Source organism: Winogradskyella psychrotolerans (genome assembly GCF_018860545.1).
GTDB lineage: Bacteria > Bacteroidota > Bacteroidia > Flavobacteriales > Flavobacteriaceae > Winogradskyella > Winogradskyella psychrotolerans_A.
Genome location: NZ_JAHKPN010000011.1, coordinates 634,385 through 692,055 on the forward strand (window position 1 = coordinate 634,385; position 57,671 = coordinate 692,055).

General features: G+C 33.6%; 52 protein-coding genes, 1 tRNA gene and 1 pseudogene (2 of these 54 running past the window's edge). 14 read left to right on the top strand and 40 right to left on the bottom strand.

Translation table 11 applies throughout. From position 1 onward, the window contains the following. Both KO515_RS06060 and KO515_RS06065 read right to left on the bottom strand, forming a co-directional pair. Window positions 1–323, bottom strand: the beginning of a protein-coding gene (locus KO515_RS06060) for a glycosyltransferase (RefSeq protein ID WP_215935470.1). 904 nt of this gene lie to the left of the window's left edge; 323 of the gene's 1,227 nt are visible here — the first part of the coding sequence; it begins with the start codon at window positions 321–323; its stop codon lies off the left edge, out of view. A gap of 109 nt (window positions 324–432) precedes the next feature. Continuing rightward, the gene (locus tag KO515_RS06065) at window positions 433–1,695 is read right to left on the bottom strand and encodes an oligosaccharide flippase family protein (protein ID WP_215935471.1); all 1,263 of its coding nucleotides are present in this window, start codon (window positions 1,693–1,695) and stop codon (window positions 433–435) included. A gap of 148 nt (window positions 1,696–1,843) precedes the next feature. Here KO515_RS06065 and KO515_RS06070 point away from each other — a divergent pair, with 148 nt between their 5' ends. Beyond that, window positions 1,844–3,886 carry a tetratricopeptide repeat protein gene (locus KO515_RS06070; RefSeq protein ID WP_215935472.1) on the top strand — a complete coding sequence of 681 codons (2,043 nt, stop codon included), beginning with the start codon at window positions 1,844–1,846 and terminating at the stop codon, window positions 3,884–3,886. Window positions 3,887–4,020: 134 nt separating this feature from the next. Here KO515_RS06070 and KO515_RS06075 read toward each other — a convergent pair whose 3' ends face one another. From KO515_RS06075 to KO515_RS06155, 17 genes and pseudogenes are all read right to left on the bottom strand, one after another. Then, window positions 4,021–4,887: a hypothetical protein gene (locus KO515_RS06075; RefSeq protein WP_215935473.1), complete on the bottom strand. Its 867-nt coding sequence runs from the start codon at window positions 4,885–4,887 to the stop codon at window positions 4,021–4,023. A 136-nt stretch (window positions 4,888–5,023) separates the two neighbouring features. Continuing rightward, on the bottom strand, window positions 5,024–5,773 hold the full coding sequence (locus tag KO515_RS06080) for a CPBP family intramembrane glutamic endopeptidase (RefSeq protein WP_215935474.1): 750 nt from the start codon (window positions 5,771–5,773) through the stop codon (window positions 5,024–5,026). Window positions 5,774–6,014: 241 nt separating this feature from the next. Next, window positions 6,015–8,615: a T9SS type A sorting domain-containing protein gene (locus KO515_RS06085; RefSeq protein ID WP_215935475.1), complete on the bottom strand. Its 2,601-nt coding sequence runs from the start codon at window positions 8,613–8,615 to the stop codon at window positions 6,015–6,017. Between the two features lie 357 nt (window positions 8,616–8,972). Then, complete coding sequence (locus tag KO515_RS06090) at window positions 8,973–9,689, bottom strand: LytR/AlgR family response regulator transcription factor (RefSeq protein WP_215935476.1); 717 nt, start codon at window positions 9,687–9,689, stop codon at window positions 8,973–8,975. Between the two features lie 10 nt (window positions 9,690–9,699). Further along, complete coding sequence (locus KO515_RS06095) at window positions 9,700–10,017, bottom strand: Hpt domain-containing protein (protein WP_215935477.1); 318 nt, start codon at window positions 10,015–10,017, stop codon at window positions 9,700–9,702. Beyond that, window positions 10,004–11,068 (bottom strand): sensor histidine kinase, encoded by a 1,065-nt coding sequence (locus tag KO515_RS06100; RefSeq protein WP_215935478.1) that lies wholly within the window; start codon window positions 11,066–11,068, stop codon window positions 10,004–10,006. The genes KO515_RS06095 and KO515_RS06100 overlap by 14 nt, the downstream gene beginning before the upstream one ends. Then, on the bottom strand, window positions 11,068–12,201 hold the full coding sequence (locus KO515_RS06105; RefSeq protein WP_215935479.1) for an FIST signal transduction protein: 1,134 nt from the start codon (window positions 12,199–12,201) through the stop codon (window positions 11,068–11,070). Before KO515_RS06105 ends, KO515_RS06100 begins: the two co-directional genes overlap by 1 nt. A gap of 2 nt (window positions 12,202–12,203) precedes the next feature. Further along, window positions 12,204–14,546, bottom strand: a complete 2,343-nt coding sequence (locus KO515_RS06110) for a PAS domain-containing sensor histidine kinase (RefSeq protein WP_215935480.1) — start codon at window positions 14,544–14,546, stop codon at window positions 12,204–12,206. Next, window positions 14,546–15,085 (bottom strand): heme NO-binding domain-containing protein, encoded by a 540-nt coding sequence (locus tag KO515_RS06115; protein ID WP_215935481.1) that lies wholly within the window; start codon window positions 15,083–15,085, stop codon window positions 14,546–14,548. Before KO515_RS06115 ends, KO515_RS06110 begins: the two co-directional genes overlap by 1 nt. Continuing rightward, the gene (locus KO515_RS06120; protein ID WP_215935482.1) at window positions 15,085–15,495 is read right to left on the bottom strand and encodes a response regulator; all 411 of its coding nucleotides are present in this window, start codon (window positions 15,493–15,495) and stop codon (window positions 15,085–15,087) included. Before KO515_RS06120 ends, KO515_RS06115 begins: the two co-directional genes overlap by 1 nt. A gap of 126 nt (window positions 15,496–15,621) precedes the next feature. Next, a complete protein-coding gene (locus KO515_RS06125; RefSeq protein ID WP_215935483.1) occupies window positions 15,622–15,981 on the bottom strand; it encodes an MmcQ/YjbR family DNA-binding protein in 360 nt (119 codons plus the stop codon). After that, window positions 15,978–16,588: pseudogene (locus KO515_RS06130) on the bottom strand (DUF4230 domain-containing protein). The gene KO515_RS06125 and the pseudogene KO515_RS06130 overlap by 4 nt, the downstream one beginning before the upstream one ends. Window positions 16,589–16,635: 47 nt before the next feature. Beyond that, window positions 16,636–17,385 (bottom strand): cyclase family protein, encoded by a 750-nt coding sequence (locus tag KO515_RS06135; RefSeq protein ID WP_215935484.1) that lies wholly within the window; start codon window positions 17,383–17,385, stop codon window positions 16,636–16,638. Between the two features lie 2 nt (window positions 17,386–17,387). Next, window positions 17,388–18,515 carry a radical SAM family heme chaperone HemW gene (gene hemW / locus KO515_RS06140; protein ID WP_215935485.1) on the bottom strand — a complete coding sequence of 376 codons (1,128 nt, stop codon included), beginning with the start codon at window positions 18,513–18,515 and terminating at the stop codon, window positions 17,388–17,390. Between the two features lie 54 nt (window positions 18,516–18,569). Further along, a complete protein-coding gene (locus KO515_RS06145) occupies window positions 18,570–18,935 on the bottom strand; it encodes a hypothetical protein (protein WP_215935486.1) in 366 nt (121 codons plus the stop codon). A gap of 37 nt (window positions 18,936–18,972) precedes the next feature. Beyond that, a complete protein-coding gene (gene ruvC, locus KO515_RS06150) occupies window positions 18,973–19,527 on the bottom strand; it encodes a crossover junction endodeoxyribonuclease RuvC (RefSeq protein ID WP_215935487.1) in 555 nt (184 codons plus the stop codon). 12 nt (window positions 19,528–19,539) lie between these two features. Continuing rightward, the gene (locus tag KO515_RS06155; protein WP_215935488.1) at window positions 19,540–20,178 is read right to left on the bottom strand and encodes a cell envelope biogenesis protein OmpA; all 639 of its coding nucleotides are present in this window, start codon (window positions 20,176–20,178) and stop codon (window positions 19,540–19,542) included. A 27-nt stretch (window positions 20,179–20,205) separates the two neighbouring features. Here KO515_RS06155 and KO515_RS06160 point away from each other — a divergent pair, with 27 nt between their 5' ends. Beyond that, entirely contained in the window at window positions 20,206–21,174 is a 969-nt protein-coding gene (locus KO515_RS06160) for a lysylphosphatidylglycerol synthase domain-containing protein (RefSeq protein ID WP_215935489.1), read from the top strand. After that, the gene (locus tag KO515_RS06165) at window positions 21,174–22,322 is read left to right on the top strand and encodes a glycosyltransferase (RefSeq protein WP_215935490.1); all 1,149 of its coding nucleotides are present in this window, start codon (window positions 21,174–21,176) and stop codon (window positions 22,320–22,322) included. Before KO515_RS06160 ends, KO515_RS06165 begins: the two co-directional genes overlap by 1 nt. 73 nt (window positions 22,323–22,395) lie before the next feature. Here KO515_RS06165 and KO515_RS06170 read toward each other — a convergent pair whose 3' ends face one another. The 4 genes from KO515_RS06170 to KO515_RS06185 form a co-directional block, all read right to left on the bottom strand. Next, window positions 22,396–22,872, bottom strand: a complete 477-nt coding sequence (locus KO515_RS06170; RefSeq protein ID WP_215935491.1) for a hypothetical protein — start codon at window positions 22,870–22,872, stop codon at window positions 22,396–22,398. Between the two features lie 114 nt (window positions 22,873–22,986). Then, complete coding sequence (locus tag KO515_RS06175; protein WP_215935492.1) at window positions 22,987–24,117, bottom strand: tetratricopeptide repeat protein; 1,131 nt, start codon at window positions 24,115–24,117, stop codon at window positions 22,987–22,989. Window positions 24,118–24,128: 11 nt separating this feature from the next. Further along, window positions 24,129–26,471 (bottom strand): M56 family metallopeptidase, encoded by a 2,343-nt coding sequence (locus tag KO515_RS06180; RefSeq protein WP_215935493.1) that lies wholly within the window; start codon window positions 26,469–26,471, stop codon window positions 24,129–24,131. A 2-nt stretch (window positions 26,472–26,473) separates the two neighbouring features. Then, the gene (locus KO515_RS06185) at window positions 26,474–26,833 is read right to left on the bottom strand and encodes a BlaI/MecI/CopY family transcriptional regulator (protein ID WP_215935494.1); all 360 of its coding nucleotides are present in this window, start codon (window positions 26,831–26,833) and stop codon (window positions 26,474–26,476) included. 216 nt (window positions 26,834–27,049) lie between these two features. Between KO515_RS06185 and KO515_RS06190 the strand changes: the two genes are divergently transcribed. After that, the gene (locus tag KO515_RS06190; RefSeq protein WP_215935495.1) at window positions 27,050–27,547 is read left to right on the top strand and encodes a DUF456 domain-containing protein; all 498 of its coding nucleotides are present in this window, start codon (window positions 27,050–27,052) and stop codon (window positions 27,545–27,547) included. A gap of 234 nt (window positions 27,548–27,781) precedes the next feature. On the opposite strand, the gene KO515_RS06195 is transcribed toward KO515_RS06190, so the two are convergent. The 8 genes from KO515_RS06195 to KO515_RS06230 form a co-directional block, all read right to left on the bottom strand. Then, a complete protein-coding gene (locus KO515_RS06195) occupies window positions 27,782–28,450 on the bottom strand; it encodes a response regulator (protein ID WP_215935496.1) in 669 nt (222 codons plus the stop codon). Between the two features lie 6 nt (window positions 28,451–28,456). Then, on the bottom strand, window positions 28,457–30,406 hold the full coding sequence (locus tag KO515_RS06200) for a tetratricopeptide repeat-containing sensor histidine kinase (RefSeq protein ID WP_215935497.1): 1,950 nt from the start codon (window positions 30,404–30,406) through the stop codon (window positions 28,457–28,459). A 175-nt stretch (window positions 30,407–30,581) separates the two neighbouring features. After that, window positions 30,582–30,755: a hypothetical protein gene (locus KO515_RS06205; protein WP_215935498.1), complete on the bottom strand. Its 174-nt coding sequence runs from the start codon at window positions 30,753–30,755 to the stop codon at window positions 30,582–30,584. A 675-nt stretch (window positions 30,756–31,430) separates the two neighbouring features. After that, a tRNA-Asp gene (locus KO515_RS06210) sits at window positions 31,431–31,504 on the bottom strand. Between the two features lie 76 nt (window positions 31,505–31,580). Then, complete coding sequence (locus KO515_RS06215; protein WP_215935499.1) at window positions 31,581–32,510, bottom strand: DUF58 domain-containing protein; 930 nt, start codon at window positions 32,508–32,510, stop codon at window positions 31,581–31,583. A gap of 67 nt (window positions 32,511–32,577) precedes the next feature. Continuing rightward, window positions 32,578–32,895: a thioredoxin gene (trxA, locus tag KO515_RS06220; RefSeq protein ID WP_020898224.1), complete on the bottom strand. Its 318-nt coding sequence runs from the start codon at window positions 32,893–32,895 to the stop codon at window positions 32,578–32,580. A gap of 341 nt (window positions 32,896–33,236) precedes the next feature. After that, window positions 33,237–37,616, bottom strand: coding sequence for a DNA polymerase III subunit alpha (gene dnaE / locus KO515_RS06225; protein WP_215935500.1), 4,380 nt, complete (start codon window positions 37,614–37,616; stop codon window positions 33,237–33,239). Window positions 37,617–37,896: 280 nt separating this feature from the next. After that, on the bottom strand, window positions 37,897–39,108 hold the full coding sequence (locus KO515_RS06230; RefSeq protein WP_215935501.1) for a DUF6252 family protein: 1,212 nt from the start codon (window positions 39,106–39,108) through the stop codon (window positions 37,897–37,899). Between the two features lie 213 nt (window positions 39,109–39,321). Here KO515_RS06230 and KO515_RS06235 point away from each other — a divergent pair, with 213 nt between their 5' ends. From KO515_RS06235 to KO515_RS06270, 8 genes are all read left to right on the top strand, one after another. Next, window positions 39,322–39,837 (top strand): 30S ribosomal protein S16, encoded by a 516-nt coding sequence (locus KO515_RS06235; RefSeq protein WP_215935502.1) that lies wholly within the window; start codon window positions 39,322–39,324, stop codon window positions 39,835–39,837. Between the two features lie 90 nt (window positions 39,838–39,927). Beyond that, window positions 39,928–40,458 carry a ribosome maturation factor RimM gene (rimM, locus tag KO515_RS06240; protein WP_215935503.1) on the top strand — a complete coding sequence of 177 codons (531 nt, stop codon included), beginning with the start codon at window positions 39,928–39,930 and terminating at the stop codon, window positions 40,456–40,458. Window positions 40,459–40,544: 86 nt separating this feature from the next. Further along, entirely contained in the window at window positions 40,545–41,255 is a 711-nt protein-coding gene (locus KO515_RS06245) for a tRNA1(Val) (adenine(37)-N6)-methyltransferase (RefSeq protein ID WP_215935504.1), read from the top strand. 111 nt (window positions 41,256–41,366) lie between these two features. Next, window positions 41,367–42,545, top strand: a complete 1,179-nt coding sequence (locus KO515_RS06250) for an acyl-CoA dehydrogenase family protein (RefSeq protein ID WP_215935505.1) — start codon at window positions 41,367–41,369, stop codon at window positions 42,543–42,545. A gap of 127 nt (window positions 42,546–42,672) precedes the next feature. Next, the gene (locus KO515_RS06255) at window positions 42,673–46,122 is read left to right on the top strand and encodes a hypothetical protein (protein WP_215935506.1); all 3,450 of its coding nucleotides are present in this window, start codon (window positions 42,673–42,675) and stop codon (window positions 46,120–46,122) included. 128 nt (window positions 46,123–46,250) lie between these two features. Next, complete coding sequence (locus tag KO515_RS06260) at window positions 46,251–47,009, top strand: SGNH/GDSL hydrolase family protein (protein WP_252723789.1); 759 nt, start codon at window positions 46,251–46,253, stop codon at window positions 47,007–47,009. A gap of 29 nt (window positions 47,010–47,038) precedes the next feature. Beyond that, complete coding sequence (locus KO515_RS06265) at window positions 47,039–47,935, top strand: metallophosphoesterase family protein (protein ID WP_215935507.1); 897 nt, start codon at window positions 47,039–47,041, stop codon at window positions 47,933–47,935. Between the two features lie 5 nt (window positions 47,936–47,940). Beyond that, window positions 47,941–48,411 carry a hypothetical protein gene (locus KO515_RS06270; protein ID WP_215935508.1) on the top strand — a complete coding sequence of 157 codons (471 nt, stop codon included), beginning with the start codon at window positions 47,941–47,943 and terminating at the stop codon, window positions 48,409–48,411. Window positions 48,412–48,443: 32 nt separating this feature from the next. On the opposite strand, the gene KO515_RS06275 is transcribed toward KO515_RS06270, so the two are convergent. The 7 genes from KO515_RS06275 to trmB form a co-directional block, all read right to left on the bottom strand. Beyond that, window positions 48,444–48,776 carry a 2Fe-2S iron-sulfur cluster-binding protein gene (locus KO515_RS06275; RefSeq protein ID WP_215935509.1) on the bottom strand — a complete coding sequence of 111 codons (333 nt, stop codon included), beginning with the start codon at window positions 48,774–48,776 and terminating at the stop codon, window positions 48,444–48,446. 229 nt (window positions 48,777–49,005) lie between these two features. Beyond that, on the bottom strand, window positions 49,006–50,061 hold the full coding sequence (locus tag KO515_RS06280) for an NAD(P)/FAD-dependent oxidoreductase (protein ID WP_215935510.1): 1,056 nt from the start codon (window positions 50,059–50,061) through the stop codon (window positions 49,006–49,008). A 155-nt stretch (window positions 50,062–50,216) separates the two neighbouring features. Beyond that, window positions 50,217–50,459, bottom strand: a complete 243-nt coding sequence (locus tag KO515_RS06285; RefSeq protein ID WP_215935511.1) for a NifU family protein — start codon at window positions 50,457–50,459, stop codon at window positions 50,217–50,219. Further along, window positions 50,460–51,599: an Mrp/NBP35 family ATP-binding protein gene (locus tag KO515_RS06290; RefSeq protein ID WP_215935512.1), complete on the bottom strand. Its 1,140-nt coding sequence runs from the start codon at window positions 51,597–51,599 to the stop codon at window positions 50,460–50,462. A 203-nt stretch (window positions 51,600–51,802) separates the two neighbouring features. Beyond that, a complete protein-coding gene (locus KO515_RS06295; RefSeq protein WP_215935513.1) occupies window positions 51,803–52,132 on the bottom strand; it encodes an MGMT family protein in 330 nt (109 codons plus the stop codon). Next, window positions 52,133–52,762 (bottom strand): LysE family transporter, encoded by a 630-nt coding sequence (locus tag KO515_RS06300; protein WP_215935514.1) that lies wholly within the window; start codon window positions 52,760–52,762, stop codon window positions 52,133–52,135. 3 nt (window positions 52,763–52,765) lie between these two features. After that, window positions 52,766–53,440, bottom strand: coding sequence for a tRNA (guanosine(46)-N7)-methyltransferase TrmB (gene trmB / locus KO515_RS06305; RefSeq protein WP_215935515.1), 675 nt, complete (start codon window positions 53,438–53,440; stop codon window positions 52,766–52,768). A 101-nt stretch (window positions 53,441–53,541) separates the two neighbouring features. On the opposite strand from trmB, the gene KO515_RS06310 reads away from it, so the two are divergent. After that, entirely contained in the window at window positions 53,542–54,603 is a 1,062-nt protein-coding gene (locus tag KO515_RS06310) for a glycosyltransferase (protein ID WP_215935516.1), read from the top strand. Here the strand turns inward: KO515_RS06310 and KO515_RS06315 are convergent. Further along, entirely contained in the window at window positions 54,577–55,620 is a 1,044-nt protein-coding gene (locus KO515_RS06315; protein WP_215935517.1) for a sensor histidine kinase, read from the bottom strand. The genes KO515_RS06310 and KO515_RS06315 overlap by 27 nt on opposite strands. After that, the gene (locus KO515_RS06320; RefSeq protein WP_215935518.1) at window positions 55,620–56,306 is read right to left on the bottom strand and encodes a response regulator transcription factor; all 687 of its coding nucleotides are present in this window, start codon (window positions 56,304–56,306) and stop codon (window positions 55,620–55,622) included. The genes KO515_RS06315 and KO515_RS06320 overlap by 1 nt, the downstream gene beginning before the upstream one ends. A 230-nt stretch (window positions 56,307–56,536) precedes the next feature. Here KO515_RS06320 and KO515_RS06325 point away from each other — a divergent pair, with 230 nt between their 5' ends. Next, on the top strand, window positions 56,537–57,671 hold the 5' portion of the coding sequence (locus KO515_RS06325) for a T9SS type A sorting domain-containing protein (protein WP_215935519.1). It continues 497 nt past the right edge of the window; only the first 1,135 of its 1,632 coding nucleotides appear in the window; its start codon is at window positions 56,537–56,539; the stop codon falls past the right edge of the window.

Consider the following 57,671-nt stretch of genomic DNA (forward strand, 5'->3'; position numbering starts at 1 on the left):
ATTAATCCTAAGGCAGCTGCTATCTTTTTGTCACCAAATTTCATAAACTGTAGATTGAATAATACAGCATCTGGCTTTGTGGTATTGATGGCTTTTGTTACTGAAAACAAATTTTTGTAGCTATTAAACGACCAGCATTCTTTTATAGTAATCTTACAACCTTCTTCCGTAAATTCTATATCCTTTGCTCCTTCAGTTCTGTCGGTTAATAAGATTAATTCTGTAACAGCTTCCTTTTGTCTAAACTGCTTTACTAAATGATAAGCATACTCGTTTAAAGTGACTTTACTTGGTGGATATGCGGTTACAATTGCTAGTTTCATAATAATGGTATTTTTAAATGTTTTAATTAATTACAATGCAAATTTGAGGTTTTATTCGGCAGATTTTTGAGAGTTTCGATAGGGCGACTTTTAGTGTAGACGAATGGAATTAATCCTTAGATAAAGCTTTTTTCTGAGTCGATATTTCAAGCTTAAAAAACACTAACTGTATGATTAACAACAAAGTCATTGCAACAATTTGCATGTGCACTACTTGTTCTAAACTATCATGAAAAAAGATGACTAATAGCATTTGTAGCATACCGAAGACACCAGAAATAATCACTGGCACGTATTTATCTAAAGACAAATAATAATACGCGAAGATGTTAGATATAGCGAACATAGACGTGGCGATGGCATATTTCCATAAAAGTGGTGCCATGGCAATATAGTGTTCACCAAAAAGTATTTTAATTATTAATTCTGGAAAACTTAAACAGGTTAATACAATAATGATAGAGATCACAGCAATGTAACCAACATACTTAAATAAAACGGAAGCTGTTTCTTTGCCTTCTTTTTTCAACTCGACAACAGCTGGCAATAATAACATCACAAACATCCAAGCTATAAAATATACGATACGACCAATTAAGGCTAAGGATGCATATAAACCGGCTTCGTAAGATTCAAAATAATGTTTGACTAATAGTATATCACTGTTATTAATAATGATCTGAGTCAGCTCATAAAAAGCCGTAAGCAAAAAGAAGTTCTTAATTTGTTTGCTATAATCTTGCGCTAGTGGTTTTGTTTTCTTTAGCGTGATGTCTTTCATTTTAAAAGGAAACATTCCAAAAACAAAAGAAATTACAATACCTATAGCAATCACTGCTGATGATTGTATATTAAATAGAAATATTAAACCCAAGGTTATGATCAGTCTACTTAGCATTTCACCTTGATAGGTTATCGATAAAGATTTATATGCTTTTTTCCCCTGAAAGGCGCCTCTATTCACGCTCATTAAAAAGTAAAGTGGTACACCACAACCAAAAATGATAAACATGGTAGACGATGAGGTATTAAACAAGGCCATTAATTGCGATGAAAAGACAATAATTGCTAATCCTAATAACAGACCAACAACAAAGGCTTGTTGGTACACTTTAGCTATAAAGTTTGTAAACACCGCATTCTCGAACAACACGGAAAATTTTGCCGTCACCAATTGAAACGTCATGGCCATAAAAGAGAGTACCAATAAAAATGTAATGAGCACTGCAGCATCTGCAAATTGTGCTGGTCCTAGCACACGCCCCAATATAAGATTGTAGAGATAGTTACCACCATTAACGGCCAAAACACTGACCATAAATAACTGTTCTGGTGTTAATTTTCTAGACTTGATTAAAGTTAATAATTGCATAATTTTTAATGGTTATTCGTTTAAATCTGACGCAAATATCCAAGGTATTTCCATGTATGTTCTTTATATTTCGATGGATGGCATGTTGCTGTAGGTGAATGGAGGACATATGCGCCGTAACTTGCACTTAGTTAAACAAAGAGAAATTATGACTTTGAAATCACTTATTAATGTAGCCTTATTTTTTATCGTATGTAGTGCGTCAGCACAAAACATGCAAGAGGGTTTTACCTATTTAGAAACCGGAAAATACAAGCAGGCCGAAACATTTTTTAATACCATATTAAAGGACTATCCTAATAATAAGACGGCACGTTTGTGTTATGGTCGTGCTATTGGACTGAATGGACAACCCGAAGCAGCCTATACCTTATTCACTGACTTACTTGCCGATTACCCAAATGATTTTGAAGTAAAACTAAATTATGGTGAGTCCTTATTATGGAACAGCAACTTTACCGATGCTAAAGTGTATTACCAAGGTTTAGTGAATGAAGACCCAAAGAGTTTTGCTGCATTATTAGGTTTTGCTAACACCCTTTCTAACTTAAAGGAATATGAAGCGGCTTTAACCATGGTGATTAATGCTTTAGAAGTTTCACCAGGCAACCCAAATGCTTTAGTCTCTAAAAAGTATATCTATTTAGGCTATGCGTACCAAAACCAACAAGCTCAGAATTATGATAAGGCTGAACTACTTTTAACCAAAAACCTTGAATTATTTGGCGATGATAAAGACACTTTATTAAATCTAGCGAATCTCTATTTAATATGGAATAAACTCGACAGTGCGAAAATCATGTACAACCGTTTAGCTGAACAACCAGAGCATAAAATTATTGCTTTAAACGGCTTAGCTTTAGTAGAACACTTAAATGGTAAAGAAAAGAAAGCTTTAGAATTAAGTACTGAAGCCTATAAGAGTTTAACCACAACTACAGACAGCAATATTACCCAACAAACCACAGAACGTTATGCACAAGCTTTAATCTGGAATAAAAAATTCAAAGCGGCCACCACTTTAATAGACACTTTAAATACAGAGCACTCCAATGAAAATTGGGCATTGGCCTTACGTGCCACTTTAAACATTTATAAAAGTAATTTTAAAGAAAGTTTAAAGGATTACAATACGATCTTGGCGAACGACAGCACGTCGTTTGATGGTAACTTAGGAAAAGCCAACGTGCTAAAAGCCTTAGGATATTATGATGATGCCTATACCTCAGCAGAAAACACCTTAAAGTTTTACGACAACCAGAAAGATGCGGTTAATTTTATCAGTAAATTGGATCATAGCTTTGCTCCCGTTCTAGAATCTAGCGCATCACATACTTATGATAATGGTGATAACAAAGCCTTCGCTTTTTCTAACGCTGTAGAATTTCCTTTATCTACCAAGTTTAAGCTTTTAGGTAATTACAATTACAGAACTACGAGCAATACCGTAACGGATGTCAGCGCCAATTCTAACAATTTATCCTTAGGGTTAGGTTACCAACTTTTACCAAGTATTACATTTAAGGGTACCGCAGGCATTACCGCTGCAAAAGCAGAAAGCACCGATTACACACAACTGTTGACTGACATTTCTTTTAATATCAAGTCTTTTAAACGTCAGACCTTAGATATTGGTTACAAACGTCAGGTTGAAAGTTTTAATGCCGAATTACTAGACCAAGAATTGGTACAAAACAATTTTTACGCTAACTATAACTTAAGTACTAATTTTAACTTAGGTTGGTTTACACAACTCATGTACACGTCACAAAATGATGGGAATAAAAGAAACCTATTATTTACCTCATTGTATTATAACTTACTACCAAAACCAGCATTAAAAGTAGGTGTGAATTACCAACACATTACGTTTAAAGAACAAGTACCAACCATCTATTTTAGTCCTGAAAAATTTAATGTGTATGAGGTGTTTATGAACGTGATTAAGAATGAAGACAGCTCAAAACCTAAATCATGGTTTTACAATTTAACGGCGGCGTATGGTTACCAATTTATTGAAGACGATGAAAAACAAAGCACGTATCGTTTTCAAGGAGCATTTGGGTATAAATTCTCGGAACGTAGTTTATTAAATGTGTATGGCACCCATAGTAATATTGCCTCTGCAACGGCTGCTGGTTTCACATTCACTGAAGTAGGACTACGTTTTAAATGGCAGTTTATGAAGTAAGTTGGTTTTGGGAAATGGTTTTGTGTATGATTAGTTGCGTGTTTAAGCACTAAAGTTAGCAAATAAATCACAGATAGAAAGACCGCGAGGACTTTCGTAAGTAGGCTATAACTAGCAATAAATTAAATACGGTGTTAGCAAATGCCATTTATGAACTTGTCAATAATATCAAATGGAAATTTATTAATAGTTAATTGCATTCCCAAATCTGTTTTATTTTTTTCAGTAAGTATTACCAAAACTCGTTTGTCTTTCCTTTCTTTTCTATATGGTTGAGTGAAATTATTGAGCTCTTTTAAGCTACTCATAAATTTCTCTTGATATAGCAGATGTATTTGTTTCGAAAAATTTTCGATTGCTTGAAAATTAGTGTTAATAATAGGATTGATATTAAACTTATCTTCCATATTCTCTAAATCACTTTTGACCTTTTGTTTCCATTTTTTATACTCTTTTAATAAATAATCTTTTTCAAACTGAAAGTTAACTTCAATCCATTTATTTTGATTGCTAAACTCCAAATCAGTTACTGCAATTCCACAATGTTGGCAAAAATTCCGAAGTTCATATATAAAGCGATATGAGAATAAATTATCATACGCTTTATTTGTCATTAATTTAAAATCTCTAAATTCTTGGGATTTAGCTCCAAACTGATTATTGATTTTTTTTTCACAATGTTCAATGAACATTTTATATGAACCTAAATAATTAATTAATAATCTATTAATTTCAATTTTTAGAAATGTGTATTTTTCATTTCCAATATTCATAAAGTGTTTTGTGTCACTCAAAATTTCGTTAATCTCTTGAGTTTGAAAGTCAATTAATTCTTGATAATTTAATTTATGCACAAGGAATAAGTCCATAAGATGTTGAGTTTCATCTATGATTTGATTACAATTTTGGTACATTAAAAATTCCTCTTCATTTATCTCTTTTATAGGCGAGAAATTAGGTGGGATTTCAGATTCACCTAAATATGCTAATTGTCTTTTCACTGGTTTTTGCTAACGTGTTTGTCTATGATTAGTTGCGTGGTTAAGCAACTAAGTTAGCAAACTTTTACGAACCCGTGAAAATTCCGCAGGAATTTTCGCAAGTAGAGAAGAATACAGCAATTAATTATACACGGTGTTACCTGCTGGTTTTTAATTCCGTTTGTTTATTATTTGTCTGTTTTTTTATAATCAAAATCATTGTCAAAATCAGTCCAAAACCTAATATTATTATAAGGGATATTTTTTGATAAGAATTAAAATCAGCAAGATTTTCAGTTAGCTTTGGTGACACAAAAAAGCTTGTCAGATTAAAAGCTAAATGTGTTAAAATACTCAACCAAATATTTCTTGTCTTTAAATAAATATAACCCAAAACTATTCCGCCAATAAAAGGTCCAAACAAACCATTTTCTGAAAAAATGTGAGCAACACTAAAAATTAAAGCAGAAACCCAGATTGCTTTAGAAAATCCTTTTTTGTTAAATAATTTCTGTGATATAATTCTACGAAAGTATATCTCCTCGAAAAAAACCCAAAGAGTTAGTAAAATCAAATATCTTGGTAATTCAGACTGCGTTGGTCTAATTTGGTCAGACCATTGCCATTCCATTAAATTATAAACTAATAATGGAATAAAATAAGTTGCTAAAAAGAGTCCAATAATTCCGATAATAATTGGGAAAAGGTATATAATTCGGAAAGTTGAGTTTTCTTTTTTCGGAAGCAAGCTTGGATTAAATTTAATAAGGAAAAATCCAGCTAAAACAATTGACAAAATATTAATAATTCTACTTGTCCAAAAGTTGTTAAGTCCAGAAGAAAAATAATAACCTATTAGTAAAATGAGTAAACTCAAAAATAAATTCAGATAAAGTCTTTTACTCATATTTGATTTGGATTCGGTTCGGTTTTTTCAACTTGCAGGTAACAATTAAATATAATCAATTGTCTATATCCTTCTTATGTATGCGGTTTTTTTTTTTAATTGTTTCAAATTCATTTTAAATTCCAATACTAATTTGAATGAAACTTGATTCCTAAATATACCAATAAAAACCAAACCACCACAAAAAACAAAAGGCAAAAGCTTTCGCTTTTGCCTAATGCCGAACTATTAAATCTAAGGGTTATTTAATAATTAATTTAAACGTATCATAGTTAAACTGACTACTTATAATTCTACAGAAATATAAGCCTGAAGTTAGCTGATTTCGTGTCACTTCTATACTGTTTTTTCCTGTGACTGGGCTATAAGATTGCTTATAAACTTGCTTTCCTAACTGATCGTACATTACAAACTGTACAGTTTCACTTTGATTTGCAGTAAACTGTATTGTTGTCTGCGTGGTCATTGGATTAGGATACGCCGTCAGTGTAGCAACATCTTGTTGGTAATCGCTCACCGATAACGCACTAGTTTGTGAGAAACGGATATTTCTTAAATCTAATACTTTAGATGCTGTGGTACCATCCTCTGATACCATGGTAAAGACTAAGGTAACCACATCGTCTAAGTTGGCTGCATTCGTAGTGTTGTTTTGTAAGTCTTCAATATTGATGGTAAACTCTTGCTGGGCGTTGGTCAAAGCCACCGTTGTTTTATACTGCGCTTCCCAATCAGTAATGCTTTCTTTTACAAAGGTAATTTCAAGATTTCCTGTACCACTTGCACTAAATTTAAAACTATTATAATCGGTAACGTCTACAGCCTTAAAGCGTGGTGTTAATGCTCTATAGACCCCAACATAAGTACTGGTTGTTGCATTTAATTCTACATTACGTTCTATTGGGTAATCTGTACTTTCAAAATCAAAGTCATTGCTCGTCACATTATATAAGCTAACCTCAGTTCCGTCTTGAGAATCATCAACTCCCCAGGGCCCATCAGACATAAATAAATCATCTGGTGTTGCCATACCATCTCCAATTCTGAACCCGATATCAAAAAGGCTTCCAGTATCAACTCTGATGTTGGTAATATAGTTACCGTTTAAATCGATAGTTGCGTTAAGATTATCAAAATCTTCTGTTTCCGTGTTGCGGTAACCTGCGTCTAAAGTCACGCTCTCTGTTGCATTAGTATTAATGATCTGTAAATCTAAACCTCCATTAGTATAACTTCCTTTTCTCACAAACACGGTTGGTGGTGTTGAGTTGTTGTAACTTTCAATAGGTTTTTGAATGTCTAATAAGTTTAACACTTCTTGTCCTAGCGTATACAAATCATCGATGGTGTTAGACCAAATCTGGAAATTATAGAAGGTCACATCAGCTTCGTATTGGTCTAAATTCCAGTGGCTCTCTACAGCAAAATTAGCATCGTTATTCACCACTTTGGCAGATAGGCTTAATACAAATTCATAGGTGCCATCTGCATTTTTAATTATAGATTTAATAAATTGTTGTTCGTTGATATCTATGGTAGATACTGAAATTAATTCGGCTCCTAACAAACGGTCGCAAATGTATTTGGTATGTTCGTAAACACCGTTTTCTGTTTTTAAAGCTAAAACCGAAGCCACAGCACTATTGTTTTTTAAGTAATCTACTGCGTAAATTTCAGTCGCATTCGTAATACCTATTAAATCTGATGGTGATGCTTCAACAGCTTCATCTTCATTAATACTTGTCAATGGCACAAAATCTTGTAATGTAAAACTAGAATTAGCATTTTTGCTAGCATACGTAAGACTTCGTTTTACTTTAGGTGCTTTTGCCGCATTAAATTTATAACCTGTTTTTGCTCTTTTAAAGTTACGTGCATTAATTTGCTCAGACAATCTGCTGTTACTTTCTAAGCCACCAGAATTTGAACTCGATGTTGGTGCTTCAATCACATCACACATTCCAAAACCAGAACATGAAGGATCTTCACAATCTATAAGTCCATCGCCATCATCATCAATCCCGTTATCACAAATTTCTTGTAATACTGGTGCTGTTGGGCAACGTGCTCCATCATTACTAGAACTAGACGGTCCGAAAGCAAATAAATTAGCATCAATAACATTTAGTCCTGTTAAATCTTGAACGGCTTGTATTGCATATATAGTTCCTGTTTCGTTAGCCGAAACATAAAAACGACCTTCATTATCAAAGTAAACCGCTCCGTAGGTATACGATAATCCCGATAAGATTGGTACGACACCTAAAGCGGTAACCGCACTTGTTTCTGGATTAATACGGTATAGAATATTACTTGTTTTTTCTACGGCATATAATTGACCATCTACAGCATTAAATGCCCAATCGTGAATAGTAATATTCTGAGATAAGGTCGCAGTGGATTGGTATTGCGTATAGTTTTCTGATTCTGGGTTTAAATCTATTTTAAAATACGATGCACCACCACCTTTTAAATAATAAATACCATCAGCACTAATATCACCAATATACTTGCTACCATCAGATAATTCATCTATATAATACGATGTGGTTGAAAAGTTTTTACCAATTTTAACAATTGTTTTTGACGGAGACTTTAAATACCCCCAAATAAAACCATCGGCAGGGTTATAGGCTGTACCATTAATATTACCTGGCATAATATCTTCTGCTACCAAATACGAGTTCCCAGATGCTAAGTCAATTGCGTAGACATCATTATACTGAAATAAATAAGCATTATAATCGCAATCAAAAGGAATATCTTGTGCTTGACTATTCAAACTAAATACCGCTAAAACGATAAGTAGTAATTGATTTTTTAAAGTGTAAAAAGTTTTCATATTCTGTTTCTTATTAGATTCTGAAGCAAAATTAAAGGATTAAGCTCCCTTAAATTTTATTTTTCGATTGTTACAAACGCTAGCACGTTGGTTTGCTATTTACTATCGACGAGTGGTTTTTATGGTGTATTTCAAAAAAAAATGAGCATAAAAAAAAAGAGCAAAGGATCGCTCTTTTGCTCTTAAAACTAAACCATCAATTAATCATCATATATTAACCACGTATCTGATGAACATGGGTCAAAATTATGGACTAATGTTTATATAATTTTATTATTTCGTTGACTGAAATCTTAAGGTCGTCGGATGACGTTTTTGTGACGACCAATGGTTATTTAAAATCTGCAACTATTAAGATTACAGCAAGTTTAAACGTTTCATAAGTTCTGGTCGGTTAGAACGACTCACAGGAATGACATCTTTTTTTATAAGCACACTATTGTCTTCGATATCAATGATTTTATCGACATTAATAATATATGAACGATGCACTTTTAAAAAGATACTATCTGGAAGTTTTTCAGCTATCTTTTTTAAGGTTGAATGCACCGTGTAATTTTTATCTTCAGTTTTCACATGAATATAATCGCCCTTTGCTTCTACCAAATAAATACTTGGGATATCTATTTTTATTAAACGTCTATCGATATTCACATACAAATCATTACCAGAACTGCTTTCTACTTTTTCTGAAGACGACTCATCAGTAAGAGAAGATTTATTGGGTGTTGCTTCTGCTTTTTGAATGGCTTTTTGAAAACGTGCTGGTGTTATGGGTTTTACTAGATAGTCCACAATACAATCGTACTCAAACGCCTGAATAGCAAAATTAGGATCTGAAGTGGTTAGAATTATTTTTGGTGGATTTTTTAAAGTCTCAATAAAATCGAAACCTGTAAAATCGGGCATATGAATGTCTAAAAATATTAAATCAATTTCATTCTGATTTAAGTACTTTATAGCTTGCATCGCATTAGGAAATTCTTCTAAAACAGTTAAGCTATCTACGTTAGAGCACAGCTGCCCTATGATTGCTCTTGCTGTAGCCTCATCATCAATAATAATACAATTCATGCGTTCCTAATTATAACTGTTGTAAATAATTAGTCATGGTCGTTAGAATAGATTCGAATTCGTCTTGAAGTGTTGTACGGCCTTCTAGTAAATTAGTTTCGAATGCTACTGCAGTCTCATAACTTTTCTCAAGGCCTAAAATACTAATTTTATGTTTAAGTTTATGAACGTTTCCTGCAGTAAGTTTGTAGTTTTTCGCGGCAAGATTTTTAAAGTATTCCTTCTTTTCTTCTGGAAACTCTGCATTTATAATAGCAATTAACTTTTGTTCAAAGGCTTTGTCTCCACCAGACATACTATGAATATACGATAAATTAGGCTGCTCCATGAGGTTGTTTTTTTAATGTGAAGTAAAAAGTAGTACCCTCATTTATTTTTGAGTTTAGCCAGATTTTACCACCATATAAATCTACAATTTTTTTAACGATAGATAAACCAATTCCAGTCGATTCTATGTTATTTTCAAGCTTTTCGAATGTTTTAAAGATTTTCTCAAAGTAGATATCTTCAATACCTTTACCGTTATCTTTAATCTGAAATTCCCAAAACTCACCTTTATCTGCAAAGCTTACGTCTACCGTACCTTCGGCTTTATCGTTGTATGCGATAGCGTTTCCTATTAAATTTTGAAACAACTGTTGTAATCGGTATTTGTCACCTTTAATAATTGGCAAATCTGTCCGTGTCACTTTTATATGACTAGGCACTTGAATGATGCTTAAAATATTATCGACCAACTTATTCAAATCCACATCGTATACTTCCATCTGATCTTTACCAATAGTCGAATATTCTAAGATACCGTTAATTAAGGTGTCCATTTTTTCGACATTCGTTCTAATAAGATTCAGTGTATTTTCGCCATGCGCATCAAAAGCATCTTTATAATCGGCTTTTAACCAAGCCGTCAAAGTATCTATACTTCGTAAAGGGGATTTTAAATCGTGAGAAACCATGTGCGCATAATCACTAAGCTCTTGGTTTTGGTGCGCTAATTCATTTAAAAGCGATTCCTTTTGTTTGTTCATCTCAATGATTTCTTTGGTTTGATCGTCAATAAAATCAACCAATTCAGAGCCCGTTAACTGCACGGCATCTGCTTTTTCATCATCCTTAAGATTATAAAACTTCAAAGTATTTATAACATCTTTTAGTTTATCTATCAGTTCTTTTTGTTCTTTAGCCTCGTTTTGTAGTTTTTTATTAGCCGCGTATAATTCGTCAGAGCTGATAGACATGGCTCTTTGAATCATGGTGGATTGTTCATCAAAATTATCGTAAGAACTATCCACCGCAGAAAGAAATTTTGCTAAGTCTTTGTTCGCTTTTAAATCTTCACTTAAATATTTTCGTATTTGCCGCTTTAATAACGAATTCATTATTCACTTATTAATGTTATCGTCATGGTTTGGTTGTGCAATTGGCAAGCGGTTTCTCCATGAAAAGGGGCTATTTCTCCGTAAGAATAAAACCCAGTTACCGTTGTGCCTTCTCCTAAAATTTCTATAACCTCATCAATTTCTTCTTCTACACGCTGGTCTAAAACTAACTTACGACCAATACAACTGACTAAAAAAGCAATGTCGGGTTTGTTTTTCCTAAATTCTAAAGCCTGTGTGGCTGCACGTTCTGAGGCATTAGCAATATTATCGACATTAGTCATCATTAATTGCACTTTAGAATTTTCTTTGATATCACCTGCTAAAATAACGGCGTTGTCGTCTTCATTTATATTTAAAATAGAACGTACTATAGATTGTTCATCGCCTGTAGATTTCACATTTAACGGATACAATAAAGCAGCACCAGGTAAATCCTTGGCTTTATCTCCCAAATAGGTTTTATATAAATCTAAAGCTGGCTGGCCATCTAATTCATAAAGCACGTTGCCTTCTGATTTTGTTACGGTTCTTTCAGGTCCAAAAGGCGTCCATCCACCATGAATAGAGAATGTAATTTCTAAGGAGTCGCCATAAAAACCAATAGCAACCAACTCGCCTTCTTTAGGGTTTTCGTTATAGGATGCTAAGGTTTTTTCAAATCGGGTATCATCACCACACAAACCGCCTGTAATTAAAAGATTATTATTACTAGGTGCACTCATGCCTTTGGTCAACTGGCTTCCGTTGATAAAACTCCCTTCCGAAACAACAAATACATATTTTAAACCGTCTTCAGGAAACTGTTGAATTAAATCATTTCCGGTTTTAAAGCTGTCTAAATCGGTATTAAGAACATTACTGGTCTTAATGATAAATTGACTTTTTTCAAATTCGATAGCCGTTATCGTTATGCTATTTTCATTCACTGTATTTGAAGAAATTTCAGCACAAGCCGAACCAAAAACAATATGTCCATCTGGAAATAATGCCTTAATCTCTTCGTAAATAGAAGTCGCTTCTAACAATAGTCGATTCCCAAAAACGATAACCAAAGGATTTTGTAATTTTTGATTTTCACCAATATATACCCAATCTTCATTGGCGTGTTTAACTAACTGTACTGTTTTCATTCTTATTTTTTAAGGGTAAAGTAAAATGTGGTCCCAACTTTTGGTTCACTTTCTAGCCAGATTTGACCTTCATGTAAGTCCACAATTTTCTTAACAATAGATAATCCTATTCCTGTAGAATCTTTACTTTTATTTAAAGCGTGGAAAATTTTAAAAATTTTATCGTGGTATTTTTTCTCAATGCCCATACCATTGTCTGTAATTGAGAATTTGTAATGACTTTTTAAGTCATCGAAATCTATGGTAATCTTTCCTTCCTCTTTATCTATAAATTTAATGGCATTACTAATTAAATTTTGAAACAACTGCTGCAATTTGGTAGCATCACCTTTCACGGTTGGTAGTGGTTTTAAAATCTTAATTTGAATATGCTCTGGCACGTAAAGCATAGATAGAATATTGCTCAATTTCTTTTCTAAATCAACCCCTTCTTTTTGATTTGATTCAGTGCCAACACTTGAGTAATCGAGCACATCAGAAATCAACTGTTCCATCTTTTCGAGTGTAGCTTCAATGAGTTCAAAGTTGCGCATACTCATATCGTCTAACTTCCCTTTATTGTCTTCTTTTAACCAGCTTACTAAAGCATCAATACTTCGTAATGGTGATTTTAAATCGTGAGAAACGATGTGCGCATATTCTTGAAGTTCGTCATTACTTCGTTCTAATTTTAGTAGTAATTTTTCTTTTTGAAGTTCTAAAGTTTTTAACGCTGTTATATCGATATGAACACCTATAGACCCAACGACATTGCCATTCATATCATAGTTTGGTGCGCCACTGACAAACCAATACTTTTCGTCTCCGGTTTTAGTTTTAACTTTAACTTCGTAAGAATTAGATTCGCCTCGTTTACGCTTTTCGTTTTCACTAGCGATAGTATCCTTTGCTTCGTCGGTATTAAATATAGTGCTGGCATATTGCCCTAACAATTCAGCCTCATCGTAACCCGACATTTCAGTAAAACTCTGATTCACCATTAGAATCTTTTCGTCGATATCTACCTCTACCAACCCTAAATTCATGTTGGCAATAATGCTGTAATATTTTTGCTTTTGGGCTTCTAAACGTTTACGGTATGTCCGCTTTAAAGTAACGTCTGTAAAGGTCCATAGAAATCCTTTTGATTGTTCTCCAATGATAATAGGTAGGTAATTTCGTTCTAAAATTTTACCATCTTTCATTTCTAACTCATCGCCTATAACCTCAACTTTGGCTTCATCAATGGCATTCATTCGTTCTACAAATGCTTCTGGGTTTTTAAAGAGCACTTTATTTTGTTGTGCAGCATCAGAACAATCCATACCATAGATTTCTTCAACAGGTCTATTAAAATTTAAAAGCTCACAAAACTTATTATTTGTGAGCACCACTTTTCTATTTTCATCTTCTAAAATAATACCACTATCTAGATTTAAAACTAGTGTGGCTAATCTATTTTCAGACTCAATTAATTTTTCTTTGGCTTCGCGTTCTTTTGAAACGTCCTCGATAGTTGCGACTTGGTAATCGATAGCTCCAGAACTATTTCTTACTGCAGTGACATTGGTCTTTGCCCAAAAAATACTACCATCTTTTTTTATGTAGCGTTTTTCTAAGCGAAACTTATCAATATCTCCATTAACTAATTGTGTTCTTGCTTTTTTAGACCTTTCTTCATCTTCGGGATGCGTTATATCTTGAATTCGCATTGTTTTTAGTTCCTCTGAAGAATACCCCAACATATCAATTAATGACTGATTAATTTGAAGTAAACCTGAGTAGCCGGTTTTGGAAAGTGAGATTCCAATAGGTGAGTTATTAATAATAATACTCAGCTGATTCTTTTGATCCTCTAGCTCTTTTTTTAATGCCTTTTCTTGAGTGATATCTCTAACAATTCCCTGAGCTGCAATGGGTTTATTATCTCTATCATATACTAAACTCGCATTGATATGTACCCATTTAACCTCTTTAGATTTTGTATAGATTCTGGCTTCGTAGTTCTTAAAGTAGCCTTTTGTTCTAAGTTGTTCAAAAGAGGCCATAGCATACTGGTAATCATCTTTATGAACCAAACTTAAAACATTAACAGTATCATTTTTTATATCGTAACCAAATAATTTGGTAGCAGCATCATTAAATTTTAAAATGGTGCCATTAATTTCCATTAGGACAAAAGCATCAATAATATTTTCGAAAACACCTTGTAATTGAGAGGACTTTTCATCTAATAAATTTTCTAATTTTTGTGATGTAAAGTAGAGTTCTCTTGATTTTTCTTCAAGAATTTTCTCAGCGGCTTTTCTCGCTTTCCTTTCTCTTTCGAGTGTGCGTTTTAAAATATCAATTTGATCTTGACTCATTAATTTTTAGTAATAGTAAATCGTACTTTGGTGCCGTCTTCTTTTATTTTCTCTAAATCTATCGTTGCTGTAGCATTAAAGTATTCGAAGGTTTTATTCATTAAACCCAATCCAAAATGATGCATGGCTCTACTAGAATTGTAATCCATAACTAATGAATTCTCAGTTTTTTTAATAACCTCAAACGTTGGTAACTCCGCATCTGGATAAATTTTTCGTACTTCTATATGAATATGATTTTCTATAGAAGATAACATTTCTATGGGGTCACTGTAACTTTCTAAAAGTCCTGGATAGCTGTTTTCAATAACACTAAAAAAGTGTTCTGCATATACTAACAGTAAATTGTCTATTGAAATCCCAGTATTTTCACTAAGATGCTGCAGTAGTTGTAACATTTCAGAAAAGCTATACGTACCAACAGACGTATAAATTCCGTCGGATTCTAGCTCAGAACTTGAAATGATTCTATCCACCATTTCTAATCCAAACTTCTCCTCTACAAGATCTAAAAACTCTGTAAATACGATTCCTTTCATTATGCGGTAATTAATTCGTTAATACTCCAATACGACAATAATTTTTCGATTTTAGAAACATAATCCTCATATTTTAATGGTTTTAAAATATAACCAGCAATGCCTATTTCATAACACTCTAATAAATCTCTTTGATTATTTGAGGTGGTTAAAATAATAGTAGGTATATATCTTAATCTATCGTCAGCTTTTAAAATCTTTAAAAACTCAATACCACTAATTTTTGGCATGTTTAAATCTAACAATATAATATCGGGTAAACTATCTTTATTTTCAAGTAAACTTAAAGCTTCTTCACCATTATTGGCTTCGGTAACATTATGCTTCAATTGAAGCGAACTAGAAGCTCTATTAAGCTTCATCACTTCAATCATGTCATCTTCTATAAGTAAAATATTGAGGGTTTTCATTTACAACTAAATTTATATGTATCATGGCAAGATAAATCAATTGATTAGATTGCATTTTATAATTCGGTTGAGCGCTATTTAGTATAGACGGATGGTAGATAAGTGTCGACGAATGGAAAAGCCGTTTTACAGCGTTTCCCTCAATTTCTTTGGAAGTCCTTTCACTACCATCTCATAAGAATGGTCTATTAAATCTGTTATGAGTTTTGGAGAGAGCTCTCCAGAATGTACATAAACACTGTTCCATTGCTTTTTGTGCATGTGGTAACCTGGTTTTATACTATCGTATTCGGCACGTAGTTCTTGAGCATATTCTGGATCGCATTTTAAATTGATAAAAGCTTCTCCATTTTCCCAGCGCTGTAAGGAGGTTAGTGCAAACATTTTATTACAGACTTTAAATACAAGTGCATCATTATTAAAAGGAAAATGTTCGGTGACTCCCTTTTTTTTCATACAATAGTTTCTGTAGTCTTCTATGTTCATTTTAGTAACTTCTTATCACCATCTCCTTCAATTTTCAAAGCAGAATAATCTAAGGTCCACCCAATAGTTTCCACTAAATTTTCAATCAGACGAATGGCTTCTAAGGCTTCTTGTTTTGCAATATTATATAGTCCACTTTCGGGAATTTTATCTAAAATATGTGCTTTTGCTTTAGTGTGTAAATCGGTTAAATCGGCCGCTTCAAACCTATTGAACATACCATCGCGTTTATCATAATAATTAATACGCTTTCTATGGATAAAATTTCAGGCTGAGGAAAATGAGAAAATGTCACTGTTTTTGATGCCGAATCAGCAGACATCTGCACTTTACTCAAATCAAATCCAATGTGTGCTTTGGCATTTATCACCACTAATGCTTTTTTTCGACTAGATATAAGTTTTAGGAATTTCGCTTTTACGTCTTCATAATGGTATATTTCTGCAAAATCACCTTCGACGGTTACAAATTTACAAACCCGTTTTATTTTGTCTAATATTAAAATCGATTGCTCATCAGAAACCTTTTTAGTTTTCCATTGGTTGTAGATAGTCACCAAACCTAAGGTTACTAAAATACTAATGATAATTATAAAAAATGTTTCCATGCGTCTTTAAGTATATGACACTTGCACAAGGCTAATGTCACATGTAATTAGTCTATTACTTTATATAAAATTGGTTTGCTCGGGCTTGCATCATTCTCAAATGGTGCAATTTGAAGATTTAACATATATTCTCCGTCTTCAATTTTATTAGACACGTAAATAAATTCGGTTATTGTAGCATCTAGTCGTAGTTTTCCACTGGTGTTCCAAAACGCATTGTGCGCTAAAAGTTCACCTTCGTCTTGTTCCTTATCTACACTTGGTAGATCTATTAAAAGGTGTTTAATCCCTTTAGATTTTAGATAATTTGCAGCTTCTTCCAATAAATAGGTTGGATTTGTATCTGAGTATTGTCTAGTGTGTTTTTCACGCGTATTTGGCATGGTTCTAATCACAATGGCTTCGCGCTTTTTATTACCTAATGCAAATTGTAATTGTTTACGTGAAATCACATAATCCTCACCTAACTTTTCTGGTGCAACCGTTACGACCTCTGCCAAAAAGAAAAACTGCTTTAAATGCTGATTTATAGAATAGAATTTTTCTGTAATATGACCAACCGTTTCGGTATGCGTACCATGTGAATGCGGATTAAAAGTTATGGTGTTAAAATTAACTGCAGCACCATCGGCTACACTAATTGTTTCCCCATCTATAATTTCTGGTACAATCTTAGGGGGATCTACATACCAAGCATTAACATTATTTGGTTGTCCTGTAATTGGAATTGAAATATCTAAGGGTTGAGATAAATCTATGACTCTTTTTTTTGATTTGAATTTTATTGTTGCTAACACGCTTAGTTGATTTTAAATAATTCACTAGCAATACCGTCACATAAAAATTGACCTTTTCTCGTGACGCGTAAATGCCCATCATCAATATACAATAATTGTTGATTTATAAAAATTTTGGAATGTTCAATTAAGTAATCTTTAAAAGCACTACTAAAATCGCTTTCAACTTTATCAAACGACACTCCCCAAATAGTTCGTAGACCCGTCATTACATATTCATTATATTGATCTGTTTTGGTTAAAGTTTCTATTTCTATTGGCAACTCGTTTTGTTGAATTGCTTTAATATATTTTGAATTGTTACTGACATTCCAGCCTCGTTGTTTCCCATTAAATGAATGGGCCGAAGGTCCGATTCCTAAATAAGATTTCCCTTGCCAATAGGCCGAATTATTTTTACTAAAATAACCCTCTTTTCCGAAATTAGATAGCTCGTAATGTACAAATCCTGAAGCCTCTAATTTAGCTTTCAAAAGATGAAATTGCTCATGCGCTTGCTCATCATCTACATTATTAATAATTCCTTTTTTTATGAATGACGCTAACGCTGTTTTTGGTTCAACGGTTAAGGCATAACTTGAAATATGGGGCACATTAAAACTTAATGCCATTTCTATATTTTCTAACCATTGCGCGTTTGAAGATCCTGGAATGCCGTAAATTAAATCTAAAGAAATATTATCGAAGTGCCGCGTCGCCACAGACAAACATTCTTTAGCTTCGTTTGCATTGTGTGCGCGATTCATCAATTTTAAATCGGCTTCAAAAAAAGATTGAATACCGATAGATAAACGATTGATGGAACTTTTAGAAAGTTCTATTATTCGGTCTTTAGATAAATCATCTGGGTTGGCTTCAAGTGTAATTTCTGGGGTGTCAGAAACCTTGTAATTTTTATAAACGGAATCTATAATAAATTCTAACTCTTCATTAGTTAATAAGCTTGGTGTTCCACCTCCAAAATAAATTGTTTCTACGCTGGAATTTTGGAATTCATCTTTACGAAGTTCTAATTCTTGACATAACGCATTTATGAGTTCATCTTTTTTCCTCAAAGAGGTTGAAAAATGAAAGTCGCAATAATGACATGCTTGCTTGCAAAATGGAATGTGGATGTAGATGCCGCTCATATTAGTTTTCAGTATTCAATCCCCGTTTGCAGTGGGTTTCATTCAATTTTTTTCTTAGTCTTCAAATAAGTCATACAACGTTGAAATTCTTAAATCGCAATAGAGTTTCAAAAAATTAAAATGCAACATATCAAATTGACTTCCGTAAACTTCTCGTCTTGTTTCCCAAGATTCATACGCTGGGAATTTGAGTTTAAATTGCTCTTCAACAAAAGTATTCCAAAGTTTCTCTGAGGCTTCAAAAGAAGCTATAAATGTTGAGTCCGTTTTGTTTAGAATTTTTAATTCAAGAATTAATGAATCTTTAATTTTTTGAGATTGATACCAATCTTCTTGAGCAACAGCATTCATTTCAACTTGCCCTTGACAAAAACTCAAAAGCGACTGACTACATATTAAAAGTAAGATAATAACTCTCATTTACTATTTTTTACGGAATACTACGACTGTAAACTGTTTACTTCTTAACACGATCTTCATTCTGCTTCACAAAAGAAGCCCAACCAGAATAACTCTTCCCAACCTCAACACGACCTTCATTATAAAAATGACAAACGGCTGCGGCTAAACCGTCCATGGAATCTAGATTTTTAGGAATTGTTTTAAGTCCTAACATGCTTTGTAACATTTTAGCGACTTGCTCTTTACTGGCATTTCCGTTTCCGGTGATTGCCATTTTAATCTTTTTGGGAGCATATTCTGTAATCGGAACTTCACGAGACAAACCTGCTGCCATAGCCACACCTTGCGCGCGTCCTAATTTGAGCATACTTTGTACATTTTTACCAAAGAACGGAGCTTCAATCGCAATTTCATCGGGATGATACGTATCAATGAGTTCTACAGTACGTTCAAAAATAAGTTTTAGCTTAAGGTAATGATCATCATATTTTTTTAACATGAGCTCATTGAGTTGCAGAAATTCCATTTTTTTACCCACAATTTTTATGAGTCCAAACCCCATAATTGTAGTTCCAGGATCTATGCCTAAAATAATTTTTTCTTTGCTCATGTATCCTATTAGTTAATCGCAATATCGACAACCGCTTAACGAAACTGCCACGCCAAAGGTAAGGTTAAAAACACTGCCATTAAAAGCTCCTAAACCATTCAGTGCAGGTTCGTAATTATCTAAAGACGTCAATCCATAAACGTAAGCAACATCGGTGTAAACGGAAACTTTTTCGTTTATAGCATAATGCAACTCTACACCTCCTATAAGATTCATAAACGTCTGTTTATTGTCTCCTAATGTTCCCAATGGTTTTACAAAGGTGATACCTGGGCCAACATGCACAACTGTTCTTAAGCGCATGGGCAAAAAACCTATGTACTCTGAAGGATCAAAAACAAACTGAGCGTTAATTCTGGAGTAATTAATTTTAAAATCTGGTGAATCGTCATCATTTTTAAACCGACTAAAACCATAATCTAGTTTTACACCATATTGACGTTTTAGCATATGTTGAATTCCTAAATTTACAGTTGGAAAATTTACAGCCTTAGCATAAGAGCCTTTTACAAATCCGTCTGTTGTTGGGTAATTAATCCCTACAGCAAACATCGCTTTCCATTGTGCAGTGTCTTTTAGTTGCGCCTGGCTATTTAACGTTATAAAAACGACAACAAAAAAGAAAAGGTATTGTTTAAAATAGTATTGCATCTGTTAGTTTTTGATTTTATTTGTAGTATGCCTTACAATATACCTCACAAAATTAAACAATTCTTCTTTGTACTTATTAAGTTGAGTATTGTAGTTGGCGCATTTTGTTTTATTTATTCTAAAATTGTTAAAAACGAAAATTTAGAATTCAACAAATTTGTGACTTTTTTGAACGAAAATGATACTTTTTCATTAAAAAACACCATTATATTGATTGTTTTAAGTCTTTTAAACTGGTTTTTCGAAATTTTAAAATGGCAAAAATTAGTCAACATTGTTAAATCTATTTCCTTTAAATCAGCATTAGAACAAAGTTTAGGCGGTTTAACAGCCTCGTTAATCACACCAAATCGTATTGGAGATTATGGAGCAAAAGCCATTTACTACACCAAAACTTTTAGAACAAAAATTATATTACTCAACCTCCTAGGCAACATGGCGCAAATGACCATAACCACTATTTTAGGTGGTGTTGGTTTTATACTATTTGTGAATCGTTACCAACTTGATATAAATTATAGGAAAGTTGCAACTGTTGGAACCCTTATTTTATTGATTGGACTGATTGCTTTCTTGAGCATGACTCAAAAACGTCTCAAAGTAAAAGGATTTTCAATCGCTTCTATACTCAATTTTATAAAATCGATTCCTTTAAAAGTGCATGGTTTAAATTTAGGATGGTCTTTAATTCGATATTTAATCTTCTCATTTCAGTTTTATTATTTGCTTACTGTCTTTGGTGTTAACATCAATTATGATGAGGCTATGATCGTCATAACAAGCATGTACTTATTGGCGTCGATTGTGCCCACCATTTCAATTTTTGACATGGTGATTAAAGGCAGTATTGCCGTATTTCTGTTTAGTTATCTTGATGTGAATGAGCTTATCGTTTTATCTATTACAACGCTCATGTGGCTACTCAATTTTGTTATTCCGAGTCTATTTGGAAGTTATTTTGTGCTTAACTTTAAACTTCCAAAACCAATAGAATAATGGTATCATTTATATTCATTTTTGCCATAATTATCTATCTATGTATTATAGGTTGGCTGAGTTATGGGTTTGATAAGGTTGATGATTTTAAAGTACAAGATTTACCTCCTAAAACGAAATTCTCTGTTATTATTCCGTTTCGAAATGAAGCTAAAAACCTTCCGAAGGTATTAGAATCAATTTTAAAACTGAATTACCCAAAGTCTATGTTTGAAATTATTTTGGTTGATGATGATTCTGAAGATGATTCGGTTGCGATTATAGAAAATTATCTCGGTACATCAAGCAAAACGGATGATACTCGATTTGGAGATATTCAAATTATTAAAAATAAGAGAATTTCAAATTCACCTAAAAAAGATGCGATAACATCAGCTATTAAAGTTTCAAAATTCAACTGGATAATAACAACAGATGCCGATTGTATCCTTCCAAAATACTGGCTCGATACTTTTGATGAATTCATTCAACAGAACAACCCAAATTGTATCGTTGCTCCTGTGACGTATCATGGAAATACCTCTTTTCTAAATCGCTTTCAAACTCTAGATTTTTTAAGCTTACAAGGTGCTACAATGGGTAGTTTCGGAATTAAAAAACCAATACTATGCAATGGTGCTAATTTTGCCTACCAAAAATCAAAATTTCTTTCGGTTAATGGTTTTGAAGGGAATGATACTATTGCTAGTGGAGATGATATATTTCTTCTGGAAAAATTTATAAAACAAGATGCTCAAAACGTACATTATCTAAAATCTAATAATGCGATTGTCACCACAAATCCTGCAGAAAGCACTAAAGATTTAATTCAGCAACGTTTGCGTTGGGCTGCTAAAACCAGTCAAAATAAAAATTGGTTTACGAAAGTCGTTGGATTAATAGTGTTTTTAGGAAATTTGGTGTGTTTAGGACTAATTCCAGCCGTATATTTCAATAGTATCACACTTAAAATAGCCATTGCTTTATTTATTATTAAATGGAGTATTGATTTCTTATTATTATTTAAAACAGTACGTTTTTTTAAACAGGAAGTACTTTTATATTCTTTTGTGTTTTCAAGTCTTGTATATCCAATTTTTAACGTCTACATCGCCTTTTTATCCTTCTTTAAAACATATGAATGGAAAGGAAGACGCTTTTCTAAATAACAGCTTTGATTATTCTTATTTGAAATTACTGTGTATAGGGTTTAAAAAATCGTACAAAGGAAGCTAGAGAACTCTAATTAATTCTCACAATCACTGGTAACTCAAACGCAGTGGTGACTTGCTGATTTCTTTTAATGGCTGGATATATTTTAGGAACACCTTTTAAACTCTGACGTAGCAAACTGTCAATTTCAGGAATTTCTTGAACCGTTTCAGGATGGACATTAATAGATTCCACTTCTAAAAATCCGGTTTTGTCAATTATAATTTTTAACGTAATGGTATCATTAACATCATTAGAAACTACTAAATTTTGTGATTCTAAATAGTGATTGACATTAGTAATTAAGGTGTTCTGAAAACAGATTTTTCGTTCTTCTTTTTCAGTCAAAGATTCACAATTGGTAAATGTTGGATAGGTATCAACCTCGTTCCAATTAAACGTTTGAAGTTCTTCCTCAAGAAGCTCTTCAGGATAAACTTTCTTATTTTCAAAATAATCGCACGAGGTGACGACAAGCAAGATTAAAAGACAAACAATTCGATTCATTACTAGCATTCTAATAGCGAAAAGTACGATATTTTATTCAAAATGAGGCTAGACCACTTCGCTTTTAGACAATAAAAACAAGAATGGTGTTGGTTGTATTTCGTATTGGAAATTTCAGTCTCCTTCTAAAAACTTTTCCTCCTTTAATTCTTTTAATCTCCCTTGAGCATAACTCAAAAATGGGCTTTTTTTATTTTTCTCAATATATTGCTCGTACAGCTTAATTTTACTATCAACATCAGCATAATATTCATCTTTAGTTCTCAGTAAGAAAAACTCAGACATCATATTAGTAGGATCTTCTTTTAACGATTTTTGAAAGGCTTTAATAGCTTGATCGTATTTCTTCTGCCGATTAAAAATGGTGCCTAATTGTTGATATTCGTCAGAAAGCGGGAGATCTTTGAGCACCAAAGCCAATGAAATATGTTTTTCAGCCTCTTCGAAATTTTCTAAGCTTTGATAATAACTACCAATTACAAAAATAGCATTGGCATCATTTGGACTATATTTTAAAGCTTGTTTTCTATGGTAAATCGCATCTTCATAATCTGAATTTTGGGCATAACTCAAACTTAACTTTTCATGAATAAACTCTGATTTTTCACCTAAATCTAACAACTTATTAAACCAACTTACAGCATGCGTATAATACTCTTGATGGTAATAGGTTTGTGCTTTCAAGCTAATTAGCTCTACATTATTTTCATAACTTTCTAAACCGCGATCGATATAACCATGAGCCTCTACAAAATTTCGTTTTATTAAATGATGTTTTGCAATCTTAAAAATCGCTTTTTGATGGGTGTCATCTAGAGTATAAGTATTAATAAACTCTTGTAATGCCGTAGTATCCTTTTGCTTTTCTAATACAATACCTAACTCATAATAGTAATTGGGATTTAAACTATCGGATGCAATTAAGTTTGAAAACAGCTGATTTGCCTTATCGTACTTTTTAGTTCGAGATAAAAGTTTAGCGTATTCATATTGTAACAAAAGGTCTTCTGGATTGGCTGTAATCGCTTTTTCGTAATTTACTATAGCTTCCCCATAATTACCGATAGCCATATATGACTTTGCAATCTCATAGTAAACGGGATCTAAATGATCTAATGATTTATAGGTCGCAATGGCCTTTGTAAAATTACCTGTATTATAAAGGTGATCTGCCTCTTCTTTAGAATTTTGAGCATATAAGCTAAGTGCAACAGTAAAACATGAAAAGAAAAAGAATAGTTTCATACGGATTACAATTAGTCTTTTTTAATGTCATGAGTTTGAAAAACAATTGGCAATGAATACGATACCGCTACAACTTCACCTTCTTGTGTCGCTGGTCTAAACTTTGGCAATAATTTTAAAACTCTAACCGTTTCTTCTTCTAATTTAGGATGTGGTCCTCTTGCTACGATATTGGTAACGTTTCCAGATTTATCAATTATAAATTGTGTAAAAATTCGTTTTTGACCTGCTGGTAAACCTAAAGAATTTGCTATATTAGTATCAAAATTTTTTCCAACGAGCTTATTAATAGCATGAGCTAAACAATCTTTTAGTTCTATAGTGTTAGACAGCGATTCGCAATCGGGATGAATGGGTGCAACTTCTACTTCGCTAAAGGGCACAGCTTCCGATCTTTCAATATCTTTTTCTAGTTTTTTGATTTCATCTTTTAAAAATTCTACAAGTTCTTTTTTGTTACTTTTATTTGACGAATTATATAAAGCCTCCTTCAAGTTTTTTGTTTCATCAACATTTGTAGTATCAATTCCTTTACTTGCAACCTGAAAAACAATTGGTATAGAAAAAGGCACTATAACAGCTTTTCCTTTTTGTTTCCCTGGTATAAATTGAGGTAAGGTTGCGATAACACGTTTTGCTTCTTCCTCCAACATTGGGCTTGGCCCTCTCGCTACGATATCCTTAACACTACCATCGGTATCAATTTTAAACTGTACAAAAACACGTTTTCGTCCTGGACTTAAATTATCTCCGACACTTGTATTGAAATTTTTACCAAGGTGTTTATTTATAAAACTATTCATACAATTTTTTCGAGCACTATTACTTTCTAAATCCTTACATTCAAAGGTTGTAGGACTTTCATCGACTACTGAAAAAGGAACTTCTACTCCTTTAAACACATCTTTAAGCACATGGATTTCTTGGTTTTGAGTATTTGGTGCATCTATGATTATGGTTGAACTATTACTAGAAATAACAAGTTTCTTAAAATAATCATCGTTCTCTAGCTGATCTATTAAGGCATTAAAACGTTTTGTTTCTTCCTTAGTTTTATTACCTGCGTCTTCTACAAACAATTTTAACACACCATCATGGGCACTTAATTCCCAATATTCTTTCGCTTCTTTTGTGTTTTTATAAGTTCTATATTCCTGATAATCTCGATATTTTCTTTCCTTCATAAATTGGGAGAGGTTAATATCATCTTGAGTTAAGTTTCCATCTTCTGACTTCCTTTGAATATTACCATCTGCAACAAACATATTAAATGCAATTGATTTCAAAAACTCTTCTCTTGAAAGCATGTATTTCAACCGAGTTTCTTCAGAAAATCCTGCGTAATCTGAAACCTCAGAAAAATTAGCTCCTGCTTGCTTCATGGCTGCTATTTCATCATAGTACTTCTTAATTAGTTCTTCGTCTGTTAGTTCTTGACTAGCAGCTTGTTCTTGTTGCGTCGTCTTTTGTTGCGCTCTAACGTCAGTAGAGGTATAAATTAACATCCCAAATACCATAGGAATTAACAGCGCGTATTTGATGAGATTAAGCTGTTTTGATTTTGATTTTTGTAACATAGTGATTCGTTTTTTGATTAATGATTTATTGAAAAATGTATTCGTAAAAGAGACATGATTAACGTCTAAAACTTGATTGAGTAAACTTGTATAATACTCCGTTTTCCCGCTTTGTTTTACTGCTTTGGCATCGGCAATATATTCGTGTAATTCTTTAATTCTATTTTGATAGATGTACACTAACGGATTGAACCAAAACACAATTCTAAGCAACTCAAAAAACAATAAATCTACCGTATGAAATTCTTTAATATGAACCAACTCGTGCTCATAAATGGTTGGTTTTTCAGTTTCTGTAATGCGTTCACCTAAAAATATAGTGTTGAAAAATGAAAACGCAGCACTGCTTTTTATTAATTGTACGATAAGCACATTCCCTTTCCAACGTTTTGGATTTTTATATTTTAACCATAATAGCTTGGTGATTTTTACTAAAAAAATTAGGGATGCTATTACAACACCTATTAATGCAATTGTTTGCCAAATTGGTGTTTGTGGTTGCTCTAATACAATACCTGCGAGCTCTGCAGTTTGCATGTCGTAAACCGTTGGTGTTTTCGTTCCAATGAACACTTCTGGCAAATGAATTACCATATCCTTTGTCGCCATTGATTTTAATTCTGGAAACTTTAAAAAAGGCAATACCAGTGCTAAAACCGATGTCATTATGAGATACGCTCTGTTATAATTAAAGAAGGTTTCTCGTTTTAAGAACAAATCGTAAATCAATAAAAACACGGCTTGAAACGCGATAATTTGAAGAATAGAATACAACATAATTAGTCCTTTTTATTGATTTCATTCAGTAAGGTTTCAATATCCTTAACATCCACATCATTTTTCTGAACGAAAAAGGACACCATACTTTTAAAAGAGCCTTGAAAATAATTATCTACTAATTTATTGATCGATTGATTACTATAAGATTCCTTAGCCACGATCGGAAAATACACATGGCCTTTCCCTTTTTTCTCATAGTCTACAAAACCCTTCGATTCTAAAATTCTAACGATGGTAGAAACTGTATTATACGCCGGTTTGGGCTCTGGTAACGTTTCTATTATAGACTTTACATTCGCTTTATTAAGTTGCCATAAGGCATGCATAATCTCCTCTTCGGCTTTTGTTAATTGTTTCATTTTATTCTGAACTTGTTTGAGAATCTCATTAATATATAATGAAATTCATTTTTAATACTAATTTGAAATCCCGAAACAAATTCAGGATACGTTGTATGACATTTTCAAATCACACCGCTAATATAACTAAAAATTTAGTTTCAACTAATTTTTTAGTTTAAAAATTGTAACAATTACTTACTTATGACGTCATATTAATGAATTGAATATATTTATATGGAACTATTTTTAGTGCTTGTGGCACTACTTTTAATGATTTTGGGTGTGCTTGGGAGTTTTCTTCCCGTTTTACCTGGACCACTTACAAGTTGGGCAGGTCTTTTGGTGCTTCATTTTACAGAAGGTGTAGAATTGAGTCAGACGTTTTTAATCGCGACGCTTATAATCGCTATTTTTATTTATGTCTTAGATTATATTATTCCCGCCATTGGCACCAAACGTTTTGGTGGTAGTAAAGCCGGAATGATTGGCACAACCCTCGGTTTAATTATTGGGTTGCTCTCTCCAATTCCGTTTGGTATTATTATTGGGCCATTTGTTGGAGCTTTAGTTGGAGAACTTATACACAGAAATGATTTCAATAAAGCTTTAAAAGCTGCTTTTGGCTCGTTCTTAGGATTTATAGCATCAACCTTTTTAAAGTTTATTGTAGCCCTTATTTACTTGGGCTTTTTCATTGTAAAATTATCGGAACATAATACGAGTTGGTATTAATAGAAAAAACCTAGCCACATAAAATGAGACTAGGTTTTTATTCTTGCTATTAATTCAACAATAACTTAATAAGGGATTAATTAACTCTTGCTGACAGGTGCAATATATAGAACAGATTTCACTCTTTGCTGTGGTAAAACCGTAAACTTGCTGTGGTAAAACCGTAGTTTCTTTAATTGACAGTAGTTTCAAGCGTTTTTAAAAAGCTTAAAAATGCTGTTTTTCTTCGCTTTTTTATAAATAACCCTTTTCTCGTGCTTCTTTTAGTAAGGTTTCGTCCTTTCCATCAGCAACAGAGAACAAAATTTTAAGCTGTTTTTTTCGTTTTTCAATAGCACTTGTAGAGATGTCTATGTATTCATTTAGACTTTTTGTTTTGATACCTTGGGATAATAAGTGCAAAATTTTTCGATTTATATCATCTACATATATATCGCTAGAAATTGTTTTTTTTGTGTAATTACTTACAGTGCTACTATAGTATGGTGGAGACTTCAATATTTGCTGAAAACCATCAGCCAATTCCATGGATGTTAAATCACTTTTTATAAGAAATCCATCTGGATCAATCTCTTTTATAATATTATGAATTCTGTAGGTTTCGTTAAACATGGTAAGAATCACAATCTTAGTTCTGGGCATTAATTTTTTTGCTAAAAGTGCTAAATCTTCACCCGAGGTATACTTACCATCCTCTGAACCTGGTAAACTAATATCGAAAAAACAGACTTGATAAGGATATTTTTGAGCCGCACGTTCTATCATCGCAACGGCAGTATCACAATTATTGGCTGTATCTATATATAAGTTTTGATCCTCTTTTTTTGTTGCCATTAACACATTTTGATAGCCTTCAATAATTATAGGATGGTCATCGACCATTAATATGTTGATGTGTTCCATGTGAAATTAATTTGTATAGGGAATTTTTACATTAACTGTTGTACCATTTCCAGATTGAGATATAAAGTTTATGCTACCTTTAATATCGTCAACTCTAGAACTCATATTTTTTAAACCGATACCCTTTCTACTTTTTAAGGTATCAAAACCAGATCCATCATCCATAATATCTAAGCAAATTAAGTCTTTTTCTAGTGAAATACTAATTTCAATAGTTGTTGCATTAGCATGCTTATAGATGTTTTGCATACACTCTTGGATAATTCTATAAATATTTATTTTTGTTTTATTGGACACTAAATCCCAATTGATATCATCTGTAAAATTGAATTTGTGCTCTAAATTATAAGCTTGAGTTTGAGTTTCAATTAATTCCTTAACGATATCCATAAAACCAGATCCCGACACAAAATCGGTGTTTAACTCATGCGATATTTTTCGAATATCTTGCTCTATTGTTTGAAGTTGGCTGATGTATTTCGCTCGTGTCATCATCACTTCTTTCCCTTCCTGGAAATTAATACTATCTAAACTTAATCGCACGCCAAAAAGTCCGCCTAAAACACCATCGTGTAACTCTTTTGAAACTCTTGTCTTTTCCTTAGCCCTTGCTTCTTCAACTTTATCTTGCTGGCCTAGCATTAAATTATAAATATCCTCGTTAGCTTTTTGCTGAATTTGCATTAATTCCAACTTTCTATTTTTTGCACGCTGAGAAATTAAGATGTAAACTAATATAACCGTCACTAAAAGTCCAATAGATAAGATTAATAAATAGAGATTCTCTTTAGAGATTTGTTTATTTTCTGCTGCTAACTGATCGGTTTCGTATTCTATTCTTGCAAATTTATTCCTAACGTTTCGTTCAATATTTATTAAACTATCACTTAATCTAATATGTTCATTTAAATAGCGCTTACCTTCTTCTCCTTTTTTAATTTGCGAAAGTAACATTAGTGCTTCCAACGTATAATTATTGGCATATAACTTTTTAGATATATCGTAAGCTTCCTTTGCATAGATGTAAGCCGAATCATTTTCCTCAAATTCAAGATAAAACTTAGACATATCAATATCTACAGCAATTCTAATGAGGTCATCGTTATAGTCCACAGTTAAATCATGTGCTTCGTGAAATATTTTTGAAAGTTCTGAGTAATCTCTATTACCGTTGAGTAATTTAGTATGCCCAAGGTTACTTGCAATAAGAGCATAAAATGTAGGGTCTTCCTCTTGGTACTTTGACCTTAATGGTAATAGTCCACTATATAATTCTATAGCCTTAGCATAATCACCCGTTTTCTTGTAAACAAAAGCTTTATTGTGAATAGAAAATATGCTATTAAGAAAACCATCGTTCATTTTATTAGCTATAGCTATGGCTTTATCATGATACTGAATCGATTTCTCAAATTGGTTCAGCTCAGAAAATATCGCTGCTATTCTATTATGCAATATCCATAGATCGTCTAAATTATCCTCATTTTCAGGTAATTTATTCAAAAGCTTAATTGCTAAAATTGCATTGGTCTCACTTGACGTATAATCTTTCTCGTAAAATTGTAAATCTGCAATACTCATTAACGAATACGCCTCTTCTTTATAATTTTTTAAAGACGAATAATATTTTAGGGATTTAGAAAAATAGAAAAAAGAACTGTCATTAACTTTAAAAAACTTATAATAGCTAGCCAAATTTCCTGCAGATACTGCAAGTGCCGTAGTGTCGTTAAGTTTTTTTGCTAATTTATAATTGATTTGATTTAATGAAACATATTTATCATAATCCTCAGCATAAAAATAGTGTAACGATAAATTTCGATTGGCCTTTAGAACTAACGAATCAATATCTGAAGCTTTAGCAATGTTCATAGATTGGAGACTGATCATGAGGCGTTCCTTTTGAGAATGATTAGTATTCTTCGATTCTTCTATAAGTGAATCTATCTGAAACATTATCCTTTTATGGTCAGAGTTTTGACCAAAAGTTTTTGCGCATATAAATAAGAATAAAATTAAAGCCCTCAACAATGTAATTATAAGTATTTACCCAAAGGTATATTAAATATGTGGAAGGCAAAAAGCCCTAATAGTAATTAGAGCTTTTTATAATGTATTTTAAAAAAAAAGTTTATCCGTTAGTCTTTAACTTCGATTTATCCTTTGTGTGTGCCATTAAATCATAATTTTCATAGCTTTCATAGGTCGGTTCTTCATTATCGGCTATAACGGACTCAGATTGTACACCAGAGATAGTTAATAATAAAACAGATAATAAAGCAAGAGTAATTTTTAGGGTTTTCATAAGTATTCTATTTGTTAGGGTTAAAATTAGTCAATATCAAAATCGGTAACGCTAGGCGATACACTGAGGGAAGGGAATGGATTATTAACTATTTTAGGGGAAACCTAAAACAATACTAAAATTTAAAACGAGGGACGTTTTATAGACACGTTAATGTCTAATAGTAAAATGGACTAAATTTCAATTTTCAGCGTTTTAAGACTTACTTAGAAAACACAAATATAAACGTATTTACCTAAATTCCTAATAAATATCAGATTAAACGTATTTATTTATCGATAAAAAGCCTTTTGGGTGTTGGTAAGTTGTTGAAAACTTGAATTTTAATTAACATTATCGCTTTACATAATTATATAGTATTTAACCCACCAAATTGATTTAATTTAAGTATATAACAAAAAAAAAGAGCAACAATTTCTTGCTGCACTTTTTTTTAATGATTAATAGCATCTATAAGACACTTACTCTTTACTAAAGTCACATGAGTTACTCAAAACATTTTGATTAAAACAAAAAAGCATCCCAATCTTCTTATTCAGAAAGAAAGGAAAGCTTCTCATTGGAATACCAAATTACTCTGGTAAACTACTTCCAAGATTCCTCTTGGAACAACACAACGTCTTTAAATCGCTAAAAAAAAGCCTCAATTTCTTGAAGCTCTTTTTGCAATTTTAGCGGTCTGGACGGGACTCGAACCCGCGACCTTCGCCGTGACAGGGCGACATTCTAACCAACTGAACTACCAGACCGTTGCTTAATTGCGAGTGCAAATATACACCGCATTTTCAATTCCACAAATAAAAAGCTAAAAAAATAATAAATAATCTAAATAAATTTTTGCCGCTCTATCATATAGGTCGTTAATACGGCATCAAAACCAGCATTAATATCAGCCTCCACATACTTAATTCGGTATTGCCCACACTTTGTTTTTAAGTTTACAAAGTAGTCATTTACAGCTTTTTCATAATTTTCTTTAATGTTGTCCGCATATAAATTAATATGATCTCCAGTCTCCACATCTACAAATCGCGTGGGCCTATTATCAAATTCAAAAGACAACTCTTTTTCTTTATCAAAAACATGAAATAAAACCACTTCATGCTTATTATGTTTTAAATGTCTTAAGGCTTCAAACAGTTTTTCGTCATCTTCCGACGTTTGAAACATATCGGTGAACACAAAAATCAACGATCTACGATGGATTTTTTCTGCAATTTGATGTAAATATTTATAGGTTTCTGTTGTTTTTGTTTCTGGTTTAGAAACCACAGCATCGCTTAATTTATGTAATAACATTTGATGATGACGCTCACTCCCTTTTTCAGGCGCATAAAAATCATAATTATCACTATAAATACTCAAGCCAACAGCATCACGTTGTTTTTTCAGAATATGCATTAAGGAAGCACCAGCCAAAGCCGAAAAAGCAACTTTATTAAGATGATCTATAGAAGTCCCAGCCGTTTCAGGATAATGCATCGAACGACTATTATCTAGTATGATATGACAACGTAAATTAGTTTCCTCATCATAGCGCTTCGTATATAAACGATCTGTTTTGGCATAGAGTTTCCAATCGATATGTTTGGTGCTTTCCCCTGGGTTGTAAATTTTATGTTCAGCAAATTCTGCCGAAAACCCATGAAATGGACTTTTATGCATGCCAGCTATAAAGCCTTCTACGACTTGCTTCGCTAGTAATTCGAGATTTTTAAAACCTCCTGTTTTATTGAGTTCTTGTTGTAAATCCATCAGTTACCGAAACTAAAAAAGGTTCACCATATAGGCAAACCTTTTATCACTTCTTTTAGAGTATTGACTACAATAACGCGTCAATAGCGTCAGAGTAAGCTTTCTTAGGTGCCACTCCTACTTGGCGACCAACAACTTCACCTCCTTGAAAAACTAATACAGTAGGTATGTTTCTCACACCATATTTAGCTGCAAATTCTTGGTTTGCATCAACATCTACTTTACCAACTACAGCTTTACCTTCGTATTCTGTACTGATTTCGTCAATGATTGGTCCAACCATACGACAAGGTCCGCACCAAGCAGCCCAAAAATCAACTACTACAGGCTTGTCACTCTTTAATACTGTCTCTTCAAAATTCGCATCTGTTATCTCTAATGCCATAATATTTATTTTTTAATTGTATTGTACTTCATTTTTATGCACCCTTTACAGATGCAACTGCAAAATTAGTCAAAATATTTGGCAAACCTTACAATGGCTATATATGTTTTGGTTATAGCCACATAGATGGTTTATATATACACTTTTTTGGGCGCATAAACCAGGCTGTCCGTTGTATCTTTTTTGCTTTTAATGGCAAAAAAGGATGCCACTTCCATCCTTTGCGCAAATTCTAAGTACTCATAAACTTCAATTTCAAAAATAAACCCAACCTTCCAATGGTCTTTATTAATTTTTGCTATCTCATATTTGTAAATGATAAGATGAGTAGAAATTTTAAATTAATTCAACTTATACATCACATCGTTCGCCTTTAATCCATTTAAAAGTTCTTGGGAAATCTTCACCTTATTTTTACGGCTTGGCATTTGTACTTTTATTTTCTCAGCATTATCATACACCACAAAATTTAAGGTTTGCGTGCCTTCATGAAACTTAATCAAGTCATACAAAACTGAAATTTTATCTTTTTCTAAATCTCTTATATTAAGCTGAATGGAAAGTTTCTTAGCATACGTATCCATCACATCATGTAACAATTGAAAACTATTAAATTGAATTCTTGGATCTCCTTTTTTACCCGTATCACGGTTAACCCAACCTTCTCGGACAAAGGCTCTGACATAGACAAAAGAATTGATAACAAAGAAATGTCTAAACTTTAGATAATCTTCTCCAAAAATTCGGAATTCATGACTGTCCGTATAATCTTCAATGGTGAAAATTGCCCAACCTTTACCTTGTTTACTCACACGATGCTGCACATCTGTAACCACACCTCCAAAGGTCACTTCTTTATTAACAATAGCTTCTAAATCATTAAAATGGGCTACCACACCATTACAAAAGGTTTTCATTTCAATTGAAAAATCATCGAGTGGATGACCTGAAATATAGATTCCCACGACTTCGCGTTCTCGCGATAACTTCTCCATCGTTCCCCAATCTTCACAAGGTGGCACTATGGGTTCTGCAATCTGAACATCACTAGCTTCCCCAAATAAACTTACTTGAGCCGAATTTTCATTCTCTTGATGTTTAGCTCCATATTTTACCGCTTTTTCTAAAAAGCTAATACCATCACCATCATGAGCAAAATATTGTGCTCTGTGCGTATCAGCCCAACAATCAAATCCTCCTGCATTGGCTAATCCTTCAAAAGCTCTCTTGTTAGCTGCACGTAAATCGATACGTTTTGCGAAATCGAAAATAGATTTATAATGCCCCCCTTCTTTTCGGTTATCTACAATAGTTTGTACCGCTCCATGACCAACACCTTTTATAGCTCCCATTCCAAAACGAACCGCATTATCTTTATTTACAGAAAACTTATAAAAACTTTCATTCACATCGGGTCCTAAAACAGGTAATCGCATCCGCTTACACTCCTCCATAAAGAAGGTAACAGATTTAATATCATTCATATTATTAGATAACACCGCGGCCATATATTCTGCTGGATAATGTGCTTTTAGATAAGCCGTTTGGTAGGCAATCCATGCATAACAGGTAGAGTGCGATTTATTAAAGGCATAACTCGCAAAGGCTTCCCAATCCTTCCAGATTTTCTCTAATTTTGTTTTGTCTAATCCTTTAGCTCCAGCTTGCTCAATAAATTTTGGTTTCATCTTATCCAAAACCGCAATCTGCTTTTTACCCATCGCTTTCCTCAAAACATCGGCTTCACCTTTGGTAAAATCTGCGAGTTTTTGAGACAGTAGCATTACTTGCTCTTGGTAGACTGTAATTCCATAGGTTTCCTTGAGGTATTCTTCCATTTCTGGTAAATCGTACACTATTTCCTCATCACCATGTTTACGCGCAATAAAGCTTGGAATATATTCCATCGGACCAGGACGATACAAGGCATTCATGGCAATTAAATCATCAAAAACCGTAGGCTTCAGATTCTTCATGTGTTTTTGCATTCCAGGTGATTCATACTGAAACACACCAACCGTTTCCCCACGCTGGAATAACTCGTAAGTTTTTACATCATCTAACGGGAAATTTTCTGGGTCGAGCAAAATATCATGCTTGGCTTTTACAATCTTAACCGTGTCTTTAATTAAAGTCAAGGTTTTTAATCCCAAGAAATCCATCTTTAACAACCCGGCATCCTCAACAACAGAGTTATCAAACTGGGTGACATACAAATCCGAGTCCTTTGCTAAAGATACTGGGACATAATTGGTAATATCACTTGGTGTTATAATTACACCACAAGCATGAATACCTGTATTACGCACAGAGCCCTCTAAAATTCGTGCCTGATTTAGCGTTTCGGCTTGCAAATCATCACCATCCGAAATATTTAAAAGCTCATTAATTTTTTCTAAATCTTCTGCTCGGAATTTTTTAGCCAATTCCTTTTCATCTAAACCAAAAATCTTACCGAGTTTAGACATCAATGGAATCAATTTAGCAATGTGATCCGCTTCATTTAAAGGTAAATCTAACACTCTGGCTGTATCTCTAATTGAGGATTTGGCAGCCATGGTACCGTAGGTAATAATCTGCGCAACCTGATTGGCGCCGTATTTATCAATTACATATTGCATCACACGACCTCGACCTTCATCATCAAAATCGATATCTATATCGGGCATACTTACACGATCTGGATTTAAGAAACGCTCAAAAAGTAAATCGTACTTAATCGGGTCAATATTGGTAATCCATAAACAATAGGCAACCACCGATCCTGCTGCAGATCCACGGCCAGGACCTACGGAAACATCCATTTTTCGGGCTTCACGAATAAAATCTTCTACAATTAAGAAATATCCTGGATATCCTGTTTTTTCAATGACGCTTAACTCAAAATCGAGACGTTCTTCAATCTCTGGTGTAATTTCACCGTAACGGATTTTAGCACCTTTGTAGGTTAAATGACGTAAAAAAGCATTTTCCCCGCGCTTGCCATTATCTGCTAAATCTTCTTCAAATTTAAATTCTTCAGGAATATCGAACGCAGGTAATAATACATCACGCGCTAATTCATATGGTTCAATCTTATCTACGACTTCTTGGATATTAACAATGGATTCCGGTACATCTTTAAATAAGGCCTTCATGTCGTCGGAAGACTTAAAATAATATTCCTGATTAGGTAATCCGTAACGATAACCACGTCCACGACCAATTGGTGTGGCTTGCTTTTCTCCATCTTTTACACACAATAAAATATCGTGTGCATTGGCATTTTCTTGGTCAACGTAATAGGTATTATTTGTTGCCACCAATTTCACATTATGTTTTTTTGAAAACTGAATCAACACAGGATTTACACGATTTTCATCTTCCTGATTGTGACGCATGATTTCCAAATACAAATCATCTTTAAACGTTTCTTTCCACCACAACAACGCTTCTTCAGCTTGGTTTTCACCAACATTCAATACCTTACTTGGTACTTCGCCATAAAGATTCCCTGTAAGGCAGATTAAATCTTCTTTGTATTGCTCAATGAGTTTTTTATCAATTCTTGGCACATAATAAAATCCATCTGTAAAGGCTGCTGATGATAATTTAGCCAAATTATGATAGCCTTTTTTATTTTTAGCCATCAAGACAATTTGATACCCATTATCCTTTCGAGTTTTGTCTGCATGGTTTTCACATACAAAAAACTCACAACCAATAATGGGCTTAATAAGTTTCCCTTTCTTTTCTAAACCTGCTTCTTCTGCTTGTTTATGTTGTGCTTTTACTCCTTTATTATGGTTGGAAACGGCAGTTACAAAGTGAAAGGCCCCCATCATATTTCCATGATCCGTCATGGCAACGGCTGGCATATTTTCTCTAGCTGCAGCAGCTACTAAATCTTTAACACTAATGGTAGATTGAAGGATGGAATATTGCGAATGGTTATGCAAATGCGCAAAATCAGCATCTTTTATTTGCGAGGCCGCTTCTTCATCAACTACCGTTGGTGTAGCTTGTTCTTTTTGAAGGCGTGCGTTAATTTTAGCACTCTCCCGTTTAAGGTTGATATGCTTTAATCCAATGAGTTGAATCTCTGCAGGATGCTCTTGCGTAAAATTCTCAAAATATTCTGGCTCAACATCAAGCTGCTCTTTAGTGTATTGTTTTCGCCGTATTAATTCTAAAAAACAACGTGTAGTCGCCTCAACATCGGCAGTAGCATTGTGTGCTTCTGAAAATGGCTTATTAAATAAATACTCATGTAATTCCGTTAAGGTTGGTAATTTAAATTTCCCATAGCGTCCACCAGGAATCTGACATAAACTAGCAGTATGCTCCGTACAGGTATCTAAAACAGGTAATTCTTGCAATGGATTTGTAACGTCTTCACGCACAAATTCCGCTCCCATAATATTTAAATCGAACTTAACATTCTGCCCAACAACAAATTTAGTTTTAGATAAGGCAATGTTGAATTTCTCTAAAACCTCAGCAAGTGGCACACCTTGTTCTTGCGCTAATTCGGTAGAAATACCATGTATTTTCTCAGCATCATAAGGAATATTAAACCCTTCAGGTTGTACCAAATAATCTTGATGTTCAATACAATTTCCCATACCATCATGCAATTGCCATGCAATTTGGATACATCTCGGCCAATTATCGGTGTCCGTAATTGGTGCATCCCAACGTTTTGGTAATCCTGTAGTTTCGGTATCGAATATTAAGTACATAAAAAAGTCCTTTTTAATTTCCCAAAGAAAGGAAAATTTGTTAATCTAAAATTTTCTGAATATCACTATGAGCAACGTTTAAGCGCCTATGAAAACTGCTCTTTCAAACTACCTCGATGGCGTTTATCACGATAAAAAAATAAGTGGAATGCCCTGAAAATTTAGCTTATAAAATTACGGAGAATTTAAGCTTTTTTGAAATGAATTTATAAAGAGTTTTAAACATAAAAAAAGCGCTACTCAAAAACGAGTAACGCTCTAATAATTTGATATAAAAATTTTATCCTTGTAAATAATCTGGTACTCCGTCACCATCCGTATCTACAGCATCATCTGGATTACCATCTCCGTTTGGATCTGCATTTTCGTTTATGGTTAACAATGTATCTCCATCATCATCATCATCTAAATAATCAACGTCACCATCACCATCTGAATCCACAGGATTACCGTCTGCATCTTGCGCTTCGTATTGTGTTAAAACACCATCACCATCATCATCGTTATCTAAATAATTCGCAATGCCATCACTATCTGTATCATCATCATCAAGATCTCCATTTCCATTAAAATCTTCATAAGCATCAGGCACTCCATCTCCATCCGCATCGCTACAATCTAAATTATCTATTGTTACTTGGATACTTCCATCGTCATCTCCACAAAATTCGATTTGCTCTTGTAAGTAAAATAAATATTGTGCGCATTTTTCATTATAGTTACCAATAGTTGCAGTGACATATTGCGAATTTGCCTCTACCACATTAGCTTCAGCAATTTCACAAGAAATCTCACAATCACCTAAACCATCTATAATCGCTTGCAATGATCCATCAGTATCTCCACAATACGTACGTTGCTCGGTTAAGGCATTTGAATACGCATTACAAGCCGCTAAATAAGCCTCACTATCTACAAATTCTAAATCCGAAGCAAAAGTCGCTTCATAAGCCAATTGGGCAACATCCGCAGCAGCCTGTACATCAGCACATGTTATTGGATTTGTTGGAAACTCCCCTGACACCAAAGGCACTTTATAAAAAATACCATTGGTAAATCCTACAGAATTTAATCCAGAAGCATCAAACGCCAAAAATCGATATGTTCCTGTAAAGGTTCTGTTCACGACATCTATTTCTTCAATAATAATTTCCCCTAACTCAGGATAAATCGAAACACTTTCATCAGGTTTATTCGTTGTAGAAAACGTGTCTCCGAAACTATTAATGTATTGTGCTTCAATAACATCTATATCTCCCACAATAAAAGTTGATTCTATTACAGATGGTACAGTAAGTATTACTGATTCAGCAGCGTTAGTTCCCGTAATGGTTAAGAACCCATTAGTCTCAATACTTGCAGAAAAGCCTTTAGCTCTCCAAAGTTCATTTTCACGATCTCCCTGAAAAGCAGGTGAGTTAAATTGAACTTCATCACCACAGCTGAATACGGCTAAAAAAACAAGAGATAAGAGGATTAGTTTTTTCATCATTTAATAATGTCTTTTATCTATGCTCCAAATATAACGAAACATGAATGTCAAAAGTATAATAATTTTTAATAATGAGCGTAACTCTCATTTTTCTTTTAGCTAAAGTGAACTTGTTGCAAGTTAAAATGATTTAAATAATCATAAATCAAAAAAATATAGTATCTTTGCGCCCTCATTAATAACAGAGGTCGAGAACCTCACTAATTAATTATTATGCCTGTAAAAATTAGATTACAAAGACACGGTAAAAAAGGAAAACCTTATTACTGGATCGTAGCAGCGGATTCTCGCGCTAAAAGAGATGGTAAATACCTAGAGAAATTAGGTGCTTACAATCCAAACACAAACCCTGCAACTATTGAGTTAGATGTTGATGGTGCCGTAACTTGGTTACAAAATGGTGCGCAACCTACTGACACAGCAAAAGCAATTTTATCTTATAAAGGTGCTATGTTGAAAAATCATTTAGCTGGTGGTGTTAGAAAAGGTGCTTTAACTGAAGAGCAAGCTGAAGAAAAATTCAAAGCTTGGTTAGAAGAAAAGGCGTCTAAAGTACAAGCTAAATCTGACGGTTTATCTAAAGCTGATGCTGATGCAAAAGCTAAAGCACTTGAAGCTGAAAAAGCAGTAAATGAAGCACGTATCGCTGCAGCTGCACCAGTTGTTGAAGAAGAAGTAGCAGAAGATGTTGCAACTGAAGAAACAGCAGCTTCTAACGAAGAAGAGTAAAAAATTTATTTTTATACTTTTGAACCCAGACTTAAATAGTCTGGGTTTTTTAGTTTATAGAACCACGGAAATACTAAATACAAGATTATTTTGAAAAAAGAAGAATGTTTTTACTTAGGTAAAATTGTAAAAAAGTACAGCTTTAAAGGAGAACTCCTTGCCAAGTTAGATACTGACGAACCTGATTTATATGATAACTTAGATGCCATATTCATTGATCTTAGGGGTAACTTGGTACCGTTCTTTATTGAATCTTCACAGTTACATAAATCGGATTTATTGCGTTTAAAATTTGAGGATGTCGATACCGAAGCTGATGCTGATGCATTAATGAAAACTGAATTGTATTTACCACTAGATTTATTGCCGAAACTTGATGGCAATAAATTTTATTTTCATGAAGTTATAGGTTTTACGATTACAGATAAAAATTTTGGAGCCGTTGGTGTTTTAAAAGGTATTAATGACTCAACTGCACAAGCTTTATTTGAAATTGACCGAGAAGGTATTGAAATCTTAATTCCGATGAATGATGAATTTATTATTAAAGTCGATCGAGAACATAAAACGATAGAAGTTGATACTCCGGAAGGACTTATAGACTTATATCTAGAAGAATAAATTGTCATCCTTATATAATTAGAAACTATTAATATAAATCTTTTCCAAAAATAGATTCCTGCTTTCTCAGGAATGACAAAACGATAATGAAACCCTTCAAATTCAAACAATTCTCAGTCAACCAAAACCGTTGTGCCATGAAAATTGGTACCGATGGAGTCTTACTTGGTGCTTGGACTTCTGTGCATCATAAGCCATTTTCAGTTTTGGATATTGGCGCAGGAACTGGAGTTTTAGCCTTAATGCTAGCGCAGCGAAGCCCTGCAGAAACTATAGAAGCTTTAGAGATTGATGCTGATGCTTACGAACAATGTTCTGAAAATTTTGAAAATTCACCTTGGGCAGATCGTTTGTTTTGTTATCATGCTTCTTTATTAGAATTTGCTGAAGAAATAGAAGATGAATATGACCTTATCATATGTAATCCTCCATTCTATTCTGAAGACTATAAAACAGACAACAAATCTCGAGATTTAGCACGTTTCAATGACGCCATGCCTTTTGAACATTTAATTTATGCCGTAGTCAAGTTATTATCCGATTCTGGAATATTCTCAGTCGTGATTCCATATAAAGAAGAACCCCATTTAATTAATTTAGCTTCAAAAGTTGGTCTGTTCCCTAATCGCATACTTCATGTAAAAGGAAACCCTGATTCAGAAATTAAGAGAAGTTTAATAGAATTTTCTTTCGAAGAAACCAAAACTCAACCATCTGAATTAATTATTGAAACTTCACGTCATCAGTACACAGAAGATTATATTAATTTGACCAAAGATTTTTACCTGAAAATGTAATTCTATTGTTGGGCAATGATAACGTTTTCGTTACTTTTGTTAAACTTATAAAATAACCACTTCAATTTTGATAAATTCTCAAAATCAGAAGCTATTAATATCAACATTAGAATGAAACCAGATTTATTCGAAGCACCAGATTATTATAACCTTGATGAATTATTAACGGAAGAGCACAAATTAGTTCGTGATGCCGCTAGAGCGTGGGTAAAACGCGATGTCTCTCCCATTATTGAAGAAGCAGCACAAAAAGCAGAATTTCCAAAATCTATCATTGGTGGTTTAGCCGAAATCGGAGCTTTTGGGCCTTATATTCCTGAAGAATATGGTGGAGCAGGATTAGATCAAATCTCTTACGGTTTAATTATGCAAGAAATTGAACGTGGAGATTCTGGTGTTCGCAGTACAGCTTCAGTACAATCATCTTTAGTGATGTATCCAATTTGGAAATATGGTAACGAGGCACAACGTAACAAATATTTACCAAAATTAGCTTCAGGTGAATGGATCGGTTCTTTTGGATTAACCGAACCAGATCACGGTTCTAATCCAGGTGGTATGGTTACCAACTTTAAAGATATGGGAGATCATTATCTTTTAAATGGCGCCAAAATGTGGATTAGTAATTCACCATTCTGTAATATTGCAGTGGTTTGGGCTAAGAATGAAGAAGGTAGAATTCACGGACTTATTGTAGAACGTGGTATGGAAGGTTTCTCTACACCAGAAACACATAACAAATGGTCCCTTAGAGCTTCAGCTACTGGCGAACTTATTTTTGATAATGTAAAAGTGCCAAAAGAAAACTTATTACCTAATAAATCTGGATTAGGAGCACCATTAGGTTGTTTAGATTCTGCCCGTTTTGGAATTGCTTGGGGAGCCATAGGAGCTGCTATGGATTGCTATGATACGGCTTTACGTTACAGTAAAGAACGTATGCAATTTGGAAAGCCAATTGGTCAATTTCAACTTCAACAAAAGAAACTTGCTGAAATGATTACTGAAATCACAAAAGCACAATTGTTAGCCTGGCGACTTGGTGTCATGCGAGAAGCTGGTACAGCAACCTCTGCACAAATCTCTATGGCAAAACGTAATAATGTAGAAATGGCTATTACCATTGCTCGTGAGGCAAGACAAATGCTTGGTGGTATGGGAATCTCTGGTGATTACAGCATTATGCGTCATTCTATGAACCTTGAAAGCGTTATTACTTATGAGGGTACTCATGATATTCACTTACTCATTACTGGATTAGATATTACAGGATTAAACGCTTTTAAATAAATTTAGCGTTCCAACATAAGGTTTAATTTTTGCATACTAACTGATATTTAGCATATTTTTAAAAGTTTTTGAATCCTAAATTTGCTTTAAATTTTGATATATTTAATATCCTAAAGTTTAAAGTGTTATGGACGAAGAAAGAAATGAACTAATTCAATTTATCAATTTACAGTTAGCAGCTATTGGGCAGCCCACTTTTAAAGATGCAAAAGATAGCAAGGAAAAATTTTGCGATCCTAAATTTGAAGCGCTATCCAATGGGCTTATTAGAAGTTTACGTGAGAAATCGCGACTTTTAGCAAGTCATCATTGTCCTGTAGACGCTAGAATTCAAAATTTTATAGATGATTATTTAAAAGATATAAGCATTGATAAATCTTATATTATTCCGAATAACACCTTAATTCTATCTCGAAAAGGTCAAGCCAGAGAAGTAAGTTTACCACCAGATGGCATTTCATTTGAAAGTGATTTGGTCACCACTAAGCGTCTTAAGCAAGGTATTTTAAACAATCCTTTACACGATAAACGAACTACTAAAGGGACGTTTCATATTGTAGAAGGACCATTACCTGTGCCATTAGACAAGCAAGAGGTTCCTAAAGTCGTTTTAGCGCATTTTTTACATGCCGCCTTTAATCCATCTGATGATTTAAAAATACTCCCATTCACATCTAACCAAGAAGACAAAGCAAAAACCATGGTGTCCATGTTATTGCGACCTGTGGTGTCTCCTGAAGTGAAAGGAATTCTCTCTCAAAAATCTTTAGAAGTTCGGTTTTTTGCACCAGGTAACTTAGTGAGCAATTTAGATTTTGTAGAGTCTATTTTTGGCAATGCTGGCGATCCTAATTTAGCACATAATGATGCGGCATTAGACCCAGAACATTGGACTGGCCACACAGGTTGTATTGTTCTTGCTCCTCAACTATTAACCTTAAAAAAGAAAGACGTAGGACTGCCTCATTACAACGATGCAACCGACCGTCAGAAAAGAGACGGCATGTGTTGGACCAACGAACATGAACTTTATAATGATGGTGGAGCCTTTAAAATTACGTGTAGAGATGAGCGTGGTGTCGTAATTACGTTAATTGCCGACAACTACTATGGCTATTCCAAAAAAGAAATAAAAACGCAAATCAGTTATTCAGCAAACCTTTTTGGCTTAGCAGAAGAAGAACACGCAGGTGGAGCAATAGCTTATGCCAGACGTGTTATGGGTGAAACTGTTGATTGTAATGACTACTCTAAATATTATGGACTAGATCATACTTTTGAAGATATTAAAACCTTAATAGCCGATCGTATTGAGGTTATGCCAGAAAATTATGCCGTGGATAAAGCATACCCAAATATCGTTTATGTTCCTGAATCCTCTTATTTTAATACCGCAACCAATAGTATTACTTGGCATTATAAAGGCAAGGAACAAAAACTCACCCTATCCCCTTTTAAAACTTATATTCATCCCTCTGGAAATAAGCTAAAACTAGAAAAACATAAGTCTATAGATTTATGGCGAATGATAGAAACTTATCCCGAAGGTGTATTTTGCCATAAGCCATGTACGGTTTCAGGAGGTGGGAAATCAGAGATTTCTAAATCTATGCAAAATGCAATCACGTATAACGCCTTCAACATTCATAATATTGATGAAGATTTTAAGAAAGCGGACGAAATCATTGAGTACGATTATTCAACACGATGGAAAATTAAGGATCCTAACCGCCCTAAATCTCGATCGTTTTTAAGTGAAAAACGAACACTCGGTTCCGTGGTAAAACTTCTAACTCCGAATGAAGAAAATTCAGATGAGTTCAATGCATTTCTGAAAAATATTCCAGTTCATATTCGCTCCCTTGTTTTATTTGTAAAACGTTTATTCAGACAAGCTCATGGTGCTAACCTTAATTGGAAAGACATGATGTCTGTTGAATTTATCAATGGTGTTAAAGGAACGGCTTTAAACTACAACCATACTCCCGTAGTTGGTAGTTACGTAAGAATCGGCTTTAATCAGAATGGCAATTGGATGTTGAATAAATTACGCTCAGATTTTTCTGCTTGTGAAAAAATTCAGACAGAAGACGATATTACAGCATCCATCACCCTTCCAAAGGAACGCTTTAAAAATCTAAATCCAGAATATCCTAACAAAAGTGTCAAAGTGTTAACCAACTGTGAAGCACATTTATTTCAAAGACCCGATGAGGCTATTGTTAGAGGTTATGATAAACTTGCAGAATTAGATATTATATCAGACGGCAGATTCTTAACGAATTACGAAATGTTAACCAAAGAAGATGCTGTTGCCATTTATGAGGACACCATAAATTATGATAAATACACGCAGCCTGTAAAAGATTTTATAAAAGAAATTATAGATTCTGATGATGAGGATATCCAATTTGTTTTACCATCTCACCCAAGAATTGTAGACGGAGAACCAACTAAAAACCCACGTTATTTGGAACCTAATAAGTTCTATAATGAGACAGAAGCTACATATATTTCAGACATAGGAGTTCGTCTGTGTAGAAGAATTAAGCCTGAAGACCCCGTAATTCATGTCGTAAATGCTGTTTTACCAGGTCGAAGAAATAATCCTGCAGACCGTGAAGCTGGTATTAGACCTTTAGCGGTTTATAATCCTATCCACTATCAGGAAACTCCAGAGTTATTTATGGATTTTATTTGTAGTCTTACAGGTAAATCACCATCAACAACAGGTGCAGGATCGGAAGGAGCCTTAACCAAAGCTCCCTTTAATATGCTGACACCAACTACGGATTTAAATAACGCGTTGTTATCACACATCTTGACTGAATCTAACGGGTTTAGCACAGCTGCCGGTTATGTTGGCTCCGAAAACAAGATAGATCATGATGTGAGTTTGTTAATTCCTGAGATTTGGGCCAGAATGGCACCTGAAGACAGAGACCCTCAAAATTTAATAGCGAATAAATCTTTAGAAAAACTTGAAGATTTTGAGCATAATGGTGAAAAGGTCTTAGCAAGTCGATTAGGGTACAGAATAACCAAAAGGTTCTCTTTACTATGTTTAAATCGCTTATTTGATGAACCAACAGCGGTATTTAATGAGCGCATGTTGAAGCCTGAATTACAAAACTTAGAAGATTTTGTCGATGGGATTAACAATATTGTTGAAGCCCAACAAAAAGTGGCTTTAAACTACTTTGAAGATGGTAGTATTGAAGCTGCAATTCCACCGTTAAAAATTCTATTAAACATTATGGCCTACGGTCATTATGAAGGTAAAGCTATTAGCGATCCAGAATTAAGACATTATTTTGACAGAAGTTATGTTGTGAATTCAGATTGGTACAAGGAACGATTAGTATTAAAACAACAAAAGGATATTGCCTATTACGGCTCTCAAATTGAGTATTTAAAATCATTCATTAATGACGCTAACAATGATATCTTAGTCGATGATATGGAGTTAAATTCACGATTAGAAACGACTCAAAAACTGTACGACACTGTAAAATCACCAGATTATATTGACCGTTTAGTGGGGACAATAGGTGTTGATCCTTTATATAAAAACTAAAATAGCCTATTGAATATTTATGATTAACGCTTAACTAAATAAACTTTAATTATGAAAATGCTTCACTTAATTGGGAAGCATTTTTTATATTATAAAAACCTATATAACTCTAAAACCGTATATAGATTATGAAAAGATTAGCTGAAACATTTTTTTACGGATTATTTATGATTCTCACGTGCTGCACCAGCGAGACTATTAATTCCATAGAAGAAGAGGAAGACATCATAGAAGACATTATCGATGACGAGGATGAAGATGAAGAACTAACAGATCCACAAACCTTTAACATTCTTGCTCTCGGAGACAGTTACACCATTGGACAAAGCGTTTGCAACACCTGTCGTTTTCCAGAGCAATTAAAATCCGAGTTAATAACTGAATTTTCAGAAGACGATACTTTTAACCTTGATATTATTGCGCAGACAGGTTGGACGACAACAAATCTAACTAATGCAATAACAATTGAAAACCCTGAAAACAATCATGATTTGGTAACACTTTTAATTGGTGTGAATAATCAATATCAAAATAAACCCTTTTCAATTTATGAAACTGAGTTTCCTGTTTTAGTTTCAGAAGCGATTCAATTGGCTAAAAATGATAAAGATGTGATTGTGGTTTCTATTCCAGATTATGCATTTACACCATTTGGTCAAAATAGTAGTAATTCAGGAACCATTTCAGAACAAATAAATCAATACAATACGTTTGCTGAAAATTATTGTAATCAGCAAAATATAACATTTGTAAATATTACGGATATTACACGGGAAGGCTTAAATAATCCTAATCTAGTCGCTTCAGACGGTTTACATCCGTCATCATTGGCTTACTCATTATTTGTAGATCGTTTACTTCCCATTGCTATCGAAAAAATTGAATAAGATTTACTATTTTAGTTGAAATATTTTTCATGTCCTCTAAAACGAGATTAGATCGCGCATACAATACTGCCAAACGTCTTAAGTTTGACGATACTTCAAAGATTATTTTATTTAGCGATTGTCACAGAGGAGATAATAGTTTTGCAGATGATTTTGCCAATAACCGAAATATTTATTTTCATGCCCTAAGACATTATTTTTTAGAAGGTTTTAGCTATTGTGAACTTGGAGATGGTGATGAGCTTTGGGAGAATTTATCTTTTGAGTCTATATTCAGTGCGCACAAAAACGTGTATATGTTGATGAAGCAATTTCATGATGAAAACCGTTTGCATATGATTTGGGGTAATCATGACATGGTGTATCGTGACCCAAAATATGTAGAAAAACATTTGAATACTTTTTTCGATCCAAAAACAGGTAATGATGAAGATTTATTCTGTGATATTAAATACCATGAAGGCATTATTTTAGAACATTCAGACACCAATCAAGAGTTATTTTTAACCCATGGTCATCAAGCCGATTGGTGGAATTTTCTATTTTGGAAATGGAGCCGTTTTATGGTACGTGTGTTGTGGAAACCATTGAATGTTATGGGTATTGCAGATCCTACAAGTCCGGCTAAAAATTACACGGAACTCATTAAAATAGAAAAGAGAACCAAACGTTGGATTATTGAAAACAACAATTTAATCACCATCGTTGGCCATACACACCGACCACGTTTCCCTGAACCTGGAGACATTGCTTATTTTAATGATGGCAGCTGTGTGCATCCAAGAAGTATTACTGGCCTTGAAATTGAAAATGGTGAGATTTCATTAATAAAATGGCAAATTATAACGTCTGAAGATGGTAATTTGAAGATTGATCGTTTCTTATTGGAAGGCCCAACAAAGCTAGCTGATTATAAAACGAAGTAATTTTTATGGAACTTTTAGAAATGTACTTCTGGATGATAATTATTATTTGTGGCGTTTTGAACGTCCCCATAATAGTTTTGACTGAAGATTTGAAAACTAAAAAGAGATATAAGAAATACCTTAAAATTTCTTTTATTATTGGTCTAATTGGAATAGTAATACTTTTGACCGATTGGAATTATCTCTGTGGTTACCAATGTATAGTTTATACATTTTCGCCATTTATAACATTACTCATCTGCAAAGCTGTAATGATATTATCTAAAAATATCACAAAAAAAGAAGGCTTTCAGATATATAGAAAACGACAAATTATTGGTAGCTCTAAAATAGAACTCTCTGACGGCATTTATCAAAAAAATAATGGAGATTTAAAACATAAAAGGTATTATAGTTGGTATACTTCTTTTATATCAGCGACACCTTTTATTCTTCTACTTCTATTATTAATCATTATAAAAGAGACTACGTGTTGATATAATCATGAGATCCCTGCTCTCAAAGGAATTTAGGACTCTGGTGCCAACTCAACCTCCAAACCTTCCATGTCTGGTGTCATTTGAATTTGGCAACCTAAACGCGAATTATCCTTTACATAAAACGCTTCAGATAACATCGCTTCTTCATCGTCTTGCATTTCCGGTAATTCAGTATCGCTTAATACATAACATTGGCAAGAAGCACACATAGCCATACCTCCACAGATGCCGATGGTGCCTTCTGGAGCTAACTCAAAAGAACGCACAATTTCCATGAGGTTCATAGCCATATCTGTTGGAGCTTCAATTTGATGTTTAACTCCGTCTCTATCGATAATTGTTATATTTATGTCCTGTTCCATAATACTTCCTGCGAAAGCAGGAATCTTTTATTTGTTATACTAAGTTTCTCGAAGGAGAAATTAATTACTTATGGAGACCTCACTGTTCTATATTGAAACGTGTTCAGCGTAAAAACCTTTAAGGTCTAGTAATTTTGCTAATTTATATAAAACCTACAAGATTTTAGATCCCTAATCGAAATATGTGCGTTTTCAATTTTCCCCTTTGGGGAATTAAAGGGGGCTTTTTTTAATCTATAGCTTTCACAACAGCTTTTGGCGCTTCTTTTCGTGTACCGTCAAACCCATTAACTCCAGCAACGGTAGTATATTTTAAAACATAGCGTTTTCCTGGATTAATAATTTGATAAGCCGATTGACACATTAATGTGGCTTCATGGAAACCACAAAGAATTAATTTTAATTTCCCTGGATACGTATTCACATCTCCAATAGCGAAAATTCCTGGAATATTAGTTTGATAATCTAATGCGTTATCCACCTTAATGGCATTCTTTTCAATCTCTAGTCCCCAATTGGCAATAGGTCCTAATTTAGGAGATAAGCCAAATAATGGAATAAAATGGTCTGTTTCTACAAGAATTGGTTCTTCATCTTTTTTAGTGACTTCAACACTTTCCACTTTCCCATTACCGTTTATCGCTGTAATTTCTGCTGGCGTAATTAAATTTATTTTTCCAAGGTTTTTGAGTTCCTGTACTTTTTCAACAGAATCTAAATGTCCTCTAAACTCATTTCTTCTATGAATTAAAGTCACGCTTTCTGCTATATCACTTAAAAAGATGCTCCAATCTAAAGCCGAATCTCCACCACCTGCAATGACCACTTTTTTACCGCGATACATTTCAGGTTCCTTAATCATATATTCAACACCTTTATCTTCAAACTCAGTGATATTATCAAGTAAAGGTTTACGAGGTTCAAAACTTCCTAAACCACCTGCAATAGCCACTACAGGAGCTTGATGTTTTGTGCCTTTATTGGTTGTTACTATAAAGCTACCATCATCTTGTTTTTCTATAGTTTCTGCACGCTCGCCCAATGTAAATCCAGGTTCAAACTGCTTACATTGTTCCATTAATTTATCCGTTAAATCACCCGCTAAAATTTCTGGATATGCCGGAATATCATAAATTGGTTTTTTAGGATAGAGCTCTGTACACTGTCCACCTTGTTGTGGCAAGGCATCAATTAAATGGCATTTTAATTTTAAAAGTCCAGCTTCAAAAACAGTAAAAAGTCCGGTTGGTCCGGCTCCAATTATAAGTATATCTGTTGTAATCATTTACTTCCTGCGGAAGCAGAAATCTCACGAATACTGCTTCTATTTTTATTAAAACCTACAAGGTTTTATAAACCTTGCAGGTTATTTTAATTAAGATTTTATTTCGAATACAAAACTACTAATGTGATTTTATTCAGAATGTGATAAATGTCACACTATTTTTCAACATTAATAACCTGCTCAATTTGTGGTGCGTATTTTTTAATAGTCATCTCCACTCCAGATTTTAAGGTCATCTGATTAACACTACAAGATGTGCATGCACCAACAAGCTGTACTTTAACAAGCTTATCATCGTCGATAGATAGTAAATTTATATCACCACCATCACTTTGTAGAAACGGACGGATTTCATTCAATGCTTTTTCTACGTTTAATCTAAGTTCTTCTGTGCTCATTTAATTTTTTTTAACGGCAGAGCAACCTGCCATGGTCGTAATTTTTATCGCTTCAGTTGCTGGCAAAGCTTCATTTCTGAATACCACTTGTTGAACAACATCGCGCGTAATCGCTTCAAAAGCATCTTCAATAGGAGTTGCTGTTTGCAATGCTGCTGGTCGTCCTAAATCTCCCGCTTCTCTTATACTTTGAATTAATGGAACTTCACCTAAAAATGGCACATCTAAATCTTCTGCTAAATGCTTGGCGCCTTCTTTTCCAAATATATAATATTTATTTTCCGGAAGTTCTGTAGGTGTAAAATACGCCATGTTTTCTATAATCCCCAAAACAGGCACATTAATACTATCTTGTTGAAACATGGCCACACCTTTTTTAGCATCAGCTAAGGCTACATTTTGTGGTGTACTCACTACAACAGCCCCTGTAATAGGCAACGCTTGCATAATACTTAGGTGAATGTCTCCAGTTCCTGGAGGCAAATCAATTAACATAAAATCTAACTCCCCCCAAGCGGCATCAAATATCATTTGATTTAAAGCTTTAGATGCCATTGGTCCTCTCCATATGACAGCTTGGTCTGGTTTTGTAAAAAAGCCGATAGATAATACTTTAACTCCGTAGTTCTCTACAGGTTTCATTTTAGACTTTCCATCAACGTTTACAGATAATGGACGTTCATTAGCCACATCAAACATAATAGGAATAGACGGTCCGTAAATATCAGCATCTAAAACACCAACTTTAAAACCCATTTTAGCTAATGTCACCGCCAAATTTGCGGTTACTGTAGATTTACCAACACCACCTTTACCTGAAGCAACAGCTATAATATTTTGAATTCCCGGAATCGCTTTTCCTTTTATTTCATTTTTTGGTTGAGCCGCTTTAGCTTCAACTTTTACATTGACTTTTATCTTCGCTTTTTCGTAAACCTTTCTGTGAATGGTTTGCAAAATTTCAACCTCTGTTTTTTTACGTGCTTGTAGACTTGGGTTTTTAATCGTAATATCTACAATCACCTCATCAGCAAAAGTAACGACATTAGTAACGGCACCACTATCTACCATGTTTTCACCTTCTCCAGGTGCTGTTATGGTTTTTAGAGCCTTTAGGATATCTTGTTTATTAAGTTTCATATATGATTAAGACTGAAGAAAAACGAGACTAAAGTATAGATTCTAAATTTTTCTTATTAAGATTAATTCTAAATGCAAAGATACTTAGAATAGTTTAGAATTTGAACTCCTTAAATTGAATTGATTAATGACTGAATTTGATTTTTAAATAAGAGTGAAAATTTGTTATTATTCGTAGATTTTAACTGACTATTAAAACAGTATTACAATTCCTCTGCAGGATCCCAATAGACAGCATCTAAATTCTGAATTTGATTTTCAACCACCTCAATGCCTTCACTTTCTAAAAGCTGTTGCATTAAATTAGTACCTTCAAAATGATGCTTACCTGTTAATAGCCCTTTTCTATTTACAACGCGGTGTGCTGGCACATCTTTTCCATGAGACCCATTCATGGCGTAACCCACAATTCTAGCGCTTTTACCAGCTCCTAAATATTTGGCTATGGCGCCATAACTGGTGACTTTTCCATAAGGAATTTTCTTGGCGACCTCATATACTTTTTCGAAAAAACTAAGCGTTTCAGGTTGCATTTAGAATTCCTTTAAGATATTAATAAATGTAATTAAAGAAACAAGTCCGGTGATAATACCAATACTGAGATTCATGCTTTTTTGAGACGAAAATTTGCTATCTTTTATCTTATCAAAAAAGAAAATATAAAAATATAGCATTACAAATGTACCGGTGGCTGCACCAGTTACGTAGGTAACAATACTTAATTTTTGAAAATCCATCCAACCAAAAGACACCAAAGTAATGGTCATATAAGCCTGATATGGAATCGGGAAAATATTGAGCGCGGATAGCAACATCCCATGCAATAATCTGCCGTGTTTACTTTTTATTTCCGCCTCTTCTTTTACTTCTTCCTCTCTAGAAGCTAATACTAAAAAATATATGGTAATCAATACAAATATCACAAAAGCAACACGTCTTAAGATTTCTACAATATCAGCGTGGTTAGACAAATACCTCGCAAAAATTGCGGCTACATACGTTTGAATATAAACAACAATGCAAACACCTGTAGAAAACATGATGCCACGACCTGCACCCTCCTTTAAGCTAATTCTTGCTGCTGTCATATTTAACAATCCTGGTGGAATAACACCAATCATAGCGACAAAAAGTCCAAGAAAAAAAATGACAGTTATACTCAAACTTTAGTTGATTTTGAATCTAATATACGTAATTGCTTTGTCTTTCTCTAAATACTGACTTTCGTAAAAAGTTTGAATTTCAGTAACTTCCTCAGGACTGCCTTCTAATTTATAAACATTATGATTAGCGTATAGTACTTCCAATCCTAGACCATGTAGTAAGCCAAGCGTGTAACCGTGCATAAATTCGCTATCGGTTTTTAGATGCATTAATCCACCTGGTTTTAATACTTTTTTATAGCGCTCTAAAAACTGCAAATTAGTCATTCGGTGTTTTGTACGCTGGTATTTTATTTGCGGATCTGGAAATGTAATCCAAATTTCATCGACCTCATTTTCAGCAAACACACGATCAATAAGTTCTATTTGAGTTCGTATAAATGCAGCATTAGGAATACCTTCTTCAATTGCCGTTTTTGCACCTCTCCAAAAGCGTGCTCCTTTAATATCAATGCCAACATAATTCTTATCTGCATTACGTTTTGCTAAACCAACCGTGTATTCTCCTTTACCACACCCCAATTCTAATACCAATGGATTGTGGTTTTTAAAAACGTCAGATTTCCATTTTCCTTTTAATTTATACGTTGCATCCACCAATTCTTCACGTGTTGGTTGATACACATTATGAAAGGTTTCGTTTTCTCTAAAGCGTTTAAGTTTGTTTTTACTTCCCACTAATTATCGATTTATTAATAATTCGGTAAAATTAAGCAAACATTTTAGGTTTACCTTTGTTAAACACAACCTAATCTACAAATTAGAAATATTGATATAAGGTGAATTCAAAAAAAAGGATTTTAGTTGCTCCACTAAATTGGGGATTAGGGCATTCTACACGATGTATTCCTATTATAAATGCTTTAATCGAAAATGGGTTTGAACCTGTTATTGCAAGTGATGGTATTGCTTTAGAATTATTAAAAAAAGAATTCCCAACACTAAGTGCTTTTGAATTACCTTCCTACAACATTACGTATGCTAAAAAAGCAAATGGCTTTAAAATTAAATTGATAAAAGATTCACCTCATCTTTTAAAAACTATTAAACGCGAAAAAAAAGTCATTGAAAGCTTAATTGACAAAGAACAGATTTCTGGCATCATCTCAGATAATAGATTTGGAGTGAGACATAAAGGCATCCCTTCGGTATTTATTACGCATCAATTACGTGTTTTAAGTGGAAATACGACTTGGCTGAGCAGCAAATTGCATCAAAAAATAATTGCAAAATTTAATGAATGTTGGGTTCCTGATCATTTGGGAGTTAATAATTTGAGTGGTGAATTAGGTCATCCTGAAAATTATATGGCGCCTGTTAAATATTTAGGGGCTTTAACCCGATTTAAAAAGCTAGATGTAGAAGCGGAATACAATTTACTTGTTTTACTCTCTGGACCTGAACCGCAGCGAACATTTTTAGAAGAAAAACTTTTAGCAGAATTAAAACACTACGAAGGTCGTGTACTTTTTGTTAAAGGAAAAGTAGAACCTGAGCAACACAAAACGATTGTAGACCATATTGAAATCTACAATTACATGACCAGTGAGCAGCTTGAAATCTCTATAAATAAAAGTGACTTAATTCTCAGCAGATCGGGTTACACCACTATAATGGATTTAGAAAAACTTGAAAAGAAAGCATTTTTTATACCAACTCCAGGGCAATTTGAACAAGAGTATTTAGCGAAACGACTCTCTACAGAAGGTATTGCCCCTTATTGTCTTCAAGATGATTTTGATGTAAATATGCTATCGGAAATGGATAAGTTTAGTGGTTTTAAATCTCAAGAATACCATCTAAATTACAAGAAGTTATTTGGACTTTTCGAGTGTAAATGAAAACTCACTACCGACTCCTAATTCGCTTTCTATATAAATTTTTTCTTCGTGGGCCTCAATGATATGCTTTACGATAGACAAACCTAATCCAGATCCACCTTCTTTACGAGAACCACTTTTATCTACACGATAGAAACGTTCAAATAAACGCTGAAGATTGGCTTTTGCAATACCTTCCCCATTATCTGTTACTCGTATAATGGCTTTATTTTTAATAAGATTCTCTATACTAACTTCTGTAGTCCCTTTTTCGCGTCCGTATTTTATAGAGTTTACTACAAGATTAGTTAATACTTGTTGAATACGTTCTTTATCTGCATAAACCATAATTGGTTCAGGGTAATTGATATCAAAAGTTAAGGTAATATTTTTCTTAGCGGACTTCATTTCAAAAAGATCGAACACATTTTGAACGACCTTCACCATATCAAAATTCTCTTTTTCCAAACTCAAATCACCAACTTCTAGTTTGGTAATCATGTCTAAGTCTTTTATAATATACGTTAGTCGCTCAACTCCTTTAGTCGCTCTTGCTAAGTACTTTTTCTTAATCTTATCATCGTCTATTTCTCCTTCTAACAACGTCAGTAAATAACTTTGAACTGTAAATAATGGTGTTTTTAGTTCGTGAGAGACATTGCCAATAAACTCTTTTCTATATTCTTCTCTAATCTTTAGAGTTTCAATTTCAAACTTTTTGTTTTTAGCGTATTTATCAATTTCTTTGGTTAATGTCCCCATATCTGTAGTTATGGGTTGCTGCCTTAAGCTCGTTGATTCTAGTAGTGTAAGATCATCATAGATTTTTTTAACACGTCTGTAAATAAAACGTTCAACTCTATATTGAATGATAATAAAAGTAAACGGAAAACATATAAACGGATAAAAAACAAGATGCCAATTAATAACATGATAATGATGCAAGAAGACACCAACAAGTAACGTTGTAAACAACGTAACGTATAGCGCTGTTCGCAAAGCAAATTTATAGGATTTCTTAAGGGTTTTATGCTGCATTAGTCTACAAACTTGTAACCAACACCTTTGACAGTTTTAAAGGATTTATCTCCTATTTTTTCACGTAGTTTTCTGATATGGACATCAATGGTTCTTCCTCCCACAACAACTTCATTTCCCCAGACTTTATCTAAAATCTCGTCACGTTTAAAAACCTTACCTGGTTTGGTTGCTAGCAAAGATAACAATTCAAACTCTTTTCTTGGCAAAGCTGTTTCTTTACCGTTAATGGTAATTTTATATTCCTCTTTATAGATTATTAAATCACCTATTTCCATAACGGTTTCAACACTACTTTCAGAATGTTTCAAACGTCTTAATAAAGCTTTCACTTTACTAATTAGAACTTTTGGTTTTATAGGTTTTGCGATATAATCATCTGCTCCAGCTTCAAAACCAGCGACCTGAGAATAATCCTCACCTCTCGCCGTTAAAAACGTAATAATGGTGTCACTTAGATTAGGCTCCTCTCTAATGCGTTCACACGCTTCAATACCATCCATTTTTGGCATCATTACATCAATTATAATTAAATGAGGCTGGTGTTTCTTCGCCAATTTAACGGCTTCTTCCCCGTTTTCCCCTTTAATAACCTGATAGCCTTCAGTAGATAAATTAAAACCTACTATTTCTAAAATATCTAGGTCATCATCAACCAACAATATTTTAATGTCTTTCTTTTTCAATTGAATTACGTTTTAAATAAATGTAAATATAAATTATATCTCTATTAACTACTGATAAATATGTAATTGATAACAATTCCCTAACATTGAAATTCTAAAATCTTGACTATTAGAAACACCTGAAATTTACGATGTTATCATATTGTAAAATGACAAGTATTAACGATTCTGATTATTAAAGTTGAGGATTTGTTGTTATATTTGTTACTTAACATTTATAAAATAAAATTATGAAAAAAATTTACTTTTTATTATTTACATTACTAGTAGCTTCCTTTTCTTTTGGACAGGACCTAATAGTTAATGGTACTTTTGAATCTTGGGATGATGCTAATAATCCAACAGGATGGACCAAAGCTGAAAACGTAGATCAAGAATCTTCAGAGACACATGGTGGTGATTATTCTGCAAAACACACTGGAGATGGCACAAAAGATTTATCACAAACTATTGCTGGTATTACTCCAGGAAATATGTATACACTTTCTATGTGGTATAAAGTTGAGTCTGGTGATGATACAGATGCTAGAATCTGGTCAAAGTGGTCAACAGATGGTACTGTAGATCATGTTACTGATGCAGATGTTTTACAAGGTGTTGGAGAAACAGGGTATTTTGACAATAACGGAAATGTATGGACAGAATATTCTGTAACAGTTACTGCTCCTGCTGGAGTTAACGAATTTTATTTTGAAGTTAGAACCTATAGTGGTGCTGTAGTTTACTGGGATGATTTCTCTTTTGTAGAGCAAGTTGTTACAACACCTGGTATAAGTATAACAAGCCCTGCTACAAACACTGCTTACGCTCCGGGTACAACATCAGTAGATGTTGAGTTCTCTACAGTAAATTTAGCCGGTGGAGAAAGTGTAACAGTAACAGTTAATGGAGATGCTACAGAAAACGCAACAAGCCCATTTACAATTGCAACTACAGATGGTGAAACTTACGATGTTACTGTTGATTTAATGAACGGTGTTACTAGTATAGATTCTGATATGATTACATTTAGTGTTGCTTCTTTAAATGAAGTTGCAAACATTACTGAATTGAGAGCAAGTACGCTTGGTGGCACGTACGAATTAACAGGTGAAGCTATTATATCTTATATTGTTACTGAAGGTACAAGAAACCAAAAATACATTCAAGATGGTGGTGCAGGAATCTTAATCGATGATACTGCTGGTACATTAAGTACTACTTTTAGTTATGGTGATGGTATTACAGGATTAAAAGGACAGTTAACTGAGTACGCTGGAACACTTCAGTTCGTACCAACTGAAAATGTAGCAAGTGCATCTTCTACAGGTAATACAGTAACTCCTATCGTGGTTAGTGTATCTGATCTTTTAACAAATGGAGAAA

What these genes read in the sequence shown, in the direction of transcription:
- KO515_RS06065 (WP_215935471.1), bottom strand. Translation starts at nt 1,695, where the DNA reads ATGCAATTATTAACTTTAATCAAGTCTAGAAAATTAACACCAGAACAG.
- KO515_RS06070 (WP_215935472.1), top strand. Translation starts at nt 1,844, where the DNA reads ATGACTTTGAAATCACTTATTAATGTAGCCTTATTTTTTATCGTATGT.
- KO515_RS06080 (WP_215935474.1), bottom strand. Translation starts at nt 5,773, where the DNA reads ATGAGTAAAAGACTTTATCTGAATTTATTTTTGAGTTTACTCATTTTA.
- KO515_RS06085 (WP_215935475.1), bottom strand. Translation starts at nt 8,615, where the DNA reads ATGAAAACTTTTTACACTTTAAAAAATCAATTACTACTTATCGTTTTA.
- KO515_RS06090 (WP_215935476.1), bottom strand. Translation starts at nt 9,689, where the DNA reads ATGAATTGTATTATTATTGATGATGAGGCTACAGCAAGAGCAATCATA.
- KO515_RS06095 (WP_215935477.1), bottom strand. Translation starts at nt 10,017, where the DNA reads ATGGAGCAGCCTAATTTATCGTATATTCATAGTATGTCTGGTGGAGAC.
- KO515_RS06100 (WP_215935478.1), bottom strand. Translation starts at nt 11,068, where the DNA reads ATGAATTCGTTATTAAAGCGGCAAATACGAAAATATTTAAGTGAAGAT.
- KO515_RS06105 (WP_215935479.1), bottom strand. Translation starts at nt 12,201, where the DNA reads ATGAAAACAGTACAGTTAGTTAAACACGCCAATGAAGATTGGGTATAT.
- KO515_RS06110 (WP_215935480.1), bottom strand. Translation starts at nt 14,546, where the DNA reads ATGAGTCAAGATCAAATTGATATTTTAAAACGCACACTCGAAAGAGAA.
- KO515_RS06115 (WP_215935481.1), bottom strand. Translation starts at nt 15,085, where the DNA reads ATGAAAGGAATCGTATTTACAGAGTTTTTAGATCTTGTAGAGGAGAAG.
- KO515_RS06120 (WP_215935482.1), bottom strand. Translation starts at nt 15,495, where the DNA reads ATGAAAACCCTCAATATTTTACTTATAGAAGATGACATGATTGAAGTG.
- KO515_RS06125 (WP_215935483.1), bottom strand. Translation starts at nt 15,981, where the DNA reads ATGAACATAGAAGACTACAGAAACTATTGTATGAAAAAAAAGGGAGTC.
- hemW (WP_215935485.1), bottom strand. Translation starts at nt 18,515, where the DNA reads ATGAGCGGCATCTACATCCACATTCCATTTTGCAAGCAAGCATGTCAT.
- KO515_RS06145 (WP_215935486.1), bottom strand. Translation starts at nt 18,935, where the DNA reads ATGAGAGTTATTATCTTACTTTTAATATGTAGTCAGTCGCTTTTGAGT.
- ruvC (WP_215935487.1), bottom strand. Translation starts at nt 19,527, where the DNA reads ATGAGCAAAGAAAAAATTATTTTAGGCATAGATCCTGGAACTACAATT.
- KO515_RS06155 (WP_215935488.1), bottom strand. Translation starts at nt 20,178, where the DNA reads ATGCAATACTATTTTAAACAATACCTTTTCTTTTTTGTTGTCGTTTTT.
- KO515_RS06160 (WP_215935489.1), top strand. Translation starts at nt 20,206, where the DNA reads ATGCCTTACAATATACCTCACAAAATTAAACAATTCTTCTTTGTACTT.
- KO515_RS06165 (WP_215935490.1), top strand. Translation starts at nt 21,174, where the DNA reads ATGGTATCATTTATATTCATTTTTGCCATAATTATCTATCTATGTATT.
- KO515_RS06170 (WP_215935491.1), bottom strand. Translation starts at nt 22,872, where the DNA reads ATGAATCGAATTGTTTGTCTTTTAATCTTGCTTGTCGTCACCTCGTGC.
- KO515_RS06175 (WP_215935492.1), bottom strand. Translation starts at nt 24,117, where the DNA reads ATGAAACTATTCTTTTTCTTTTCATGTTTTACTGTTGCACTTAGCTTA.
- KO515_RS06180 (WP_215935493.1), bottom strand. Translation starts at nt 26,471, where the DNA reads ATGTTGTATTCTATTCTTCAAATTATCGCGTTTCAAGCCGTGTTTTTA.
- KO515_RS06185 (WP_215935494.1), bottom strand. Translation starts at nt 26,833, where the DNA reads ATGAAACAATTAACAAAAGCCGAAGAGGAGATTATGCATGCCTTATGG.
- KO515_RS06190 (WP_215935495.1), top strand. Translation starts at nt 27,050, where the DNA reads ATGGAACTATTTTTAGTGCTTGTGGCACTACTTTTAATGATTTTGGGT.
- KO515_RS06195 (WP_215935496.1), bottom strand. Translation starts at nt 28,450, where the DNA reads ATGGAACACATCAACATATTAATGGTCGATGACCATCCTATAATTATT.
- KO515_RS06200 (WP_215935497.1), bottom strand. Translation starts at nt 30,406, where the DNA reads ATGTTTCAGATAGATTCACTTATAGAAGAATCGAAGAATACTAATCAT.
- KO515_RS06205 (WP_215935498.1), bottom strand. Translation starts at nt 30,755, where the DNA reads ATGAAAACCCTAAAAATTACTCTTGCTTTATTATCTGTTTTATTATTA.
- KO515_RS06215 (WP_215935499.1), bottom strand. Translation starts at nt 32,510, where the DNA reads ATGGATTTACAACAAGAACTCAATAAAACAGGAGGTTTTAAAAATCTC.
- trxA (WP_020898224.1), bottom strand. Translation starts at nt 32,895, where the DNA reads ATGGCATTAGAGATAACAGATGCGAATTTTGAAGAGACAGTATTAAAG.
- dnaE (WP_215935500.1), bottom strand. Translation starts at nt 37,616, where the DNA reads ATGTACTTAATATTCGATACCGAAACTACAGGATTACCAAAACGTTGG.
- KO515_RS06230 (WP_215935501.1), bottom strand. Translation starts at nt 39,108, where the DNA reads ATGATGAAAAAACTAATCCTCTTATCTCTTGTTTTTTTAGCCGTATTC.
- KO515_RS06235 (WP_215935502.1), top strand. Translation starts at nt 39,322, where the DNA reads ATGCCTGTAAAAATTAGATTACAAAGACACGGTAAAAAAGGAAAACCT.
- KO515_RS06245 (WP_215935504.1), top strand. Translation starts at nt 40,545, where the DNA reads ATGAAACCCTTCAAATTCAAACAATTCTCAGTCAACCAAAACCGTTGT.
- KO515_RS06250 (WP_215935505.1), top strand. Translation starts at nt 41,367, where the DNA reads ATGAAACCAGATTTATTCGAAGCACCAGATTATTATAACCTTGATGAA.
- KO515_RS06255 (WP_215935506.1), top strand. Translation starts at nt 42,673, where the DNA reads ATGGACGAAGAAAGAAATGAACTAATTCAATTTATCAATTTACAGTTA.
- KO515_RS06260 (WP_252723789.1), top strand. Translation starts at nt 46,251, where the DNA reads ATGAAAAGATTAGCTGAAACATTTTTTTACGGATTATTTATGATTCTC.
- KO515_RS06265 (WP_215935507.1), top strand. Translation starts at nt 47,039, where the DNA reads ATGTCCTCTAAAACGAGATTAGATCGCGCATACAATACTGCCAAACGT.
- KO515_RS06270 (WP_215935508.1), top strand. Translation starts at nt 47,941, where the DNA reads ATGGAACTTTTAGAAATGTACTTCTGGATGATAATTATTATTTGTGGC.
- KO515_RS06275 (WP_215935509.1), bottom strand. Translation starts at nt 48,776, where the DNA reads ATGGAACAGGACATAAATATAACAATTATCGATAGAGACGGAGTTAAA.
- KO515_RS06280 (WP_215935510.1), bottom strand. Translation starts at nt 50,061, where the DNA reads ATGATTACAACAGATATACTTATAATTGGAGCCGGACCAACCGGACTT.
- KO515_RS06285 (WP_215935511.1), bottom strand. Translation starts at nt 50,459, where the DNA reads ATGAGCACAGAAGAACTTAGATTAAACGTAGAAAAAGCATTGAATGAA.
- KO515_RS06290 (WP_215935512.1), bottom strand. Translation starts at nt 51,599, where the DNA reads ATGAAACTTAATAAACAAGATATCCTAAAGGCTCTAAAAACCATAACA.
- KO515_RS06295 (WP_215935513.1), bottom strand. Translation starts at nt 52,132, where the DNA reads ATGCAACCTGAAACGCTTAGTTTTTTCGAAAAAGTATATGAGGTCGCC.
- KO515_RS06315 (WP_215935517.1), bottom strand. Translation starts at nt 55,620, where the DNA reads ATGCAGCATAAAACCCTTAAGAAATCCTATAAATTTGCTTTGCGAACA.